The organism is Streptomyces sp. NPDC060198, assembly GCF_042728415.1.
Taxonomy (GTDB): Bacteria; Actinomycetota; Actinomycetes; order Streptomycetales; family Streptomycetaceae; genus Streptomyces.
On sequence record NZ_JBHWZJ010000009.1, the window covers coordinates 1 to 51,847 of the forward strand.

The following is a 51,847-nucleotide window of genomic DNA, read 5'->3' on the forward strand; positions in this document are numbered from 1 at the left end:
CGGGCGAAGGGCACCCGCGCCCCGAGGCGCCCGGGTGCGCGAACGGCGCGGCGCCCCCGGGGCGCCGCAGCGCCTTTCCCCGTCGGTGCTTCCCGCGCCGTCGGGGCGCCGGGCCGTGGTGCGCCTGCCCGGGATGTGTCCGTCCGTGGCGTGTCCACCCCCGGCGCGTCCACCCCTGGCGTGTCCACCCGTGGTGTGCCGCTCACTTCGCCGCGCCCTGCTGCACCGCGTCGAAGCGGTTGTCGAAGGATTTCGACACGTCGAGCTTGTCGATGGCGCCGCCCGCGGCCAGTACGTCGGCGACGTCCTGAAGTGCGGCGGCGGCCTTCGCGTAGGTGGGGATCGACGGGGTTCCGTTGTTGGCGACGACCGCCTGCCCGGTGGCCCTGTCGACCTTCTGGACCTTGACGTAGTACTCCTCGACCCACGCCTCCTTGTGTGCGGCGAGCCAGAGTTCGGCCTTGGTGAAGCGCGTGGAGAGATCGGCGAGGGCGGCGGACGTGGCCCGGTCCGCGAGCGCGTCACCGGGGGCGATGACGAACTGCAGACCGCTGGTGAGACCCGTGTCGCCCGCTACCTCGTGTGCGCCCTTCTTCTCGTAGACGGTGGCGTACTTGGTCACCAGCGGCTCGGTCAGGGTGCCGGCGTCGACCTGGCCGGAGGCGAGGGCGGCGGGTATCTGCGAGGGGTCGGAGAGCTTGACCAGGGTGACGTCGTCGGCGGACAGCCCCGCTTTCCCGAGTGCGTTGAGAACGGCGGCCTGGAAGGTCGTGCCCTCGGTGTAGGCGATCTTCTTGCCCTTGAGGCCGGCGAGTTCGCGCACATCGCTCTCGGGCGCTGTCCACAGATGCGTGGCATCGGGACTGTTCTGCACCACGCCGGTGATCTTCACGTCCTGGTCGTGGGCCTGGGCGAAGACGACGGGCGCGTCCGAGACGAATCCCGCGTCCGCCTCCCCGGCCCGGAACGCTTCCAGGACGGCCGGACCGCCCTGGAAAGCCTCGTACTCGACCTCGTACGGGAAGTCCTGGTCCTGGCCCGCCGCGTGCAGGATCGATTCCAGCAGCCGGTTCTGGTCCGCGATACGCAGCACCGTGCCCTTGGGCACCGACGTCGCCAGCGGGGCGGAGGCCGCCGGGGCGGCCCCGACGGACGAGGAGCCGGAGGTCTCCGGGCCGCAGGCCGAGGCGGACAGGGCCACGGCGGTGGCCAGCGCGGCCAGGCCGAACGTGCGGCGCGGCAACGGGCGAAGAGCAGAAGGCATGGGGAACTCCGGTCGAAAGCGGCCGACTCGTCGGCGGACGTGACTCGAATACGGCGCTCATGGTGGCGACCGCCCTCCTTCGATGTCAACGCGCGATCGGAAAATAATTTTCGACATTGCGGGAGTGTTGCAATGCGTTGACCTGCGAATATGTGTCCTTGGACGTGGTTCGCCCCCTGCGGAGGCCCGCGATGCGTGCGATCTGTTCGTAAATATTTTACGAACCGAGCCGCGTTCCGGAGCAACGCTCGATTACAGTCCCGTTCCGTGCGCTCCTGCTACGTCTTCCCCTCCACCGTCGCCGACCCGGCCTCACCGGGAGCGCGCGGCCTGCTCGCCGCCGCCGCGGCTGCCGGGCTCGACACGGTCGTCACCAAGAGCGAGGCGGCCACCCCCGCTCTCGCCGCCGAGACCCGCCGCCACGGCCTGCGGCTGCTCGCGAGCGTCGCCTGCTTCCGGGGGCCGGAGGGCCCTGCCGTGGTCGGCGACGACGGGCGCGACTGGCAGAGGATGGAGTGGTACACCGGCGTGCGGCCCAACGACCCCGACCACAACGAGAGGTTGGTACGCCGCGTCGCCGGACTTGCCGCGGTGACCGAGGCCGACGGACTCGTCCTCGACTTCCTGCGGTGGCCCCTGCACTGGGAGCGGGAGCTGCGCCCCGGCGCCCGCCCCCGCTCGTCCTCCTACGACACCGCGACCCTCGCCGCGTTCACCGCCCGCAGCGGTGCCGGACTGCACGGCGACACCGGCTCGGCCGCGGCCCGCCGCATCGCGCGCGACCACGCCGACGCCTGGACCGCGTTCCGGTCCGACACCGTGACCGGCGTGGCCCGCCGACTGCGTGACGCCGTACGCGCGACGCGCCCCGGGCTGTGGCTCGGCGCGTTCCTCGTACCGACCGAGGACGCGGAGAGCCGCCGGAGGCTGGTGGGCCAGGACGCCGCCGCGTTCGCGGAGATCTTCGACGGACTGCTCCCGATGACCTACCACGCGATCACTCACCGGGAGCCCGCCTGGGTCGGCGCCGTGGCGCGCGCCCTGCCGTCCACCACACCCGTGATCCCCATGGTGCAGACCACGACCGACGCCCGCCGGGCCACCGGCGCCCCCGCCGACTGGGGCCACCGGCTGACCCTCGCCGACTTCACCGAAGCGCTGCGCCACGCACTGACCTCGGGCGACGGCCGGTACTGCCTCTTCCCCGCCGAGGGCCTCACCCCGGACCACTTCGACGCCATCCGCACCGCGCACGGAGCCGCACATGCCCGATGACCTGCTGGACCTCATCCGATCCCGCCGCGAGCAGATCCCCCGCGCCGAACGGTCCCTCGCCGACCACATCCTCACCGACCCGGCCGCCGCCGCCGAACGGACCATCAGCGACCTGGCCCGCGACGCCGGTACCTCCGTCGCCACCGTGCACCGCTTCTGCCGCAGCCTCGATCTGCGGGGCTACGCCCAGCTTCGCCTCGGTCTGGCGGCGGAGGCCGAACGGCTGCGGGCGAGCACCCGCGACGACACCCGCGCCGGCCTCGACCTGCTCGCCGACATCGGCCCCGACGACTCGCTCGAACAAGTGGTCCGCAAGACCGGTTACGCCAACGCCCGCGCGGCCGAGGAGACCGCCGCCCACCTCGACCTCGACGCGCTCGCCACCCTCGCGGACGCCGTCGGCGCCGCCCTCCGTACGCTGGTCGTCGGCGTAGGCTCCAGCGCGCTCGCCGCCCAGGACGCGGCCGACAAGCTCCTGCGCCTCGGCCACGGCGCGGTGGCGCGCAGCGACGTCCACGCCGCGCTGACCGACGCGGCCCTGCTGCGCGAGGGCGACGTCCTGATCGCGATCAGCCATTCGGGCCGCCCCCGCGAGATCACCGGAGTGCTGGACCAGGCCCGTGCCGGCGGAGCCGTCACCGCCGCGGTCACGTCCAACCCGCGCTCACCGGCCGCGGCCCGCGCCGACGTCGTCCTGCTCACCGCGGCCCGCGAGACCACCGTCCGCAGCGGCGGCACCGCGTCGCGCACCGCGCAGCTCACCGTCGTGGACTGCCTGTACGTGGCCCTCGCCCAGCGCGAACACGAACGCACCGTCGAGAACCTGCGGCGCGCCCACGACGCGGTGGCGCGGCACACCCTGCGCAGACCGCGCGCCTGACCCCGCCCCCCGATCCCCACCGAGGACGCAGACACCCATGCCCGGCCATACCTCCTCCACCCCCGTACTGCCTCCCACCGAGCGCCGCAACCCCGCGACGTTCGAACTGGACCGGCTCCGCACCCCCGAACTCCTCGCACTCATCAACAGCGAGGACGCCACCGCTCCCGCGGCCGTCCGCGCCGCGCTGCCCGACCTCGCCCGCTTGGTCGAACTCGCCGAACACGTCCTCGCCGGCGGAGGCCGCGTCCACTACTACGGTGCCGGTGCGGGCGGGAGGATCGCCCTCAACGACGCCCTCGAACTCGGCCCGACCTACGGCGTGGGACCCGAAACCGTCGTCGCCCACCTCGCAGGGGGCCCCGTGGCGGGCTCCGCGGCCGTCGAGGACGCCGAGGACACCGGCCCCTCCGGCACCCCGGACGACCCGGTCGCCCGGGACCTGGTGATCGGCGTGACCGCCAGCGGCCGTACCCCGTACGTCATCCAGGCCCTGCGGGCCGCGCGCACCGTCGGTGCGGTCACCGCGCTCCTCTCCGGCGACGCGGAGGCCCCGGCCGCTGCCCACGCCGATCTGCACGTGGTCCTCGACACGGGTCCCGAGGTGGTCACCGGCTCCACCCGGATGAAAGCCGGAACGGCGCAGAAACTCGCGCTCAACGCCTTCTCTACCGCTCTCATGGTCCGCACCGGCCGCACTTGGTCCAATCTGATGGTCGCCGCCTCGGCACGCAACGCGAAGCTGCGGGCCCGCGCCGTACGCACTCTGGTGACGGCCTGCGACGTCACCGCGGAGCGGGCCGAGTCGCGCCTCGACGCCTGCGACGGAGAGACCGCGACGGCCCTGGTCTCGCTCCTGGCCGACACCACCCCCGACCGCGCCCGCACCGCCCTCGCCGACGGTGGCGGACGGCCGTTCGTCGCCCTGGCCCGGGCGATGCGCGCCGATGGCCCCGCCTGACGTGGGACGTCCGGCGCTCCCCGGTCTCTGCCCGGGTCCTGTTTTCGGACCCCCGCCCGGTGACCCGTGCGACGCTGCGTCTCAGGAATTCAACCGGGACAAGCGCAAGGCGAGTTGAAGCTCCAGCGCGCGGTCCGGCTGGTTCCAGTCCGGGCCGAGGAGCGCCTCGATGCGGTCGAGGCGCTGCACGACCGTGTTGACGTGCACGTGCAGGACGGCCTTGGCGCGGGTCAGGCTGGCGCCGGCCTCGAAGTAGGCGGCGAGCGTGCGGACCAGCTCGGTGCCGCGCTTGGCGTCGTAGTCGAGGAGCGGGCCGAGCGTGGCGCGGACGAACCCGCCGACATCCCTGGCGTCCCCCAGCAGTACTCCCAGGAAGCCGAGTTGGTGCGCGGAGGCGCCCTCGCCCTGCCGTCCCAGGACATGCAGGGCGCGCAGACAGCGCACGGCCTCCGCATGCGCGGCCGCGAGGGCCGCCGGGCCCGTGACCGGACCGGCGGCGGCGACGGTGACCGGGGCCCCCGTGAGATGACCGAGCTGGGCGGCGGCGGCCCGCGCCGCCCGCGCCGGGGTGCGCTGTTCGTCGGCGGTCACCAACAGCACGACCGCACCGGCGTGTTCGGCGCTCGCGCTGCCGCCGGGCGAGCCGAACAGATGCCGGACGACGGCCGAACCCAGCCGGTCCCTGGCCTCCGGCACCGTGTCGGCGACCAGCACGAGACGGGGCCGGTCGAGGTCCACGCCCAGCCTCCGGCCCCGCTCCGCCAGCAGGGCCGGATTGCGGCCCGCGTCCGTCAGCAGGTCGGTGACGAGCTCACCCCGCACCCGGTTCTCGGTCTCCGCGACGGTGCGCCGCAGCAGCATGAGCAGGCCGGTGACGACTCCGGCGCGTTCGAACATCCGGCGGTCGGAGTCCTCCAGCGCGACCCGCCGGTGCAGCACCATGATGGCGAGCAGCTCCTGTCCCGCCAGGACCGCGCAGATCCAGCGCCCCGCACGGGCCACCGCCCGGGCCGCCGTGCGCGACTCCTCGGCGGCGGCGACCAGCCACCCCGCGTCCATCGAGTCGGCGGCGAAGGGCCCGCCGTCGTGCCGGACAGCGGCCAGCGGGCGGCCCGCGGGGTCGTGAACGGTGAGCGCCCCGTCGAGCAGCCCCGCCACGGCCGCCGCCACGTCCCGGACGTCCCCGCCGCGCAGCACCAGGTCGGTGAGCCGGTCGTGCGCCTCCTCGGCGCGCTGCACGGCCGCCGAGTGGGCTCGCACCAGCGCGTTCACCTCGGCGAGTTCGGCGAGCGCGGCCCGGGTGTCGTGCAGGGCCCGGGCCGTGTCGATGGCGATCGCGGCGTGCGCGGCCAGCGAGGAGAGCAGCGCCACCTCGTCGGGGCCGAACGCGCGGGGCGAGCGGTCGGCGGCGAACAGCACACCGATCACCTTGCGGTCCTCGCCGTGCACCGAGCCGAGCAGCAGCGGGACTCCGAGAATGGCGACCAGACCCTCCTCGAACACACCCGCGTTGATGTTGCGGGTGTGCCGGAACCGGTCGTCGGTGCGGTAGTCCGGGGTCGCGTACGGACGGGTGGTCTGCGCGACGAGACCGCCGAGCCCTTCGCCGAGTTCGAGCCGGAGGTTCTGGAAGACCGGCGACACGGAACCGTCCGTGACCCGCATGTAGGTGTCGCCGGCCTCCTCGTCCGGCAGGGTCAGATACGCCGTGTCCGTGCCGAGCAGCATTCTGGCCCGCCGGACGATGGCCTTCAGCACCTCGTCGAGCTCCCGGGAGGCCGCGAGGTCGCCCGCCGTGTCGAAGAGGGCGGTCAGTTCGAGCTCCCGGCGGCGGTGCGCGCGCAGTGAACCGCGTACCCGCAGGGCCGTGGCCACCGCCCGCTCCGTCTCGGCGAGATCGGCGCCGCCGACGCCCGCCCGGCGGGCCTCCCCGGTGACCGCGCCCAGCGTCTCGGCGGGAGCGTCGTCGGCCAGCATCTCCAGGAGCCGGCGCAGATGAGGGGCGGCAGAGGATTCGGGCGGTGCCACCGGGGCGGCGCCCGGGTGCGGGGGAGCGGAGGCGCCGACTCCGGGCCTTGGCGTGCTCCCTGCTGCCGTGCTGGCTTCCATCTCGGTCTCCCTGCTGTTCCCCCGCGCCCCCGCCCCCCCCCGCCAACCGCCGGGCCGCGGCGGGCCGGTGGGCCCGCGGAGCGGAGGGGCCGGCCGCGCCGGTCGGACGCGGGCGACGGAGCGGGAGGGGCGGACCGCACCGGTCGGACCCGCGTCCTGTGATGCGCACACCCTGCCAGCCCGGACCGTCCGCGTCACCCCTCGTGAACTGGCCTTTCAACGGCGGCCGATCGCATGCGGCGAGGCTCTCGCACGCGGCCGGAAGGCCGTGACGCCCTCAACGGGCCGTCCACGCCCCGTCCATCGGCAACGACGCCCCGCTCATCGATCCCGCGTACGGACCGCACAGCCAGAGCACGACCGCACCGACCTCCTCCGGTTCAATCAGGCGCTTGACGGCGCTGCGCTCCAGCAGCACCCGCTCCAGCACCTCCTCGGGCCCGATGCCGTGCGCGCGTGCCTGGTCGGCGATCTGGCCCTCGACCAGTGGGGTGCGTACGTACCCGGGGTTCACGCAGTTGCTCGTCACTCCGTGCGGGGCGCCCTCCAGCGCGACGACCTTGCTCAGGCCCTCCAGGCCGTGCTTGGCGGCGACGTACGCGGACTTGAAGGGGCTGGCCCGCAGGCCGTGCACCGAGGAGATGTTGACGACCCGCCCCCAGCCGCGCTCGTACATGCCCGGCAGGGCACGGCGCAGGATGCGGAACGGGGCCTCCAGCATGACCCGTTGGATCAACGTGAACCGGTCCGGCGGGAACTCGTGCACCGGTGCGACGTGCTGGAGACCGGCGTTGTTGACGACGATGTCCACCGAGTCGACGACCAGCGCGTCCACCTGCTCCGGCTCGGACAGATCGGCGGTCACGGCGGTGCCGCCGACGAGCCGGGCCACCTCCCGCGCCCCCTCGGCGGCGATGTCCACCACGAGGACGTGCGCCCCCGCCGAAGCCAACGCCACCGCGCAGGCCCGGCCGATACCGCTCGCGGCTCCCGTGACGAGTGCCGTGCGACCGGTCAGGAAGCGCCCGTCCGGTACGTCCGGCGGGGTGGTACCGGTGGACGTACCGGACCCGCCCGGTCCGGCCTCGCCGTAAGGGGGCGGTGGGGTCGGGGGACCGGCCGCAGGTCTCGAAATGCTCTCCATGGGCGTCACGGTAGGAAGGCCGGACGGCCGCTCACACGTGGGCGGCCCACACAGTTCCTCTCTTCGTCATGGTGTCCCGTCCCATGGGGCCCCGGCCGGACCGGGCCCGCGCCGCCGGGCAGCGCGCCACCGGAAACCGGATGCCGCACGCGGAATCCGGGGGCGGCACCCGCGGAACACCCCGTGCCCGGCCGCCGGGCCCGGCAACGGTCCGTGCGCACACTTCCCGGGGGTCCGGATGGGGCGCGTCCACATGTCGGCCCCCCGGCGCCGCGCCTAACGTCCCCCCTCGGCAGGCGACCGGGTCCCTCGGGCCCCGGGCCGCGTCCGACCACTCCCGCCGATCCGGCGAGCACGGCCGGACACGGCCCGGCCGCCGGTACCGGGAGGGACCCCGGGTCCGGCGGTCAGCCTGCCGCACCGACCGCCCAGAGCCGCGTCGCCCGGTCACCCCGGCGACGGCTCACGCCCCCCGGAGGTACTCCGTGCGCCGCCCCACCCTTCTCGGCCGCCTCGCGCGGCGGATCGGACGCCTCGCCGTCTCCGGTCTGCTCCTCGCAGCCGCCGGCACCACCGTCCTCACCCACCCGGCCGCCGCCGCGGGCGGCCTGACACCGGTCACCGGCTTCGGCTCCAACCCGGGCAACCTGTCCATGTACACCTACGTCCCGGCGGGCCTTCCGTCCGGCGCACCCCTCGTCGTCGCCCTGCACGGCTGCGCCCAGACCGCCAACGACTACTACGCCAACAGCGGTTGGACCAAGCTCGCCGACACCTACAAGTTCGCCGTGGTGTTCCCGCAGACCGGATCGGCCAACAACCAGCTCTCCTGCTTCACCTGGTTCAGCCCCTCCGACACCTCGCGCGGCCAGGGCGAGGCGGCCTCCCTCGCCCAGATGGTCACCAAAGCCGAGTCGCTGTACGGCTCGGACGCGGACCGGGTGTACGTCACCGGCCTGTCGGCCGGCGGTGGCATGGCGGCGAACATGCTCGCCGCGTACCCGGACGTCTTCGCCGGGGGCTCCATCGCCTCGGGCCTGCCCGCGCAGTGCGCCACCAGCCAGACCGGCGCGTCCAGCTGCCAGTACGGCAGTCTCAACCTCACCCCGGCCCAGTGGGGCGCCAAGGTCCGCGCCCAGTACCCGGGTTACTCCGGACCGTGGCCGCGCGTCGCGATCTGGCAGGGGACGTCCGACTACACCGTCTACCCGGTCAACGCGACCGAACTGCGCGACCAGTGGACCAACGTGCACGGCATCCCGCAGACCGCGTCCAGCACCACGACCCTCCCCGGCTCCACCACGCTGACCAGCTACGACGACGCCTCCGGGAAGCCCGCCGTGCAGCTGTACCAGATCAACGGAATGGGCCACGGTCTCGCCGTGGACCCCGGCTCCGGCGCCGAGCAGTGCGGCACGGCCGCCGCGTACTTCCTCGACACCATCTGCTCCAGCTATTACACGGCGAAGTTCTGGGGGCTCGACCAGCAGGGCGGCGGCGGAACCGACCCGGGCGAGGGCGGCGAGAAGCTGCCCGCACCGGCCGGACTCGCGGCCGGCCCGACGACCGGCACCACGGTCCCGCTGACCTGGTCCGCCGTCCAGGGAGCGGCGTCGTACCGCGTCTACCGGGGCGGTACCCAGGTCGGCACGCCCACCGCGAACTCGTTCACGGACACCGGACTGACGTCGGCCACGTCGTACACGTACACCGTCGCCGCGGTCGCCGCCGACGGTACGGTCGGCACCTCCTCCGCGGCGGTCACCGCCACCACCACGGGATACACCCCGACCTGCACCACCGCCAGCAACTACGCCCACGTGACGGCGGGCCGGGCCCACACCAGCGGCGGCTACACCTACGCCAACGGTTCGAACCAGAACATGGGGCTGTACAACCTCTTCGTCACGCACACGCTGAAGCAGACGGCCCCGGGCACCTACGTCGTCGCCGACTCCGGCTGCTGACCCCCACGCGCCCGTCCGGCCGACCCGCCCCGGGCCCGCGAGGCTCAGGAGGTCAGCCGGACGGGCGCGTCGCCCGCTCCAACTCCGCCAGGACGGAGCGGTACGGGTGCCCGGTGGCCCGTTCCATGCCGATCTCGCACATCCGGTTGGCCGAGACGTAGGCGTCGTGGCCACGGGCGTCGACCTCGGCGGCCTCCTTGGCCGTCGCTGAGTCGGTCAGCTCCTTGTGCAGCATCCCGCGGTCCCCGGCGAACCCGCAGCACTTCGCGTCGTCCGGCAGGAACACCTCCTCCGCGCACGCCCCGGCGAGCGTACGCAGCCGGTCCACCAGCTCCAGATGCTCCATCGAACACGTCGGGTGCACGACGGCCGACCCGGTCCTGCGCTCCACCGTGAGCCGGGGGAGGAGCTCGTCGGCGGCCCAGACGAGGGAGTCCACCACCGTCAACTCCCGGTGCAGGGCGCGGTTGTTCTCGGTGAGGTAGGGGACGACCTCCCGCGCGATGCCGAGGGTGCAGGAGGTGGCGTCGACCACCAGCGGCAGGGCCCCGCCTCCGGTCCAGCCCCACGCCGCCTCCACGACGCGGTTGGCCATCACGGCGTTGGCAGCGTCGTACCCCTTGGAGTGCCAGATCGTCGCGCAACAGGTCCCGGCCACGTCGTCCGGGATCCACACCGGCCGGCCGGCGCGGGCGGAGAGGGCGACGACGGAGTGCGCCAGTGACCGCTCCCGGTCCCCGGCGGGGCCGGCGAAGATGCGGTTCACACAAGCCGGGAAGTACACCGCGCGCGCCCCGGCGCGCACGGTGGGCGGCAGCCTGCGGGAGGCGGCCGGCGGGATCTCGGGCAGCCATTCGGGCACCAGGTCCGGGCGGACCGCCTTGCGGGCGAGCCGGGTCACCGCTGTCAGCAGCGGGTCCCGCACCCGGTCTCCCAGCCCGTCCGCCGCGGCGACGGCCAGACGGGCGACGGACTCCACCACCCGGAAGTGCCGGGCCGTCAGCGTCGCGATCCGCTCCTCGCGGGGCGAGTGCCGCAGCGAGCGGAAGCCCTTCATCATCGCGCCGGTGTCGATGCCGACCGGGCATGCCAGCATGCAGGTGGAATCGCCCGCGCAGGTGTCGACCGCGTCGTAGCCGTACGCGTCGAGCAGGGCGTCCTCGACGGGGGAGCCGTCCGGCTGGCGCAGCATCTCCCGCCGCAGCACGATCCGCTGGCGCGGCGTCGTGGTGAGGTCCTGGCTGGGGCAGGTGGGTTCACAGAAACCGCACTCGATGCACGGGTCCGCGACCGCCTCCACGGAGGGGATCGTCTTCAGACCGCGCAGATGCGCCCGGGGATCGCGGTCCAGGACCACCCGGGGGGCCAGCACCCCGTCCGGATCGATCAGCCGCTTCGTACGCCACATCAGCTCGGTCGCCCGCGGGCCCCATTCGCGCTCCAGGAAGGGGGCGATGTTGCGGCCGGTGGCGTGCTCGGCCTTCAGCGAACCGTCGAACCGGTCCACCACCAGCGTGCAGAACTCGTCCATGAACGCGGCGTACCGCTCGACGTCGGAGGGGACGCCCGCGTCGAAGGCGAGGAGGAAGTGGAGGTTGCCGTGGGCCGCGTGACCGGCCACCGCCGCGTCGAAGCCGTGGCGCGCCTGGAGCTCCAGCAGCGCCTCGCAGGCCGCCGCCAGCCGGGACGGGGGGACCGCGAAGTCCTCGGTGATCAGCGTGGTGCCGGCGGGGCGCGAGCCGCCCACGGCGGTCACGAACGCCTTGCGGGCCTTCCAGTACCCGTTGACCGTCCCCGGGTCGCGGGTGAACGCGTTGGTGACCGACGCGGCCGGGGCGACCAGCGAGAGCCCCGCCACCACCTCGGCGGCCGCGCGCTCGTACGCCTCCCGGGCCGCCTCGTCCGGGGCCCGGAACTCGACCAGCAGGGCCGTCGTCTCCCGGGGGAGCGCCGCCCAGTCGGCAGGCACGCCCCGCACGCTCACCGAGGCGCGCAGAGTGTTGCCGTCCATCAGCTCCACGGCGAGCGCTCCGGCCGCGTTGAACAGCGGGACGGCGGTGGCGGCGGCGGTCAGCGAGGGGAAGAAGAGCAGAGCCGTGGAGGTCCGCCGGTCGAGCGGCAGCGTGTCGAAGACGACCTCCGAGAGGAAGCCGAAGGTGCCCTCGGAGCCGACCATCAGCCCGCGCAGGATCTCCACCGGCGTCGCGCCGTCCAGGAACGCGTCCAGCCGGTAGCCGTTGGTGTTCTTGATCTCGTACTTGGCGCGGATGCGCGCGGTCAGCGCCTGGTCCGCGCCGATCTCCGCCTTCAGCGCCATCAGGCCCTCGCAGAGGTGGGGCTCCGCGTGCGCGAGGAGTTCGTCGGCGGCCGGGTCGGCTGTGTCGACCATCGTGCCGCCCGGCAGGACGAAGGAGAGGGAGGAGACCGTCCGGTAGGAGTTCCGGGTGGTGCCGGCGGTCATCCCGGAGGCGTTGTTGGCGACGACCCCGCCCACCGTGCAGGCGATGGCGCTGGCCGGGTCGGGGCCGAGTACCCTGCCGTACCGGGCGAGGGTGGCGTTGGCCCGCGCGATCGTGGTGCCGGGGCGGATCCTTGCCCGCGCACCGCCGTCCAGGACCATCACGCCGGACCAGTGGCGGCGGACGTCGACCAGGATGTCCTCCCCCTGGGCCTGGCCGTTCAGACTGGTGCCGGCGGCCCGGAAGACGACGTGCCGCCCCTTGCCGCGGGCGTACGACAGCACGGCCGAGACGTCGTCCACGTCCTCGGCGACCACCACGACCCGGGGCAGGAAGCGGTACGGACTGGCGTCGGAGGCGTACTTCACCAGGTCGGAGACCTTCCAGAGCACTTTCCCCGCACCCAGCAGGGCGGTCAGGTCCGAGCGCAGGGGCTCGGGGGTGCCCGCCGCACTCAGGTCGGAGACACGGTCGGGGGCAGCCCCGCGCGTCCCGCCCGGTCGCAGGGCTTCCGGTTCCGGCTCCAGCAGCGGCATCCAGGGCATCCCTTCGGACGGCCGGACGCGGTCCTCCCACGTCCGGGTGCGACGGCTCAGCAACGACGAATCTGCAGCGCGGCGAATCGGCAGTGAGCGACGAACCGGTAGCGACTGTCAGCAGCGACGCCCCGGCAGTCCGTCGACCAGGGCGGTCAGCAGCCCGCCGAGCACCTCGCGCTGTTCGGCGGTCAACGGTGCCAGGATCTCCTCCGCGGCGGCTCTGCGCGCGTCGCGCAGCGATCCGAGGGTGGCCCGCCCCTTGTCGGTGATCTCGATGCGCACCACGCGACGGTTCGCCGGATCGGGTGCCCTGCGCACCTGCCCACCCGACTCCAGGCCGTCGACCAGGCTGGTCACGGCGCGCGGGACGACGTCCAGTCGCTGGGCGAGATCGGCCATCCGGGGCGCGGAGTCGAACAGCGCGACCGCTCGCAGCAGACGGAACTGCGCGGGCGTGATACCGATCGGCTCCAGCTGGCGGCTCTGGATGCGGTGGAGCCGGCGGGTGAGCCGCAGGAGCTGTTCGGCGAGGTGGCCGTCGGATTCGGGGGAGTCCATGGCGGAACAATATCAGGACCTGGTTCATTGTGAGTATAGGTAACAATGAGGTACGCTCTTCACGGTTCGGATCGCTGCTTCACCCGCGGCCGTCCCGCTCGCCCGCACGCCCGGCCCTACCTGGACCCGGGACGACCATTCGCCTTGCTCCACAGGGTCGGTCCGCCCGCCCCCGCCCCCGCCGGGCCACGCCGCGCGGGTCTGCCCGCCCCTCTGCGCGCCCGCCCCTCCCTCCGTACCGCCGCACCCCCGTGAAGGAGCCCATGAAACCCGACGAACCCACCTGGACACCCCCGCCCAAGGACGGCACGCAGCCGCCCGCCGAGGTGGGCCGCATCCTCCGCCTCTTCCGCCCCTACCGAGGCCGTCTCGCACTGGTCGGGCTGCTGGTCGGCGCCTCCTCGCTGGTGTCGGTCGCCTCCCCCTTCCTGCTCCGCGAGATCCTCGACACCGCCATACCGCAGGGGCGCACCGGCCTGCTCACCCTGCTGGCGCTCGGGATGATCGCCACCGCCGTGATGAACAGTGTCTTCGGCGTCCTCCAGACCCTGATCTCGACCACGGTCGGCCAACGCGTCATGCACGACCTGCGCACCGGCGTCTACACCCAGCTCCAGCGCATGCCCCTGGCGTTCTTCACCAGGACGCGTACCGGCGAGGTGCAGTCCCGCATCGCCAACGACATCGGCGGGATGCAGGCGACGGTCACCTCCACCGCCACGTCCCTGGTCTCGAACCTGACCGCCGTCGTCGCCACAGTCGTCGCGATGATCGCGCTCGACTGGCGGCTCACCCTCGTCTCGCTGCTCCTGCTGCCCGTCTTCGTCTGGATCAGCCGCCGCGTCGGACGCGAGCGGAAGAAGATCACCACCCAGCGGCAGCGCCAGATGGCCGCGATGGCGGCGACCGTCACCGAATCCCTCTCCGTCAGCGGCATCCTGCTCGGCCGCACGATGGGCCGTTCGGACTCGCTGATCAAGGGCTTCGCGGAGGAGTCGGAACAGCTGGTCGACCTCGAGGTCCGCTCCAACATGGCGGGACGCTGGCGTATGTCGACCATCGGCATCGTCATGGCCGCCATGCCCGCCGTCATCTACTGGGCGGCCGGCCTGACCCTGCGCTCCGGCAGCACGGCCGTCTCCATCGGCACGCTCGTCGCCTTCGTCTCGCTGCAGCAGGGACTCTTCCGGCCCGCCGTGAGCCTGCTCGCCACGGGCGTCCAGATGCAGACGTCCCTCGCGCTCTTCCAGCGCATCTTCGAGTACCTGGACCTGAAGGTCGACATCACGGAGCCCGCGAACGCCGTACGGCTGGAACGCATCCGCGGCGAGGTCGCCTTCGAGCATGTCGACTTCGGCTACGACGAGAAGAGCGGGCCCACCCTCGACGGCATCGACGTGAAGGTGCCCGCAGGCAGCAGCCTCGCCGTGGTCGGCCCCACCGGATCCGGCAAATCCACCCTGAGCTACCTCGTGCCCCGGCTGTACGACGTCACCGCCGGCCGGGTGACGATCGACGGCGTCGACGTACGGGACCTCGACTTCGACTCCCTCGCGAGAGCAGTCGGCGTGGTCTCGCAGGAGACCTACCTCTTCCACGCCTCCGTCGCCGAGAACCTCCGCTTCGCCAAACCCGACGCCACGGACCAGGAGATCGAGGCGGCGGCGCGTGCCGCGCAGATCCACGACCACATCGCCTCCCTCCCCGACGGCTACGACACCCTCGTCGGCGAGCGCGGCTACCGCTTCTCCGGCGGCGAGAAACAGCGCCTCGCCATCGCCCGTACCATCCTGCGCGACCCTCCGATCCTGGTGCTCGACGAGGCGACCAGCGCCCTCGACACCCGTACGGAGCACGCCGTCCAGGAGGCGATCGACGCTCTTTCGGCCGGCCGCACCACGCTCACCATCGCGCACCGCCTCTCCACCATCCGCGACGCGGATCAGATCGTCGTACTGGAGGGCGGCCGGACCGTCGAGCGGGGCACGCACGAGGAACTCCTCGCGCGGGACGGCCGCTACGCCGCCCTCATTCGCCGTGACACCCGACTGGCACCCGCGGCGGGCTGACCGTCCGGACCGGGTCCGACCGCCCGGGGTCCGGGCGGTCCTGGGATCCAGGCGGTCCCGGGGTCCAGGCGTGCGGGGTTCCGGCTTTCCTGGGCACGGGTCGCCGGCGGGGTTTCGGCCGTCCCGGATTGCGGCCGCCCGTCACCCGGCCGCAGGGTTACCGGGTGTCGAGCGCCGATGCCACCGAACCGAGGCATTTGTACGGTTATCGTGCCCGCATGGTGAACGAGCCCGGTACTTTTCGGTACCGCCGGAGACTGCGCCCCACTCGGCGGGGCAAGGCGATGTTGCTCCTGGGGGGCGCGCTCGTGGCCGCCGCCACGGTTGCGGCCCCCTTGCTGGTTCTCAAGGACGGTCCGGAGGCGGGCGCCGAGGAGACCACCTCCCTGGTGATCCCCGAGGGATGGCGGGCGGGCCAGATCTACGCGGCTGTCGACCGCGCTCTCGGGCTTCAGCCGGGCACCACCGAGAAGGCGGTGCCCGGGGCGCGACTGCCGCTGCCGGCTGCCGCTCACGGCAATCCGGAGGGTTACCTCTTCCCGGCCACCTATCCCATCCGCTCCGACACGACCCCACGGAGTCTGCTCCGCTACATGGTGGCCACGGCGTCCCAGCGCTTCGGGAACGACCGGATCGCTGCCGGAGCGCCCCACAACGACATCTCCGCCTACCAGGCGGTGACGCTCGCCAGCGTCATCCAGGCGGAGGCGGACACCGCCTCCGACATGGGGAAAGTGGGCCGGGTCGTCTACAACCGCCTACGCCGGGACATGCCCCTGCAGATGGACTCGACGCTCAACTACGCCCTGGGGCGCTCCACGCTGGACACCACCACCGAGGACACCCGGATCGACAGCCCGTACAACACCTACCGGAGCAAAGGGCTCCCGCCCACCCCCATCGGCAACCCCGGCGAACAAGCGATGCGGGCCGCCATCGGTCCCGCCCCGGGCCCGTGGCTGTATTTCGTGACGGTCGGACCGGGGGACACCCGCTTCAGCGAGAGCTACGCGGCGCATCAGCGGAACGTCGTCGAGTTCAACCGGAACCGGGAGAGCGCCGCAACCGCCGGATGACGGCCGAGGCAGCCCGTCGAGGGCTCAGGAAGGGGCAGGCCGGCTCAGGCGGCAGTGCCCGCAACGAAGGGCGCCGGGGCGACATTCTCTGCGTGCTCCGTCAGGAGCCGCACGACCGAACGCACCGCGGTGCGCCCGGCGCGGTTGGCACCGATGGTGCTGGCGGAGGGGCCGTAGCCCACGAGGTGGACGCGCCCGTCCCGTACCGCCCGCGTGTTCTCCACCCGGATGCCGCCGCCGGGCTCCCGCAGTCCCAGCGGTGCCAAGTGGTCGACGGCGGGCCGGAAACCGGTCGCCCAGAGGATCACGTCGGCGTCGACGTCGGTGATCCGCTCGTCGTCCCAGGCCACTCCCGTCGGGGTGATGCGGTCGAACATCGGAAGCCGGTCGAGAATCCCGCGCGCCCGCGCGTCGCGGACGGCATCGTTGAGCGGCAGGCCGGTCACACTCACCACACTCTGGGGCGCCAGCCCTCGACGCACCCGTTCCTCGACCAACGCGACGGCGGCACGGCCTTGTTCAGGCCCGAACGGGCCCTCGTGGAAGACAGGCTCGCGCCGGGTCACCCAGTACGTGGCCGCCGCGACATCGGCGATCTCCATCAGATGCTGCGTACCGGAAGCCCCGCCGCCGATCACCACCACCCGCAGCCCGGCGAACTCGCCCGGCCCTGGGTAGCCGGAGGTGTGGAGCTGCCGCCCGAGGAACGTCTCCTGCCCCGGATAGCGCGGCCAGAACGGCCGGTCCCAGGTGCCGGTCGCGTTGATCAGGGCCCGTGTCGCGTACGTCCCCTCGGACGTCTCTACCAGCAGCCGCCCCCCGCTGCCCGCCCCCGCCGCTTCCCGGACCGCCCTGACGTCCACCGGGCGGTGCACCCTGAGCCCGAAGCGGTTCTCGTACGCGTGGAAGTACGCGCCGATTACTTCGGAGGAGGGCCGATCGGGATCGGCGCCGGTCAGTTCCATGCCCGGCAGCGCGTGCATTCCGTGCACCTTGCCGTACGTCAGTGAGGGCCAGCGAAACTGCCAGGCGCCCCCCGGACGCGGTGCGTGGTCGAGCACGACGAAGTCGCGGTCCGGCTCCAAGCCGACCCGCGCCAAGTGGTGGGCGGCGGCCAGCCCGGCCTGACCCGCGCCGATCACCACCACGTCCATCGCCCGCACCGTCCCGGAATCGTTCACGTTTCTACCAACTCCGGAGGTGCGACTCTTCTTCCCGGGCCGGGCGATCGTCCGCCGCGGCTGCCGATCACCGTGGGGCGTCCAGCAGCCCCGGGGTGGAAGATGGCGCCATGCCTGATTCCTTCACCACGCACCTCCTGGGTACTGCGGGACAGCTCGGCGACGACCTACCACTTCGTGACTGGTGGCAGGCTTGCCTCGATCGTCGACGGAGCCGGGCGCAAGCAGACTCTCACCTACGGCTCGACGGGGCTCCTCGACGTCGTGACAGATCAACTGTCAGGGCGGTCGCTGAAGTTCACCTGGTCCGGTGGCCGGGTCTCACAGGTGACGACCAGCGCCGAGACGTCCGGCACGCCGGGTCTGACGTGGACTTACTCGTACACGGGAAATCAGCTGACGAAGGTCTGCTCGCCCGATTCGGCCACGGAATGCTCCTCGTACACCTACGAGGACGGGTCGCTCTACCCGTCGATGGTTCTGGACGCAGGACCGGTGTCGTACTGGCGGCTGGGAGAGCAGGAGGGGTCCGTCGCCGCGAGCGAGGCTCCGTCCCGGACAGGTCTGAACGACGGGATCCACCGTGACGTGGTGCTCGGGCAGCCGTCCGCGCTCAGTGGCACCACCGATCCGGCAGCCGGCTTCGACGGAACGGACTCCTACGTCGAACTTCCCGACGGACAGATCGACGCGTCTACTTTCCTCGCGGTCGAACTGTGGTTCAAGACAACCAAGCCGGGCGTCCTCGTGGGCTTCCAGGAAGGACGGCTCGACGAGGGCAAGCCCGCCCACTACAGCCCGTTGGCCATAACCGCCGACGGAAAGCTGCGCGGACAGTTCGAAGTCACCGGCCAGGGCGTGACAGCCATGACTTCCACGGCGACGGTCACGGACGACAAGTGGCACTACGCAGTCCTCAGCGGAGCCGGTACCACGCAGTCTCTCTATCTCGACGGCACCAAGGTCGGGACCGTCAGCGGCCCCATCAACCACTACGACAAGAGCTATGCCTACCTGGGGGCAGGCTATTCGAGTGCGACATGGGACGGCATTGACGCAGGTCTGCGCTACTTCACCGGCCAACTCGACGAGGCTGCCCTCTACCACCACCCCCTCGATGACGCCACCGTCGCCGCGCACTACGCCGCCCGCGCCGCAGTCGGAAGAATGACGAAGTCCACCCTCCCCTCGGGCCGGCTCCACGCCACCGCCTCCTACGACCAGAGCAGCGGCCGCCTCACCGACTACACCGACGCCAACGGCGGAACGTGGAAAGTCTCCAACCCCACGTACTCGGCAGGCTCAGTGAGCTACGCCGACGCGGTCAGGGCCTCCGGACCGGAGGGCTACTGGAGACTTGGCGAACGCAGCGGAGCCACCGCCGCCAGCGCCATCGATACAGGAACGGACGCTTCGTACGCAGACAGTGCAGAGCTCGGATCGGTCGGAGCCTTCGCCGACGGCGACAACACCGCCGTGACGTTCGACGGGACGACCGAGTCCTACGTGGAGCTGCCTGGTGACCTCCCCTCGTCAGCTACGGCGACCACCGTGGAAATGTGGTTCCGGACCGCGAAGCCGGGCGTCCTGCTGGGACTGCAGAACGCACCTCTCGGGGAAAATCCCACGCTCTATCACTCTGTGCTGAACATCGGCGAAGACGGCAAGCTGCGTGGCCATCTCCGCCTCGCAGCCGGCGGAGCCGCGCAACCCATCACTTCGAGTGCGACCGTCACCGACAACGAGTGGCACCATGTCGCCCTCACCGGATCCGGGTCCACACAGACCCTCTTCCTCGACGGCGTCTCCATGGGCAGCCGCAGTGGCGCGCTCACGAGGTCGGGCCTGGACTACGCCTACCTCGGTGCGGGCTACGCCAGCGCCAGCTGGACTGGGATCGCGGCAGCGTCGACCTCCTACTTCAACGGCCAAATCGACGAGCCCGCGATCTACAACAAGTCACTCACCGCCACCACGATTGCCGCGCACTACCGCGCGCGCAACGCCCTCGTTGCCGGAGACGGCCCGCACTACCGGGGCGAAGTCACCGGCGACGCACCGGCGGCGTACTGGCGCTTCGACGAAACCACCGGCACCACCGTACGCAGCGATGTGGCTGCAACCAGCAGCAACGGTACATACACGAATACAGCCCTTGGTGCCACCGGCATCTTCGGAACCGGCGACGGAACTGCCGCCAGCCTTTCGGGAAGCGGCGCAGCTCGCGTGACGAGCAGCATGCTGAGCGGGGACACCAGTCTCTCGGTCGAGTTGTGGTTCCGCACGTCAAAGACCAGCGAAGTCCTTCTCGGGTTGCAGAACACACCACTGGGACAGGTTCCCACCGGCTGGCGGCCCGCGCTCAACATCGACGGCAGCGGCAAACTGCGCGGCGAGTTCTACCTCACGGCCAACACCGGGGCGACCCCGATCACCTCACCCACCGCGGTGAACGACAACAAATGGCACCACGTCGTCCTCAGCGGTGCCGACACCACACAGACCCTCTACCTTGACGGCGCAGCCGTCGGGACACTCAACGGTGCCATCAGCGACCAGGCGCTGGAGTACACCTATATCGGCGCAGGCTTCGGATCCTCCGGCTGGATGGGCCTGGCGAACAACACCTACTACTTCACCGGTGACCTCGACGAAGCCGCTTTCTACGGCCACCCGCTGACCGAGGACCAGGTCGCCGATCACTACGAGGCCCGGGAGCGCTCAGGTCTTTCCGCCCTCGCGGCCTCCATTTCCCTCACCGACCCGGCCGGCAAGATGACGACCACCACCTACGACGCCCTGCGGGGCATGCGCCCCACGCGGGACGTGGACGCGGAAGGCTTCGAGACGACGTACGCCTATGACACCGGCGGCTTCGTCCACACCGTGACCGACGCCAACGGCCATGCCACCATCACCGGCCACGACGCCCGGGGCAACGCCGTCACCTCCACTACCTGCCGGGACGCGGACTCCTGCTGGACCTCGTTCTCGGAGTACTACCTCAACACCACCAACGAGCTCGACCCTCGCAACGACAAGCCCGTGGCCGTGCGTGACGCCCGCTCCACCGGCCCGCAGGACAACCGGTACCGCACCACCCTCACCTACACGGCCATCGGACAGCCCGACACCACCACGCTCGCCGACGGCCGGACCACCGACCTGGCTTACACCACCGGAACGGAACCAGCAGCCGGTGGCGGCACCACGCCCCCCGGCCTGGTCGCCTCGCAGACCACCCCGGGCGGCGCCGTGACCACCTACGCCTACTTGTCCAACGGTGACGTCGCCGAGACAAAGGCCCCCTCGGGACTGGTCACCAAGTACACCTACGACGGCCTCGGCAGGAAGATCACCGAGACCCAGGTCTCCGACTCCGTCCCCGCCGGTGTGACCACCACATACGCCTACGACAAGTTCTCGCGAATCGTCAGCGAGACGGGCGCACCAGTCAAGAACGAAATCACCGCGGCCACACACACCACGAAAAACAGCTTCCTCTACGACGCGGACGGCAACGTCCTCACCGAGAAGTCCGAGGACACCACCGGCGGCGACCTCGCGCGCATCACCTCTCACCATTACGACACCCATGGCCTCAACGACGCCACGACCGACGCCGAAGGAAGCACCACCCTCTTCGAACACGACGCGTTCGGACGACTCGCTCAGGAGACCGACGCCGGAGGCACCACCTACACCCACTCCTACACCGACCGCGGACTCCAGGCGGAGACGGTGCTGAAGGATTGGACCGGCCACCCCGACGGCGGAACTCGCGACCTCGTCCTCACCTCCAGCGCCTACGACCCCGCCGGCCGCCTAGCCTCCACCACCGACGCCATGGGCGCCACCGTCGTCTACACGTACTTCGACGACGGTCTGCCCGCGACGACGACCGCGAAGGCCGTCACCCAGGCAGACGGCACCCGCCACGACATCGTGGTCGAGGCCAACACCTACGACGGAGCCGGAAACCTGACCCGCCAGACCGTCGGCGGAGGCACCACCACGACCGACTACCAGGTCGACGCGACCGCCCGCACCATCCGCGAGACCCTCGACCCCGCCGGACTCAACCGGACCACCGCCTACACGTACGACAACGACGACCGCATCACCGAACAAGCCTCCGCCGTCGACGCGTCAGGCAAGACGCAGAAGACCACTGTCGACTACGACGTCGCCGGCAACCCCAAGAAGGAAACGGTCACCGACGGGCTCACCACCCACGTCACGACCAACACCTTCGACCAGCGCGGACTGGTCACCTCCAGCGTGCCTCCCAACGGCAACACCGCAGGCGCGAACGCGGCAGCCCACACCACCAACTACCGCTACGACACCGTCGGCCAGCTCGTCGAGACGATCAGCCCGCCCGTCCAAGTCGCCGAGAACGGCAACACCCCGACCACCAGCAGGCCCGCGACCCTCGCCGGCTACAACACCTTCGGCGAAGCGACCGAGAACCGCGACGCCCGGGGCAACATCACCCGCTCGACCGTCGACCGCGTCGGCCGCACCACCGCGGTGACCCTGCCCACCTACACCCCCACGGGTGGGTCCCCGATCACCGCGGTAGCGCGGACCACCTACGACGCCCTCGGCCAGGTAACCGCCACGCAGGACCCACTGGACCGCACCACCCGATACGGCTACGACCAACTCGGTCAGCTCATCGAACAGACCGACCCGGCAGTCGCCACACCCGTCGCCCAACTCGGCCAGAACACCAACATCCTGTCCGGCAACTCCCTGGCGCTCGACGGAGGACGCGTCACCCGGTCCACCTGGACACCCACCGGACTGCCGCTCTCCGTCACCGGACCCACCGGCGCACGGACCGAGGCCACTTACGACGAGCTCGGCCGGCAGCTCACCGCCACCACCATCGACCGCTACCCGTCCCTGCAGAACCTCACCAGCCGCTACACCTGGGACGACGCCGACAACCAGACCGCCTCGGCCACCCCGGCCGGAGGAACCACCTACGGAACGTTCAACCCGGCAGGCCAGCCCCTCACCATCACCGACCCGGCCGACGGCGTGACCCGGTTCACCTACGACCGCCTCGGCAGAACGACCGAAACCTACGACCCCACCAACCGCAAGAGCGTCGCCACCTACGACGCCCTGGGCAACATCACCAGCGCCACCGACTACGGCACGGGCACCACCGCCCTGCGCACCGCCCGATCCGAATTCGACGCCAACGGCAGCCTCACCGCGACAACATCCGCTTCCGGCTCCCACACCACCTACACCCTCGACGCCCTGGGCCGTACCACCCAACAGACCGAACTCGTCACGGACACACGCTCCATCACCACGAGATTCGGCTACGACGCCAACGACAACCTCACCCGCACCACAGACGGCCGCGGCAACACCACCACCTACAGCTTCACCCCCTGGGACCTGCCCGAGTCGACCGTAGAACCGGCCACCCCCACTTACCCGAACCTCACCGACCGCACCTTCACCACCCTCTACGACGCCGTGGGGCAGGGCGTGACCGATCTTCTCCCCGGCGGAGTCAAGCGGGAACGTACCTACGACACCCTGGGCCGACTCGTCCAGGAAACCGGAACCGGCGCCGAAGCCCCCACCACCACCCGCACTTTCGGCTACGACCTCGCCGACCGCATGGTCTCCCAAGGCACCGACTCACCCCTGGCCCAGGACACCTACACCTACAACGACCGAGGCCAACTCCTCACCGCCCAAGGCCCGAGCGGCACCTCGTCCTACACGTACGACACCGACAGCAACCTCACCCAGCGCACCAACGGCAACTGGACCACCGAATACGGCTACGACAACGCCGGCCGGCTCGACTGGCTCTGGGACGAAATCACCGGCAACGACATCTGGTTCGAGTACGACGCCGCAGGCCGCCCCACCAGCGATCAGTACGCGACCCTGCCCGCGGGCTCGACCCAGTGGACCGCCACAGCCCGCCGCTCCTACGACTACGACAGCCTCGGCCGCCTCACCGGTGACCGCGTCACCGACGCGACCGGAGCCAACCAGAGCACCGCCACCACCTACGGCTACGACCTCGACGACCGGCTGACGAAGAAGACCACCACCGGAGTGGCCGGAGCGGGCGACAACACCTACGGCTACGACCGCGCGGGCCGGCTCACCTCCTGGACCCGCGGCACGACGACGACCGGCTACGAATGGGACGACGCTGGCAACCGCACCAAGGCGGGCAACGCGGCCTCCACGTACGACGCCCGCAACCGCCTCCTCAACGACGGCACCACCACCTACACCTACACCCCGCGCGGCACCCTCGCCTCCACCAGCCGGCCCGCCCAGGCCACCCGCCCGCTCACCTTCGACGCGTTCGAACGCAAGATCACCGACGGCATCGAGTCCTTCGCCTACGACTCGCTCGACCGCGTACGCGGTAGCGAACAAGCCACCTTCACCTACGACGGCGGCTCCAACGACCTCGCCTCCGACGGCACCAGCTCCTACTCCCGTACCCCGGACGGCACCCTCCTGGCCACAGCCAAGGGGAGCACCAGACAGTGGGCACTCACCGACCAGCACACCGACGTCACCGCCGGCCTCTCACCCGACGGCACGACAGTCACCAGCTCCACGACCTACGACCCCTTCGGGCAGCCAACCGCGACCAACGGCACAACCTCCACCCTCGGATACCAGTCCGGATGGACCGACCCCACCACCGGCGACGTCAACATGGCAGCCCGCTGGTACCAACCCGGCACCGGCACCTTCACCTCCCGCGACACCCTCCAACTCAACGCCGACCCCTCCGCCCAGGCCAACCGCTACCTCTACGCCAACGCCGACCCCCTCAACGGCACCGACCCCACCGGACACGGCGCGCAATGCGTATGCGGCGGAGTCCCGACAGGAATGGCGTCCTACACCCCCGTGGGTAGCAGGTTCGGAGGCTTCAGAGGCGGGAAGCCGTCCAAGGGCGGAAACGCCAAGAGCGGTAGCAAGTCGAGTAGTTCGAAGAGTGCTGCGGGCGGCAGTTCTGTGGGCACGAGACTGATGTCTGCCTTGAACAAGGCGGCCAAGCAAATCGAGGAGCGGTTCTCCGAAGCCCTCTCTCAGAAATATGGCACGACGAATTACAGCAGTCAGAACCGGCGCATCCAAGAGGAACTGCGACGACTGGAGGCCAGTCACACTGCGAAACCACAGAGCGGTGGCCCCGGCGGCGGCGCCTCCGGCCAGCCGACCTCAGCGGGCGGACGATGCACGTACAGCTGCGGCGGGACCACTACGTATGCGGCCCGACCTTCCGCACCGACCGCCACACGCCCATTGCCTCCGCAGAACCCTAACAGCGGACCGCACCCCGTACCCGCTCCCACCCGCCCTACGCCGAAGCCTGACTGGAACCCCAAGGCTGGCGACTGGAAGCCCAGTGACGGATGGAAGGCTGTAGTCGGCGCACTGAATATGCTTGGCCTCGCCGGACATGACCAGTACGAGCCTGATCAGGGCCCTACCCTACAACCCGCCTCCGGAATCGATCCCGACTCCGATTTTGATGAGGACAGCCCGAAGGACTGCCGCAGCGCGTGGGGAGGTTGGAGGAAGTACGGGCCTGTGGATCCATTGCACGGGAATCGAGCAACAGGTGTGGAAGCGTGCCTCGACAACGCCTTCATTAGCGCGAATAAGGGAACGCCACCAAATACGAGGGCTGTAGCTCCGCCGGGCTATACTTGGGCGGCGATCAACGCCTCGAACAACGGCAACAGGCCGGCGAAGTTCTGGCGCAACGCTTGCCATCTGCTGGCTGCGCAGCTAGGTGGGGACGGGCTGCGTTATGACAATTTGGCTACATGCTCCCGATCGGTCAATGCGACTCGGATGGACTTGCGAGACCCTGGTCAGAGTCAGAATATGCTGCACTATGAAACCATGGTCAAAAACGCGATAGATGACCAGCAGGTGGTGCGATATAAGGTCACTCCTCTTTATTTGGGAAACAGGGTTGTGCCGTATGCGTTTCGGATGCAGGCCAGTGGTGTTTTTGTTGACGGAGCGCCAGGGGTGTATTTTGATGAAGAAGTGCCGAATGCGATGTACAGCCTGCGCACCAAGCGGTTCCAGAATTTGGGTCGCACAATTCCGGAAGGTTATTTGAAGTGACCGCTTATTTTCAGATCTTGTCCGAATCGTTGACTCATTTTCAGGGGGATGCAGGGGACGACGTTGATTGGGGTGAGATTGAAATCGCCTATCGCTTCGAATTCCCCCGGGACTACAAGGAGTTCGTAAGAGGATTCGGCGCCGGGACAATCGAGGGAAGTATCGCAACCCTTATCCCTGTTGTAACTTCTGATCCGATGGTGCGTCGAGTCACTCATTTGCCGGATGCTGTGCGTGAAGAAAGTGCATTTCACGTATGGGCTGAAGGCGATGATGTTCGTGCGAAGGGATATGGAATTGATCAAATTCTTGTCTGGGGGGAGACGGATAGTGCGGATTTGCTCGGCTGGATCGCCTCACGGGGCGACCCTGATTCCTGGCCTGTTGTTGTCTACTCGAGAAGCGAGGCGGCTTGGAGTGTTTATTTTTGTGGGATGGTTGAATTTCTTGCAAAGCTGCTGATGGGATGCTTCGAAAGATGCCCAATCAGTGACACTTCGCTTGTGGGAATTCCGAAATTGCGCTTTTTGCATGACCGGGACGAGGAGCGCCTCGCGGAAGAGGGAGTTTATCCTTGGAGTGAGGAATAGCAGCGGCTACTGAGGTTTAACTCGTGGTGTCGTTACGCAGATCTGATGGTCAGGCCGGTCTCGGTGAGGCAGCCGTCGATGAGGCTGCTGCGGTACTGGATGTGCCGTAGGCCGCTCCGGAGCGTGCGGATGAGGTGTTCTGGCGTGGAGAAGGCGATGTTGGAGAGCCAGCCGCGACGTAGCAGGGACCAGATGCCTTCGACGGGATTGAGGTCGGGGGCGTAGGGCGGCAGGTAGAGGATGGTCAGCCAGTCACGGGAGTCGGCGAACTCCCTCAGGTCTGCGGCTTTGTGGACGTTGAGGTTGTCCCAGATGAGGACGATCGGTCCGCCGAGTTGTTGGTGGGCTGCGGTCAGCAGGTCGCGGTAGTCGCGCCAGGAGAAGCTTTTGCGCCCGTCACGGTTGCCGTCGTCCCGTCGAGGCCGGTAGATCAGCCGGGATCGGTGGCCGGGTTTGTAGCAGGTCAGCGCGGCGATCGATATCCGCCTGCGCGAGCGGCCGCGGACCCGCACCACCGGGGTCCGCCCGCGCTGGGACCAGGTCCTGGCTTGCGACGGCGTCATGGAGAAGCCGGCTTCGTCCTCGAAGACCAGCCAGGCTCCACGGGCCGCCGCTAGCCTTCCGCGCGGGGCCACACCTCCTTGACCCACCCGGACACTGCCTCGTCGTCCCGCTCCATGGCACGACGGGCCGGGACCTGGCAGGACCAGCCGTTGCGCACCAACAGCTTGCGTACGCCCTGAATCGTGTAGGTGAGGTGGAAGCGCCGTCCGATCACCGTCTTCACACGGTTCAGAGTCCAGCGTTGGTCCTCCCAGCCGTGCGCGGCCGGCCCCTTGGCCAGCTCCGACTCCAGCTGAGCGAACTGCTTCTCACTCAGTCGCGGCAGCGACGCGAGCCCCTGCGACCGCAGGGATCGTGGGCCGCCCTCGGCCCACGTGTGACGCCACCGCTGCACCGATCGGACACTGACCCGCAGATCCCTGGCGATCGCCGTACTGCCCTCGCCCCGAGCGAACCGCTCGGCTGCCTGGAGCCGTAACTCCTCCCGCCTGCACTGTCGTTCAGCGGTCAACCCGCCACCCTGTGGATACCTCATCCTCCCGTGATACCGCAGGCACACACCCCCGTCAGCCCTTATGACTTCACGAGTTCAATCTCAGTAAGCCCCTGTTCTTCCTCCCGTCCGCGGACAAGAACGCACCTGGCCGTGACCCGGATGCCACCCGGAACGCGATCTGCCCCGACGGATGGGCGGCAACCTACGGCAGCTGGACGCCACCACCGTTCCGGAGATCCAGTCGACCGACAAGGCGTCATGTGACGAGTTCGCTTAGGCCTCCACCTACAACTCCGGCGGCATGCCCGGTGGCACGAACGAAGTCGATACCGGTAACGACTGCGTGCAGACCTACGCCACCCGAGTCGCGCAGGGTCAATGGCACCTGTACGACGACGTCCGCCAGGCCGCGCCCTCATGGACGGAGAAGTGCGGTCGCTCAGCCATGTCGGGATGGATCAACTCCACCTCGATGGGCGGAGCTTTCAGCGGAGGCTTCTCGGGCAAGTACCGGCTGTTGGACAAGGACCCGTACTGGGTGGACTTCCCCCAGTTCGCACATTGCGATGCATCCAAGACGACCGTGACCTGCACCGTACCCAAGGCGTGACAGGCTGCTGACCGCTGGTGGGGCACGGCACCGGTTCACGCCGTGCCCCACCAGCCCCGCCTTGCAAGAGAAAGGGGTAATAACCATGCCCGACGACGGCCTCGCATGGATTGCAGAAGCCTGGCGCGGAGCGAATGTGAGCGCCACCGAGCTGTACATCACCTGCGCCCGGGGCCTGGGCCCTGAGGCGCTCGCCGAACGTATGGCTGACCACGAACTCGTCCAGGCCGCCCCCGCCATGACCGTCGCGGAAGCGTCAGCGATGGTCGACCTCGCGCAGACCTACTGCGTTGGCCGTCTCGGCCGAAGCGGCGACTGGTCGTTCATCGTGGAGAGCGGGGGGAGCGAAGGATGGGCCCTGGATCCGGCCGTGTCTCGTGGCACCGAGGTCCTTATCTTCGACCCGCGACCAGATGACCCGCCCTCCATCTTCCGGTACCTGGCCGACGGGGTCGTTCAGCTGCACTTCGAGTTGGGTGCTGGCTATGACCCTGCCGGAGCTCAGCCCGACCTTTTGCGTCCGGCGCTGGAGGAGGCCGGGGTCATCCCTCCGGAGGATTCCATGGACGACCTACTCGGTGCCGACGAGGAGTTGCCAACCAGCGAGGAGAAGCGCCGAGTGCTGAAAGTTATTGGAGATCACTTCGGACTATCGCTACCGCGGCACGAGATTGAGAGCGGGCGACTTCCCGGCGTCGTCACTCGCACCTCGCCACCAACCTCTTGGTGATCACGAGTATCTGGAGAGGTCCGGTCACGCCTCCGAGACATCCAGGGCCCCGGGAAAGTCGTTTTGTAGACCTGTGACGTGGGCTTCTCAAGGCGAGCCTGGGGCCGAAGGCGAGCAGCCGGTGGTGCACCGCCTCACTGATGCACGACCCGGATGACGTGATCGCCGAGGCGTTCACGCAGGCCGGCGACCGCGACCCGGGCCGACATCGGCCCTGGGCCGTCCTCGTCGACGGCGCCCGCCACCGGCTCGACCCCATCGAGGTCGAGGCACGGCGCCGCGCCGATCCACATCCTGATCGACTTCGTTCATGTCGCCGAGTACGTCTGGAGGGCGGCCCACGTCTTCCACCCGGTCGGGAGCGAGGCGGCGGAGACCTTCGCCGCCGAGAAACTCACCGCGATCCTGCACGGACACGCAGCCCCCCTCACCGACGAGATGACCGCCAGGGCCGCAGAAGAAGAACTCACCGGCGCGAAGCAGGAGAGCATCGACACCTGCGTGCGCTACCTGACCGGCACCTCGACCGGCTCCGCTACGACACCGCGCTGGAGAAAGGCTGGCCGATCGCGGGCTGGGCCGAGGGTGCCTGTAGGCACTTGATCGGCGACCCTCTCGACATCATCGGTGCCCGCTAGGGCCTCGCCGGCGCCGAAGCCGTACTCAAACTCCGCGCAGTCCACGCCAACGGCGACCTCGCCTACCACCACACCCGCGAGCACCAGCGCACCTACCCCGACCAGCACGCGCACGGCGTTGACCTCAGCACGCGCTTGGAGGGCGTCCCGATCCGGATAGTCTGGGGTTGTCTTAACGGATGTTGGTGGAGTCGAAGGTCACCAACTTAGACAACTGCGGCGCATGAGCCGAGCACTTAATGGCACACCCGTTCGGTGCCGTGTCGTACGCGCGGTGCTCCCCGGGGGCGGTCGCTTCTCAGATGTCGAGTAGTTGCCGGAGGGCGTCCGGGCCGAGGCGCTTGTCCGCATCGGCGACAGCTCCGTTGAAGCGGACTCCCTCGGTTCCGAGAATTTCTGCGGGGGTGTCCGTTCGGGTATGGTCCGCCCACTGGAAGCCGTTGCTGACGCGTCCTGCTGCGTTCAAGACACGCCAGGGGCTGGGACATTGGCCGCAGGTACTCAGGTGTCTTCCGACCGGAACGGCGTGGCTGCCTATCACTGCTGCCACGTCACCGTAGGTGGTCCATCGTCCAGCAGGGACTGCGCCCAGTAGGGTGTGCAGCTCGGTCCAGTCTTTGCGGGTGCCGTTGAGTTGCTTGGCCAGCCCTGAGAGGTTGAGTCCTGCCAGGGTGGCCCATTCTTCGCTGTCGACATCGCTGGGAACCTGACTGGTGTCGACGTCCCACCATGTTGTGCCCTGTATGCCGTCGGCGGTGCGGCTCGTCACGCTCGTGAAGATGTGGTTGGCCAGACCAGTGGGGGAGTAGGACGCGCCGTCGGCATCCCAGATCAGTGGCTGAGCAGTGTTGTTGGTCCAGACGGCTGTTGCTCTGCTGCCGTCCTCTTCTACCCACGCGTTGATGGCATTACGGATGGCTTCCGTTGCCCCATGGCGCGGTGTCATGAGCAGTTTGGTGCCTTCGGGCAGGAGGCCCGCACCGACGAGCACGTGGACGGCGTTGCGTGAGCGTGCACGTTCCTGCAGCTTCTTGGCTGCCGCCTCACCTTCGACTCGGGCAGGTGCGAGCGTGAACTCCTCTACCTCCGGGGTCGGATAGACCTTGGTGAAGCCGGCGACGACGTGTTCCTCCACCTTCCACAGCCCCACCTGAATGAGGTCGATGTCGAGGCCCATTTCCGACAGCCAGACCACGGAGTGGGTGACCTGCTTGGGGAAGTCAGCGGCGATGATCACCTGTCGGGGGCGCTGGAGCAGCTCCGGGCTCCACTCCCCGTCCACATGATCGAGCAGGCGCTGCCTGCATGCATCGAAGTCGAGGTTTTGCCCCCTGCGCGACAGGAAGTCGCGGTGCGCCTGGGTCAGGGTGCTGAGGTCGAACCGGGACACCAGGGCGGCGTAGGTGATCGCCTGGAGGTGCACGTCCCTATCAGCCGTTCCGCGCTTCAGCTCGACCACGACGAGGCGCCCTGTTGCGTCCAGTCCAAGGACGTCCAGCCGGTCGCGCGCCGGCACGCCGTCCGTGTCGGCCCACCGGTCGTACTCCGCGGTAACGACGAGCACCGACTCCCCGAGCACCTGCGGGTGGGCGATCACCCACTCCTGCAAGTGCTGCCTCTCAAGGAGGCCTTCCGCAGCCAACCCGGTGCGCGCGATCGGTGTGGCCGCCTCGCCCATGACGGTGAAGAGGTGATCCACGATGGCCTCCTGGTGCAACCGGCAGCGCGACGCTCGACGTTCAGAGCTTACGTGGGCCGAAACCGGCGGGCCGGCCTTGGCACTCTTCCCGCGGCCCCGGCGCTTGCGGAACGTGCTCCACCAGCGGTTGCCGCGGCTGATCTTCCAGGCGGTCCGCTCGGTCATCGGCTCACCGGCCGCGCGGGCCTCGTCGGCCAGGAAACGGTGGCCGAACTCCGGGTCGTCGCGATGCGCGTCGAACAGGGCGTTCGCCCGGTACGCCGCGGCGAGTTCGGTGTCGGTGGCCGGTGCGGCCAGCAACCGGTAGTGGGGCTGGCGGGCCATCTTGAGTACCCAGCAAGTCACTGCCGCTGGCACCCTGTGAGGGGCAGCGGCCAGTTCGCGGACGAGCGGGTACATCACTTTGCTTGGGCACTGCAACATCCTTCCGGGTCGCCGCTCAGCAAGCCAGGTCAAGGTGTCACCTGATCATGCAACAGTCGCTTCTTCCTGTTCAGAGCGTCGGGGGGTCGCGGGCGCGGGTGGTTTCGAAGGGCCCGGGAAGCGGGTTGGCTCCCCGATGGCTCCCAGGGATCGAACCGCCCGCACCTGCCATTGACGCCTCTCCGTACGTGGCGCGGCGATCGGGTGTAGGTCCACGAGGCTGAGGCTGATCGACAGGGAGGCCGTCAGCGTCCTGGCGGAGGTGCCGGCCACGCGACTCCCTCGACCGCCGCACCGAGGAGGTCGCCCAGTCGATGCCAGGCACCCGGACCGGCGTGCGACATGGGACTTGCCGCGAACCGTTGCCAAGCAGCATCGCTGTCTCCGAGCACCTCGGACACGTAGGCCGCGACTGCGGGATGAGTGGTGTCATAGCGCGGACCACGGGCTTTGAGCGCTGACCAGGCAGGCAGCAGCCGGAGCAGCTCCGGAGGGCACTCGGGCCGGGCCAGCATGATCTCGGCCCAGCTTCTTCGCAGTTCGGGCCCACCGCCCAGGCACCTTCGCAGGTGCAGTGTGAGGTCGAGCAGAGTCTGCTGCGGAGCGGAGTGACGGGCCAGTACGTCGTCGAAGGTGAGGGACTTTCGGTAGGAGCGGGCGGCGAAGGAGAGCAGGGCCTCCTCGACGAGCGCGTCGTTCCCCGTGTGCCGGTCCAGGTACGCGACGAGAACGGCCTCGTCGGCGTCGGCAAGCTGTCTGAACCGGATGCGTTGAGGGTCGCCGAGGGAGGCCGTGCGTCGGCCCGGCAGGGCAGGGACGGGATCCGTGACGAGCGGCATGATGGTGGCCATCAGTTTCTCGGCCCGTTGGTTCTCTTCCCACGCGGAATGGTTGGAGGGGTAGCCGTATGCGCTGGACCGGATAGCCAGGGACCGCCTGGTGTCCTCAACTACAAGACGCGCCCTCTGCCGCGTCTCCTCCGTGACTTCGGGGAGATGGACGAGGAGTGCGTGCAACCAGCCGAGGTCGCGCACGACCCGATAGCGCGAGGCGGGTTCCGGTTCCCAGAGGTTCAGAGCAGAAAGGCAGATGGTTGCGAACCGCGTGGCGAGGGCGGCGACGAGCTCCTGGGACGCCAGCCATTCTCGGGGCCGGCCGTAACGCCGGGCCTCTCCGGGGTTGAGGAGGAACCGCCAGGTCTGGCTTCCTGCCCGCTCCACCCAGTCGACGGCGAGGCGGCAAAGAACGGTCTGGATGGACTCGGACTGCATCTCCTCGTCGAGGAATCGTTCCACGTAGTCGCGTTCGTCCTGGGACGCTGCCGCCAACGCGTCGGCGTAGCGCTCCCGAGCCTGCGTGGGCGTCAGCCCGTCCCGGCAGGACCGGGAAATCCGGGTGACGAGGACCGCACGCTCGAAGGACTCCAGGTTGTGTGCCGCGACTTCCTCCAACAAGGCTGGTTCTACGTGCCACGGTATGGATCCGAGCAGGTGCTCACGCACCACGCGGTCGGCTGCGGGGTGCGTTGCGGACCATTCCAGCAGGCGGCGGTGATGTTCGGTCTGGACCCGTAGGACGTCGTCCCACATGCTTTCCCAGGCGTCGGATGCGGCGCGGTGACGCTCCATCCACGCGTCGACGTCTTCTTCGCCGTCAAGCTTGTCCGGCCCGAGCGGTAGGCAGTCGAGGGCTGCGACGAACACGTCCTCGTGCAGGCCGTGTTCACCAAGAACGACCTGGGCGGGCGTTAGAACCTTTAGCAGCTCGGGGGCGATGGGCAGGCGCGATGTCGACCGTCGGCGGAGCTCAGCGACGACGGCGTGGATGAGTGCTGCGCCACCCTCTCTCCGGCCAAGGGCACCGAGTCGCGCCTCAGGGCACTTCTGCAGGACCTGCGCCCTGTATGCCTCCGGGCAGGCTTGGTGCGACAGAGCGACGCGGGTCAGGTCCATGCGCTCGGACGTCGTGTGCGGGCGCGGTTCGCGACTGAGATCGCTCTCCACTGCCATGGCCAACAGCCACTCGGGCGCGGACTTTGCGAGCGGTCCTGTAAGCAGGGACATGGCCAGGCCGTCCCGATCCGTGCCCGGGGGCGCCGCGCGGATCGCCTCGACAGCCATGCGGGTAGGCGGGGAATCGTCGGACGCCCGCGCGATGACCGTACGCAGGAAGTCGTGAGGAAGAGACAGGCGTGTTTCCGCCGCGGCCATCGGACTCCAATCGTTGGCACCGCCCCGCGACGTGATCCTCTGGTCAGCGCCACCCGGGCACGGTGTCGTATCAGGTGTGAGCGTCAATGATGCCGAAGGGGACTGACAATCCAGGTGAGTTCGGCATGATACTGACGTCGCACTACACCTGGCATGACAGGTCTGCCACCAACAGATCGAGGGTGGCCTCCTCGTGGAGCGCCACGCCGAGGGCGGTCATGGCGGGGGCGAGGTCCGGGTCCCAGTCTGCGTCGACCGGCTGTCCGTCGAGTGCCAGTTGAGGTATGCCTTCGGCTTGACTGCGGGCGGCCAGGCGCTCGTAGTCCGCAGTGTCCATGCGCCACGGCAGGGCTTCGTAGCGGCGGATGACCCGGTTGGCCAGAGTGATCCCCGGCCAGTCGAAGTCGCCGTGGTATGCGAAGTGGCAACCCGTGGCGGCGAGGGCGTCGAGAAGAGTGAAGACCACGGTGGCCGCGCTGCCGGAGGTGCACACCAAGGGCTGGACGCAGGCCGCGTCCGCCGCGGCTTCCACCACGCGCGGATTCTCACAGATGTGGATGAGAGTTCCGGCGGAGAGCTGCAGCCGGAGGCCATGCAGGTCGCGTGGTGTGACGTGAACTTCGGCGTGATGGTCGGCCCGCTCCCGCAGAGCACGCTCCCGCCAGCCCTCGCCGACGGGTCGCAGCCCGTAGGTGAGCACCGTGCTGGAGACCTCGTCCGGCGTGACGGACACCAGCCGCCACAGAGCGCGTCGGCCGGCGGCGTCGTCGGGGAACTCGGTGCCATGGGCGAGGGCGACGCCGCGTTGGACGACGCGTGCGAGCCAGGTGCCGTCGTCAAGGCCGTGCGCGGAGCCGGTCGTCACGGCGGCGAGTTCACCTCGACCGCGTGTGCCGTTGCGCTCAGGTCCGTCGGGTCCGAGGAGAACGGTGAGGACTTGGACCGCCTGTTGGAGTGTCCGTATGGCCGCTTCGGGTGTCACTCCTCTCGGAGCACCGGAACGGCGCAGCAGGTCGTACCACTGCCGGGGCCATTCCTGGTCGGCGAGTGAGGAGGCGTCCAGTGACGAAGCAAGAGACGACCACACCTGCTCTCGCCGTGCCGTCGCGTCCGCGCGGGCGGCACGGCGGTCGGTGAGGGGCGGGCCGAGTTCCTCCAGCGTCTGCCTGAGCCCGAGTCCGGCAGCCGACTCGCGTAGCCGTGCGTCGAGCACGTGGAGCCGTATGGTCACGGCGGCACCTGTGAGGGGTTTGCCCAGCAGGAGAGACAGGTCGTTGCGCTCCTGGGCGTTCATCGCGGTCAGCCGGAGCGAACCCGTGGCCTGTACGCCGTTGCTCTCCAGGCGTTTGCGTGCCCCCTGCCAGAGCCTGGTGAGTCCAGGTCCCGTCAGCCATTCGCGCGTCGCGGCGGGCAGCCCGCTCATACGGACACCAGACGCCGGTGCCGGCCGTTCCAGGTGTAGTGAAGGGTGGCCACCCCGCGTACGTGTGGATCACGGAGGCACTCGTATATGTGCAGGGACGGAACCTCGGGCCAGTTGCCCATGAGCCGCTCGCTGGTGAGGATGAAGTCGAGATCGAGGTCGACGAGGATACGGCCCAGCCGGCCGTGGGTGGGTTCGTCGACCTTGGCGAAGGCGTCGTCCAGGAGAATCAGGCGCGGTGCATGCGGTGCCGACCCGGCGAGGCTGGTGAAATGGGCGGCTGCCGCGGCGAAGAGCACGAGGTAGGAGAGAACCCGTTGTTCGCCCTGGCTGAGACCGGTCCGGCCGGTCAGTTTCCTACGGCGGCCCGGAGCCGCGTCCTCGACCACAAAGGTGTGGAAGCGGAACCAGTCGCGGTAGTCCAGCGCGGTCCGCAGATGGGCGGCGTAACCGGCTGACGGGTCGGCACGGCGGGCGTCCTCGATTCGGCGTTGCAGCACCTCGCGCAGCTGCTCGGTCTGGTCGCGCGTCCTGAGGCTCGACGGACTGCGCAGCAGCTCGACGGCCGCGCGCACATCCGCGTCCACCTCCTCGTCCAGCTTCCACAGCAGCTCGACACCGAGGCCGTGGGAGGTACGAACGGTCCGCAGGGTGTCGTTGAGAGCAGCGACCAGGTTCGCCGCGGTGATGACCTGCGCCGAGAGGTGGTCGCCGAGCTCGCCGGTCAGGAACCGCTGGAAGACGTCACGTTCGCGCTCGGTGAGCCGTCCCCGGGCCTCCGCCGCCTGCACGGCGATCCGCTCGCCCACGGCTGCGACGTCATGGGACCCGTGGTCGTCGACCAAGCGGCACACCTTGATCCCGTCGCGCTCCTCCAGCTGCGCGTCGAACCCGCCGGCCAGTTGGTCGCGCAGATCGGTGTGACGGTTGAGCAGGGTGCTGTCCGACACCTCGCCCTTCGGGCGGCCGAGGGCTTGCTCCACAGCGTCGGCGAGGGCCCGCAGCGCTCGCAGACGGCTGCGCACGTCCGCGGCGGGATCGTCTGACATGTACTCGGGCAGCGAGGACCGGTCGAGGCCGGCGCCGAGCACCACCTCCGGTCGGCCGAGAGCAGCGCGAAGAGCGCTGCCGGTGTCGATGACCATCGTTTCCTGGTCCGCCAGGGTCCCGCGCAGGCGCTTCTCGTCCTCTTCCGCGCGCACGCGGAGGTCGTGGAGGTCGTCGCGGGCTCGTTGCGCCCCGGGCAGGACGCGGACGGCGTGTGCGATGCGCTGTTTGGCCTCCTGCTCACGAGAGAGGATCTCCTCCCTGGACGACCCGATGGTTTCCTCGCGGGTACGCAGGTCCTGCTCAGCGGTGCGCAGTCCGGCGAGGTGGAGCCGGTAGCTCTCGTCCGCGGCCAGGCGATCCTCTTGGGCGCGTCCGTATCGGTCGGTATCGGCCTGGTTCGTACCGAGCCGCTCGCCCGTGCTGCTGACGGCCCTGCGCAGATGCCCGATACCGCTGAGCAGGCCAGCCAGTGCGGTGCGCACACGGTCCAGAGAGGCGGGGTCGCCGGGCAGGTCGTGGGCGGAGGCGGTGGCCTCCGCCTTGGCTCGCGCCGATACCGCGAGAGCACGTGCCTCCTCGGCCAGCCGCGCCGCTCGGGTGGCCTTGGCGGTCAGGTCGCGCAGGGTCCGCTCGGCTGATTCGCTCCTGCTCCATGCGTCAGCGAGATTCCGTGCTTTGGGGAAGTCCCGTTCCGCGAGCGTGAGAGCCCGGCGCCTGGTATCGGCTGCGGCGAGCTCTCCGCGGACCTCGGCCAGCCGCTGTTCCGTATGCGCGATCCTCTCCTCCAAGTCGGCGAGGATGCGTCGTCGAGTCTCGGCGCGTACGGCGGCCCCCACGTACTCGGTGGCGCCCTTGTCATGACGACCGCCGAGTACGCCCAGACGCCAACTGCCATCGTAGAAGGCCGCGTTGTGCGCTGAGGTCTTCTGTGCCGATGCGAGTGCGATGGTGGCCAGGAGACTCCCCACTTGCTCGGAGGTGACGCCGCAATCCGGTTCAGGGGCTGGGCGCAGGGCAGAGGCGAGAGTCGGCCCGTCAGATAGCACGGGACCCGGCTTGAGGAGCGTGTCCTGGGTGCGTGGATTGAGAAGGACACCGTCCGCACTCACCCAAGCATCCAGGATTCCGCTCGCCTCCAGCGCCCCTTCCAGACCGGCTCGGTCGGCCGGAGCCAGGTCGTCCGCGAAGTCCACGAGCCGGTAGAAGGGGGCTCCACTGCCCGACGTCCTCGCGGCGGCCCGATGGTGCGGGGCCGGTGGCTCGGGGTCGGTACGTTGCTCCCAGTCCCGCTTCTGCTCCGCCAGGCGGTTGAGTTCCTCGCCGAGTCGGCTGACTCCGAGTACCAGGGCGTCCCGGCGTTCGGTGAGTTTCTCGCCGTACGGCTCCAACGCGGCCTGAGCGGTCAGCCACGCCTGGCTGTCGATGTCGGGCGGCAGCGTGCGGTCCGCGAACGGCGCATCGATAGAAGTTTCAAGGCCGACGACGGCGTGGACGGCGTCAAGCGACGGGCAGTCGGCACCCAGTGTATTCCGCGTGCGAGCCGCCCACTCAGCGACTTGACGGGAGTAGGCGCCGCTCTCCTCAGCGACCTTCTCACGGCTGCCATCGAGATGGCCGGCAGCGTCTTCTGCCTCGCCTTCCAGCCGTTCTCGCTCGACATCAGCCTGGGCTGCCCCGGCCCGGGTCGCGTCCGCCTGTGAGATGAGGTGGGTCACCTCCTGAACCACCCGGGCCCGGTTCCTCGCGACCGACTCGGCCTTCTCCAACTGGTTCCGCCAGGACTGCAGCCCTTCCTGCGCCGTGACCGTGTCCGCTCGGGCCACTGACCGGTGCCGTACGGTGCGCGTCTCCCCGTCCGGAGTCGTCAGCCCGGTCTCGGTGGCCTGGGCGAGAACCGTGCGCGGCAGAGCCACCGCCTCGCCGAGGTGGCCGGTGGGAAGCCCGGCTTTCTCCGCCTGCGTCAGCAACTCCCGGTGTTCGGTTCCCAGCTCGGCCAGCCGGCTTCCAAGGTGTTCGACACCTTCGGCCAGCCGCTCCGCCGAGCCCTCCTCCGCGTCGTGTGCGTTCCGCAGGGTGGTGAACGCGGCCACGGCGGCGGTGTGCAGTGCCTCCACCGTGCCGCGGCGCTCCGACAGTTCGCGCAGGCTGCGGTAGGCGTGACTGGCGTGCAGGGCGGCCAGGTCGGTCCGGGCGGCCTGTTCCTCCTCGCGCAGGGTCTCCCACCGGCCCTCCGAATCCTCCTCCTGCATCCTCAGGTCGCTCGTCCGCTGTGCGGCGTCTCCGGCCGCCCGGCGCCGCTGAGCGAGGACGCCCAGCTCGTGGCTCACTTTCTGGGCGGAGGTGCGCAGGACCCCGGCCAGGTAGCCGCGGTAACTGGTGAGGAACGTGCGCAAGGCCGTGTCGGTGCGTTCCAGGCGGCCGAGTTCGTCCCGTACGGCGTCGAGGTCGTGGAGGTTGCGCGCCACCTTCTCGACCACGTCCTCGTCGAGCCCCGGCAGGGTCTCGCTCAGCAGGGAGACCAGGCCCCCGTGTTCGATCCGGTCGCCGACCGTCGGGCGCCGCAGTCGATGGAGGAGCTGGGTGAGATTGCGGTAGCGCGTCGCGTCGGTGATGCCGAACAGTTCCCGGGCCACGCGTGAGCGGTGCTGGACCGCATGGTCGGTCGTGTTGTCGGAGCCGACGATCTCCTTGAGCCGGTCGACCGGCAGCGGCTTGCCGGCCTCGACCAAATGCAGGTCCTCACCGATCCGCAGCGGGGTGACGAAGAACGTCGGCACCACCTTCTGCGTCGACTTCGAAGCGCGGATGGCGGCACCCAGCGTCAGGTGGCGGTGACCGCCTTCGTCGGCCGTGCCCCGGAACTCCACCCACAGATACCCGAGACGGTTGGTCTGCTCGACCCCGTCCAGCATCAGCCAGGCGAGCGTGGTCCGGCCGGTGCCTGTCGCGTCCAGTGCCCGGGAGTCGCCATCCAGAAGATACGGAAGCAGCATCTCCAGGGCCTTGGACTTGCCCGCGCCGTTCTTGCCGCGCAGCAGCAGCCGTCCGTCGCCGAAGGAGAACTCCTGCTCGTCGTACTGCCAGACGTTCCGGATGCCCGCCCGGTGCAGCCGGAAGCGCGCGCCGGTGGTCGTCACGGGGTCGAAGCGCGGCAGCGGAACGAGGCCACGCGCGTCAGTGGTCATAGCGGCAACTCCTTCTGAACGTCCGTGCCTTTGCCGACTGCGGTGGCCGGGCGCACCATGACTTGGGTGGCATAGCGAGCCGCTGCCGCCAGCAGCACCCAGCCGTCGCCGCCGGGCCGTGCGCCATGGACATCGGTCACCGTGCGTCCTTCCGACGCTTCTTCGACGTACTCCTCCGGCAGTCCTTCGCCCTCGACGCGCAGCCGGCCCGCGCGGGCCATCAGCCGCATGCGGACCAGCAGGTCCAGTACGGCCTCTCGCAGGGAGGCACGGTCTTCCAGGTAGCCGCGTTGCCAGTTGCTGCGCTGCCCGTACTCGGTGATGAGTTCGGCGAGCACCTCGTCCACCAGGCCGTCCGGGACGGCCACCCCGATGATGAGCGCCCCGCCGGTTGCCGGATGCCCCGGTTCCTGCGGCCGAAGGCGTTCCACGAGCCGTTCCGCCAGCAGCAGTGCGGCCTGTGCGACGGTCCCCGTGCCCGGCAGGCGCAGATCCGTGAGTTCTTCCTCGGGGTCCACCAGCGCCACACCCTCGGCACGGATCTCCATCTCCAGACCAAGGAGTTCGGAGAAAGCCTGGGCCTCCCGGCGCTGCCGGGTGCGCAGCCAGTCACGCTCGGCGTCCCTGAGCTCGTCGAGGTGGACGACGGGTGTCTCGACGAGCATCCGGCGCACGTAGGTGCGTGGCCCGCCGAAGCCCGGGTCCGCTGCCCGCCGGACCAGGTCGGCGCCGTTCCGAGCCTGGGAGAGCGGGCCGGCGACGACCGCGCGTGCCAGCTCCCGGTCTACCGTGATCAGGGCTTCGCCGCCCGCCTCCTGCACAAGTGCGGCCACATGGCCCTCGGTCTCGATGAGCACGTCCCAGTCGACGAGCTGGCGCAGAGCCGCGACCAGGGTCCGCTTCCCGGCCGCTCGGCCCGTTTCCGCCAGCTCGATTCCGGCGTCGGCTGCGGCAGCCCTGATATCGGCGACCAGGTGTGACAGGAGCATCTGCTCGGGCGCAGTCACCAGCACGGACAGGGCGAGCGCGAGACAGGCGTACGTCTGTGGGGTGAACGGGGTGCCGGTGGAGCGCTCCAGCCGATGACCCGAACCCGTCCCCAGCCCCGCCTTGAACAGGCGGGCATAGGAGCTGTCGACCAGCAGGCGGTAGCCGAGCACCTGCTGGAACCGTTTGCCCAGCCAGTCGGCGTGCCTGCGGATCAGCGGGAAGAGGTCGGCGTGGGGGCCGTCCGATGCGATCAGCGGGTGGGCGAGCAGCAGCCGGGCGGCGGTGCGGCGCTCGGCTGCCAGGGCTACGTCGTGAGTCGAGGGGAGGGTCATGAAACGCTCGCCTCCGCTTCGCCGCCGACCGCGGCGGAGGTGCGACCGATGTCCAGCTCCAGGTCGTCCAGCAGCAGGTCGCCCTCGGCCGAGTACAGCACCGTTCGCGTGCCCGCCGTCCGGCGCACGGTGAGACGGATACGCAGTTCGGCGTCTTCACTGCTGGCCGAGTCGAGGTCGAACACCGCCGTCCTCTCCCCGTCCGTGCTGACGGGCCTGCTGAGCTGTGCGTTTCCGAGCGCTGTGGCCAGTAGCTCCAAGAGAAGGCCGAGCGCCGCTGACGTGAGGCGTACCTCGGCGAACCGGCCGGACGCGCTGCGCAGTTCGTCCGCCGCCGCTGCTCTGGCCTCTGCCCGCTGCCGTGCGGCCTCCCTCAGCAGCTGCTTCTGCGCGGAGTGGTCCTCCACCGCGGAGGCCCGGCCCCGCTGGGCGCGGCTGCCTCTTTCACGCAGGGCCACCGGTACCTCGACCACCGGACCGGTCCACCAGCTTGTGTAGGCGGGCACCACCTCGTCGGTGGCCGGAGGTATGCCCAGATGGCGGGCGCCGTACAGCCCGAAGGCGGCGACGGCGATGTCGTGTGCGTCCTGCGGCGCCACTTCGTCGAACCAGCGGGCCAGCCGCAGCAGATCCTTGCGCCGGGACATCCCCCCGGTGGCCGACCGCAGCATTCGCTTGGCGTTGGCGAGCAGCGACTGCAACGCGCGCAGAGTGGCATCGCGTAGCTGGTCGACCTGGCTGCCCTGGCCGTCGGTGTTGCTGAACCAGCCGCGCAGGCCCTCCCAGTCCGCGAATTCGCGGCCCCGGCTGCGTTGGATCCGGACGTCCGGTCGGCTTTCGCCCTGCGCCTGCGTCGAGAGCCCGGTGAGCCCTTGGGCGTGGGAGTCCAGCCGGTCCAGCAGAGCCGGGATGTGCGGCCACAGGGTGTCCAACGCCGCCGAGATCCGGGGCGCGCGGAACGCCACGTCCTCCGTAATCGCCTCGACGTAGTCCAGGAGCAGCTCCTTGAAGCCCTGGTACTCGGCGCTGTCCAGGTCGTAGCGGGACAGCACCTGGCCGAGGTAGGCGTAGAAGTCGCGTATGGAGTCCGCGAACTCGCTGAACTGCACGAACAGCGTGCTGATCCGCTCCAGTCCGTCCTGCGGCTCTACGCCGCCCGGCGCGGTCACGAGGCCGGCCAGCTCCCGTAGTCCGCGCTCGACCAGGGCCAGCAGTTCGTTGCTCACCTCGCGGGCGGCGTCGGCCTCGGCCAGGACCCCGTCGGCGTCCCGCTGGATACGTTCGCCCAGTTTCGACAGCTGGTAGCGCGAGCGGGAACGCTGGTACTCGCTGATGCTGGACGCGTTCACCGTGTGGCTGCTGCGCGCCAGGTTTCCCCACTGGACCAGCTGTTCCAGCCGGACTGTGAGGGTGTCGGCGTCGAGCCCCGCGGCGGAAGCTCCGGCCTGGCGCAGTTTCACCATGACGTCCGGGACGGCGAGATCCGCCAGCAGCGTTCCGCAGAAGACCCGCATGATCGCGACGTGCTCCAGCCGCTCGGGCGCGCTGAGGTACGTGTACGCGTTCAGCCGCTGCCGTGCCTCCTCGTCGGAGTCCTGGCCCGGACCGGATTCTGATGCCCCCATGCCGGTGAGGTTACGCGGAGCAGCCGGGCGGCGTCGTTGAGTGGCCGAAAATGCCGCGGACGGGTGCCAGGCTTGATTTTTGCGATGTCCGGCTGCATCAACTGGACGTGACGGGCAAGCCGTCCCTGGCCAGCTCTCTCATGAGCGGGTAGATCCTTTTGCGGCAGATGTGCTTGCGATAGATAGGCCGCAGTCCCCCGCGGGATCTGGTTCTCCTGCTCCAGCAGTTTGATCCGCCGCCGTGCTTCCCGAAGTTCCGTATTCTCCTGGCGGCTCTCCCCGACACGGTCAGCAGAGCGATCCGGGCGGAACTGGAGTCAGAGAAGCACGGATTGCAGGCAGGACTCGCGGACTTTTCGGGAACTTCCTCGGAGCAGGATCCGGGGACCGAGCGCTGCTGGGAGTTCGGGCACCCCTTCGTGAAGTACGACGACGGGCTGGACACGCTGAGCGACGAGACGCGCGAGCGGCTCGACCGGCGTGAGTCGGAATTCACCTCGGAGGAACGGGAGAAGGCGGTCGCTGCCCTCCGGGTGCTGGTCACCGCGCACTCCCAGGGCGGCGACGTGTGGGCTTCGCTCGACGACCCCAGCTGTCGCCTTTTCGTGGAGCCGTACGACTCCGACGGCTTCTACCTGACGATCGAAGCGCCGGAGCCAGGCGACGACGAGGCTTCGAGGCTTCGTGGGAGATCGAGGTCAGCCCTTGGATGCCTGACGATCCCGACGAGGAGCCTGGGAACCACACCAGCGCGACAGGCCACGCCGTAGTCGGATGCGCCCTTCCGGTCGCGCCGACCGTCGAGGAGATCGCTCACTTGCTGAAGTCTGTGGACGAGAAGCCGCTGCTGCTCGCCGAGTGGGCCCAGACGCCCGTGGGAGCGGTACTCGCAGGGACGGCGGCAGGCGTGCGTTGGGATCCGGATAGGTTGGGGGTTGCCTTAACGGAGTTTGGTGGACACGAATCGCGACAATGCGAACCGGCAGGTCCGTCTGTCATTCCTCGGGTAGGGCTGCCTCTGCCGTCACTGAGCCTTTTCCAACCTCACGCTGATGCGTGGTGAAGGACGAGGACGGCCTTCACCAGGTCGGTGGTCCGGTTGGTGCCGCAGCGGAGCTTTTGCGGGAGCCGCCAGCTTTGAGGGTGGCCATGGCCTGCTCGCGTAGGCAGCGGATCTCGGCATGGGTGCTGTTGTGCCTGCGCTGCCACCGTTTGAGGCGGCGGTCAGGTCGTGCGTGGAGCCGGGGAGCGCGTGCGAAGTCCACGCTTGCCGGAGCAGTACGGGGTGTCGGCGGCGACCCGGTGGATCGGCAGGAGCGTCCCGTCGAGGATGACGAAGGCTGGCCGGCGCGCGGTCCGCATCGCCTCGGCCAGGCTTTGAGCGAGTGCGGCCAGGACGTGTATCGCCTCGCGGACGTCACGGTAGAGGGTCGCGATCCGATGCCGAACGAGGCGGCCGGCTGAGCGTAGGTGTTGCCGCAGCGCAGGTGAGCCAGGACCAGAAGCGCCTGCCGGCTCGGCGTGGTGCGACGCCATCGGGTGCCGATCTTGCGGCGGTGAGCGGCCAGGCACCGGGCAAGGTGACGAAGGTGTGCGCTGGGCAGATCGATCGCCGATGGGTGAACAAGTACGCGAAGCTCCTGGTCGGCACGGGTGATCTTGGTCGTGAACCCGTCTACCAGGAGCTTCGTCTTTCACCTCAGGTCCTGCCAGGCGGCAACGGGCAGTGGTCTCATGGTGCGAAGGAATTCGACGAGACCGCCGGTGGCGTATCCGGCGCGCCAGATGCACAGGCAGTGGTCGACGATCTCGGGATCTTGCAGACCTGTGGGAAGGCGTCCTCGTTCTCGGCGAGGACGAGGACGTCGGCGTCGCAGCCCTTGGTGGCGCCGCATACTGCGAACACCGGAGCCCCTCGCAACCGCGAGGAGCCCCGGCCAGCTGTTCACGTCAGGTCATTGCCTCATGGGTAGGCGACCACATTGCTGGGAGTGGTGTTCGAGGCGGTCACCGCCCCCACGTCGTTGATGACGTGGGTGATGGTGCCCACGCCGCCGAGTGAGACCGTCAGAGCGTTGTGGAACTTCACGCCGGGAGTGTTGGGCACTTCGAAGGCGTGGTAGCTGTTCACCGCGGGGTTGACGTTGAAGTAGCAGTAGCTGCCGAGTCCCCACGCCTCGTGGGTGGTGACGCCCGCGCCCACCTTGTAAGCGGCGTATCCATTGACCCCTGCCGCGCTCATCCACGCGCCCTGATTGGGCACGTCGTACGGCATCTCGTTCTGGAAGAAGATCGTCTTGCCGTTCTGGCCGTTCCAGACGACTTCGTGCTTCTGGTAGTGCTCGACGAAGAGACCGGTCGCCAGAACGCTGCTGCCGTTGACGATCACGCCGGTGTCCGCCGTGTTGGTCGTCCAGCCGAAGGTTCCTGCATTGCCGTGGTCGGCCCGCCAGGCCCAGATGTGGTCGATGATCACGTTGTTGCTGTTGACGATCAGGCTGGTCGTCGCCTTGCCGGCGATCTGGCCACCGATCCGGAAGAACACGTCCTGGATGGTCGTCGGATTGCCCGCGTGGCTCGCGGACGATCCGGACGGGCCGACGGTCAGCAGCGCCGCGGAGTTGGTGGTTCCGGCGTCGATCAGCAGACCCTTGAGACGGACTCCGTCCACGTCGGCGACCTGGATCGCGTTGACCCCGTTGTCCGGGACGAAGGTCGGGTAGCCGATGCCGAGGACGACCGTGTTGGGCCGGGTGATGTTCAGCGTCTGGTTCAGGTGGTAGACGCCCGGCGTGACGAAGAGGTTGCAGCCCTGAGAAAGGGCGCTGTTGATGGTCGCGGCAGTGTCGCCGGCCTTGACCACGTAGAACTGGCTCATCGGCTGAGAGGCGCCGGGAGTGCTGCCGTTCGCCCAACTCGCCCCCGATGCGTTGGTGCGCAGCGACGGAAGGAACACCCGGTATTTTCCGGCGCCGTCGACGTACAGATACGGCACGTCACGGGAGACCGGGGTGGTGGCCAAGGTGGTCTCGGGCGGGTCGGGGAAGGTGTTCGCGGGAGCACCGGCGGTGCCGGAGAACACCATGTTCCACACGCCGCCGGCCCAGCTGCCCACGTTACTGTCCCGGGTGTACCACTGCTGCTGTGAGATGGACGCCGCCTGGCCGCTTACCTTGGTGTCGGCGATGTAGCCGCCGCTCGCCCAGCCGTAACTGGCCGGGTAGAGCTGCAGGTCGCCGCGGACGTCGATCCGGCGGAACGGGGCCGCCTGGGCCACGGCCCAACGGTTCCCGCCCACCGGATTGATGGCCAGATTCTCGGCCGAGCGCCAGAAGTTCTGCGTCGCGTTGCCCGCGTCCGAGGCGTTGAAGGCGTCCACGGTGACGTGTCCGTTGATCGTCACGTCGCCCGGGTTCTGCCCGAGACCCGCCACCGAGGTGTAGTAGCCGACATTGTCGTCGACGGCGTACGTACCCGGCTTGAAGAGCTGTGCCACCCGGTTCTCGCTGAACTGCGCGGTGGCGGTGTCCTTCATCTGGGCGAACTGCGCGTCGAGCTGTGCCTGAATGGTGGCACTGGACATGCTCGGGTCGTAGATGTGGACGTTCGGGCCGAAGTCCGGCGTGTCCGACTGGGTGGGGCAGCTCGCCGCTGCGCCGATCGTGTAAGTCGCACTGGCGACGGCGGAGTCGGCGAGTCCCGACTTGATGGCGATGGCCTTGATGGTGGCGGTGGCCGTGACGCTGATCGGCGCGCTGTACAGAGTGGACGCCGCGGTGGGGGTGGAGCCGTCACGCGTGTAGCGGATGCTCGCGCCCGCGGTCGCGTCGGCGAGCGTCACGCTCTGGGCCGATGCGTAGGTGCCCGCTGCGGGAGTGAAGGTGGGTGTGGCAACAGTGCCGGTTCCACCACCGCCCTGGGTGTACGTGAAGTGGGGTGTGTCGTACTGCGGCCCGCTCTTCTCGTAGGTGAACCAGTACTCCAGGACCGTTCCGTTTGCGAGCGAGCCGACGGTCTGAGTCCACGTGCCCGCACTGTTGGTCATACGGACGTTCTGTTGGTTGGCGCTGTTGACCAGGTAGTGCACATCGACGTAGACCGCGGACGTGGTCGGAGTGAACGAGATCTGAGCTTGGGCTGAGCTCAGTTGAGTGACGCTCTGGGTGTAGTCAGGCGCGGCTGCCGAGGCGGGAGCGGCGCTCTGATCGAGGCCGAGGAGTCCGACGAGCGCGAGTAAGAGCGCACTCAGCAGAGCGATGACGCGGTGCTTCGGACCTGGCAGGGGTCTCATGCGGCCGGGTGGGACGGTAGTGCGCATGGGTGGGGGGCCTTTCACCTGGTTTCGTGAAGTGAACACCGGTTCAATGCGGACGACAGGGTGCAGACGGCCTCGACACTGTTCAGTGCATGGCCTTGACAACTCCGCAGACCTTTGAATCAACCTCTTGAAAACGCTCTCAATCTACGGATGAGTGAGGTGCTGGGTACGTCAAGGCAGTGTTGAGTGACAACGATGAACCGTCAAGAAGATGCACAAGCTTCAAGTCTTGAACGCTCAACTGCGCGCCAAGGCGCCGCTCGACACGCCGGATGCTTCCTGCTGCTGGGTCGAGAGTGCCTGGTTGGTCCGTCGTGCGGGACGACCGAGGCCTGGGCAATCCTGCCCGGTTCATCGTGCGGGGGCCGGTGGGCGAGGGGACAGGTGGAATCCCTGCAAGCAGTGAGGGCGCCGGGGGCGGGTACGAGAGGAGGAAATGCGGCTTGACCTGGTCCATGTGGTCGGCGGGCCAGGCGCGGACAGCCTTCGAGCGGGTGCCGGGTGCCGGGTGCCGGGTGCCGGGTATCGGTCCACGACCGTGTGAACCTTCCGGGCGAAGTGGCCACCCCTGGCCCGGCCGTCGGACGGGATGAGCGCATGGGGTTTCCGGACCTCACGCACGATGCGGGGCCGCTGGACGGTGCGGGCCGTCAGGTCAGGTCGAATCCCGCACCACGAGTGCGTTCGGCATGATCACCGGTGTTGCGGGGCCACCGTCGATCAGGCCGAGGAGCAGATGGACGGCGGCGGTCGCCTGGTCGGCCATCGGGCTGCGTACCGAGGTGAGAGCGGGGCTCGTGTAGGCCGCGGCTTCTATGTCGTCGAAGCCGATGACCGCCACGTCGTCGGGGACACGTCGGCCTGCTCGGTGAAGGGTGCGCAGGGCTCCGATCGCCATCAGGTCGTTGGCGGCGAACACCGCGTCCAGGTCGGGGTCGTCCTCCAGGAGTTGCCGCATGGCTTCGGCGCCTGAGGTTCTGGTGAAGTCGCCCAGCGCCACGATGGAGCGCTTGCCGGTGTCACGCAGGGTCTGACGGTAGCCGTCGAGGCGTTCGCGCGCTTCGTACAGTTCGAGCGGCCCGGTGATGGTGGCGATCCGGCGCCGCCCGCGCTCCAGAAGGTGACGCACCGCTAGTTCCGCTCCGCCGGCGTTGTCCAGCGCCACGTAAGGGACGTCCTGGGCGGAGGTGCGGTTGAAGGACACGACGGGCAGGCCCTGCCGCGCCAGTGCCGCCGGCAGTGGGTCCGTGCCGTGCAGGGCGACCAGGAGCACGCCGTCCACGTGCCCGCCGGCGACGTACTGAACCACCCGGGTACGGCTCTGGTCCGATTCCGCGAGCATGAGCACGAGTCGTTTGCCCGCCTTCTCCAGCTCTCTGCTGACGGCCCGCACCACGGCGGAGAAGAGGGGATCGTCGGAGACGACTCCTTGAGGGGGGTCGGAGACCACGACGGCGAGGGTGTCCGTGCGACGGGTGACGAGATTGCGTGCCGTCCCGTTGGGCACGTAGCCCAGTTCATGGACGGCGCGCATGACGACGTCCCGGATCTGCGGGGCGACGGTCGTCTCGCCGTTGATGACACGGGAGACGCTCGATTTGGAGACACCCGCCCGGGCGGCGACCACTTCGAGTGTGGGGCGTCTCATGCGGTTCCGTCCCCCGTGCCGCCGCCCGGGGCCCTGCGCGGGGCGGGTTTTCTCATCGGGGCGACCTCCGGCTCTGCGTCATGGTGATGGGAGCAGCGTATCCGCAGGCCGGAGTGGCCAGGGCGGGGTACGGACGCGTTCCCCCGGCCGCCCATACCCTGTACGACGGTGTGGCAGAAGGTCGCTGAGGGATCGTTCCCTCAGTTTCTCCCAGGTGTGAGGGAGCTGTTTTTTCGAGGTGAGAGATGTATTGACAGCCTTGACATGCCCATCCATCCTCCCTTCCAGGGAGCGCTCCCCGGAGCCTTCCCTCCCTCGCCCCCACTAGAGGAGTCGCCTTGCAGACCCTGCTCCGTCGCTTCGCCTTACTTCTGGCCCTCGTGGCCACGACCCTCGCTCTCACCGCCCTCCCCGCCCCCTCCGCCCAGGCGGCGGAGGTCCTGCTCTCGCAGGCGAAGCCCACTTCCGCTTCAAGCGTGGAGGGCCCCTTCGGTGCCCAGAGCGCTGTCGACGGCGACCCCGGGACGCGCTGGTCCAGCGCCTTCGCGGACCCGCAGTGGATCCAGATCGACCTCGGGGCCAGTGCCGGGATCAGCCGGGTCGTCCTCAACTGGGAGGCCGCCTATGGCAAGGCGTTCAGGATCGAGGTCTCCAGCGACGCGGTGAGCTGGAGCGTCATCCACCAGACCGCCACGGGCACGGGTGGCATCCAGAACCTGACCGTCTCGGGCACCGGCCGCTACGTGCGCCTGTACGGGACGCAGCGCGCCACGCAGTACGGCTTCTCCCTCTGGGAGTTCCAGGTCTACGGGACCACCGGTACGGGCAACCCCGGCGGCGACGCCGGCCGACTCCTCTCCTACGGCAGGCCGGGCGCCGCTTCCTCGTCCCAGGCCGACTCGAACTGCTGGGAGTGCACGCCGGCCAGGGCTTTCGACCGGGACCCGGCCTCCCGCTGGGCCACGAGCCCCACCACCGGATGGACCGATCCAGGCTGGATATCCGTCGACCTCGGCGCGACGGCACAGATCGACAAGGTGGTCCTGCAGTGGGATCCCGCCTACGCCAAGTCCTTCCAGATCCAGGTGTCGTCGAACGGAGTCGACTGGACACCGGTCTACTCGACGACGTCCGGCGCCGGCTTCAAGCAGACGCTCGCCGTCTCGGGCACCGGCCGCTACGTGCGGATGTACGGGACGCAGCGCGCCACCCCCTACGGCTATTCGCTCTGGGAGTTCCAGGTGTACGGCACGGGCGGCGCTCCGATTCAGCCTCCGGCGCTGCCGAGTGACCCCGCGAACCCGCCGCGGCTCGTGTGGAGCGACGAATTCGACGGCGCGGCGGGCGGCAAGCCCGACTCGTCGAAGTGGAGGGCCGATCCGGGCGTCGGGCCCAACAACGAGCTGGAGTACTACACCGATCACCGCAACGCCGCACTGGACGGGGGTGGGCACCTGGTGATGGAGGCGCGCAAGGAGACCACGGCAGGGACGTCGTGCCCGACCGACCCGCTGAGCGGCAGCACCACCTGTCAGTACACCTCGGCGCGGATGAACACCGGTGCGACCTTCCAGTTCACCTACGGGCGCGTCGAAGCGCGCATCAAGGTTCCCAAGGGCAATGGCCTGTGGCCCGCCTTCTGGATGATGGGCGCCGACTTCCTGACGGGCCGCCCGTGGCCGTACAACGGCGAGGTCGACATCATGGAAATCCTCGGCAAGGACGTGAAGACCGCGTACTCGACCGTCCACGCGCCCGCGTACAACGGCGGAGGCGGCATCGGCGCACCGTACACCCTGCCCGGGAACGCCGACTTCTCCGACGACTACCACACCTGGGCCGCCGACTGGAACAGCCGAGGCATCACCTACAGCCTCGACGGCCGGACCGTCTTCACCCTCGACAAGGATCAGGTGGAGCAGACACGCGGGCCGTGGATCTTCGACCACGCGCACTACCTGATCCTCAACTTGGCGGTCGGAGGCGACTGGCCGGGCCCGACGGACGCCGGCACACCGTTCCCCTCCAGGATGCTCGTCGACTACGTGCGGATCTATCAGTAACCCTCAAAGCCGCAGCACTCCGGCGTCCACGACGTTCCCGGGCCGCTCCACCCGTTCCCCGGGGCGGCCCGGGCCACCTCGATCATGCCGGGGCACGGGCCGCTGTCCGGCTCCGTCTCTCCGCGTCGCCGTGCTCCGGCCCGAAGCGGGTCTTCACCCCTCGGTCTTCACCCCCCAGCCCGTGAGGAAGTGACATGCGCAGATTTCCCGTCCCTCTGTACACACTGTTGGCGAGCGCTCTGGCGGTCGTGCTGGCCGCCGCACTGAGCCTGACCGTCTCGGCCCCTCAGGCGCATGCCGCGACGGTCACCGTCCAGGCCGAGTCCTACGCGGCCCAGTCGGGCGTCGCCCTGGAAGCGACCGCGGACACCGGCGGCGGTCAGAACGCCGCGTACCTCGCCGACGGCGACTGGATGCGCTTTGACAACGTCGATCTCGGCGGAGCCGGCCGGCTGACGGTCTCGGCGCGGGCCGCTTCCGCCGTCGGCTCGGGCACGGTGGAGCTCCGTACCACCTCGTTGACCGGACCGCTGCTTGCCGTCATATCGGTTGCGCCGACCGGTGGTTGGCAGAGCTGGTCGACCCTGACCGCCGAGGTCACCGCCCATCCCACCGGCGCGCAGACGGTCTTCGCCGTGCTGCGTTCCACGGCACCCGGCGACTTCGTCAACATCAACTGGTTCTCCTTCGCGGGTGAGGGAGACAGCGCGGCGGCCGGATGGGTCCCCGTCGACCAGGCCAAGTGGAACGCGCAACTGGCGCAGTTCCGCGCGATGACACCGGCCGCGGTGCCCGCGACCACGGTCCGGGTTCCGGAGTTCAACGCCACCTGCACCTACAGTCACTCCAAGCCGGACGACCCCATCGTTCTGCCGGGACTGCCCGGTGCGTCCCACATGCACAGCTTCTTCGGCAACAAGAGCACCGACGCGTTCTCCACCGCCGAGTCGCTGCAGGCCAACACACCGACCAGTTGCACCCCTGCCGTCGACCTCTCGGCGTACTGGATCCCCACCCTCTACGAGCGCGACGCGGCCGTCGAGCCGGAGGGCATGATCGTCTACTACGGTTCCCGGCTCACCGACCCCGCGGCGACCGTTCCCTTCCCGCAGGGATTCCGCATGATCGCGGGCAGCGCCAAGACGCAGACACCCACCCCGGCGGGATCACCCGGCCAGTTCTGGTGCGCCGGCCAGGGCGGTGAGACCGGACGCAGCGCCGACGGCAACTGGCCGGTGTGCGCCCCCACGGCTCACCTCACCCACCAGCTGGTCTTCCCCGACTGCTGGGACGGCAAGAACCTCGACAGTCCCGACCACAAGTCGCACGTGGCGTTCACGTACGACGGCAAGTGCAGCGGCGCCTACCCCGTCGCCATCCCCAACCTCTCCTTCGTCACCAGCTACCCGACCAGCGGCAGCGCCGACGGCTTCCGGCTGGCTTCCGGCATGGCATCGTCCATCCACGGCGACTTCTTCAACGCCTGGGACAACGCCGCTCTCGGCCACCGCGTGAAGGACTGCATCAACCAGAAGGCCAAATGCAGCTCCGCCGGCACGTTCTGACGCGGTGGTCGGCATGCGTCGTGGCGTTGGCGCTTCCGGCTGTCGGCTGCAC

General features: G+C 69.3%; 29 protein-coding genes and 2 pseudogenes. 14 read left to right on the forward strand and 17 right to left on the reverse strand.

The genetic code is table 11. The annotated features are described in order from the left end of the window. Nucleotides 1-202 precede the first annotated feature (202 nt). Nucleotides 203-1,264: an ABC transporter substrate-binding protein gene (locus ACFWEP_RS02755; protein ID WP_387364451.1), complete on the reverse strand. Its 1,062-nt coding sequence runs from the start codon at nucleotides 1,262-1,264 to the stop codon at nucleotides 203-205. Between the two features lie 267 nt (nucleotides 1,265-1,531). Here ACFWEP_RS02755 and ACFWEP_RS02760 point away from each other — a divergent pair, with 267 nt between their 5' ends. From ACFWEP_RS02760 to ACFWEP_RS02770, 3 genes are read left to right on the forward strand one after another with little or no spacing between them, the layout of a single operon-like run. Beyond that, the gene (locus ACFWEP_RS02760; RefSeq protein WP_387364454.1) at nucleotides 1,532-2,539 is read left to right on the forward strand and encodes a hypothetical protein; all 1,008 of its coding nucleotides are present in this window, start codon (nucleotides 1,532-1,534) and stop codon (nucleotides 2,537-2,539) included. Beyond that, the gene (locus tag ACFWEP_RS02765; RefSeq protein WP_387364457.1) at nucleotides 2,529-3,419 is read left to right on the forward strand and encodes a MurR/RpiR family transcriptional regulator; all 891 of its coding nucleotides are present in this window, start codon (nucleotides 2,529-2,531) and stop codon (nucleotides 3,417-3,419) included. The genes ACFWEP_RS02760 and ACFWEP_RS02765 overlap by 11 nt, the downstream gene beginning before the upstream one ends. A gap of 37 nt (nucleotides 3,420-3,456) precedes the next feature. Then, nucleotides 3,457-4,380: an N-acetylmuramic acid 6-phosphate etherase gene (locus ACFWEP_RS02770; RefSeq protein ID WP_387364460.1), complete on the forward strand. Its 924-nt coding sequence runs from the start codon at nucleotides 3,457-3,459 to the stop codon at nucleotides 4,378-4,380. A gap of 81 nt (nucleotides 4,381-4,461) precedes the next feature. On the opposite strand, the gene ACFWEP_RS02775 is transcribed toward ACFWEP_RS02770, so the two are convergent. Further along, nucleotides 4,462-6,357: a helix-turn-helix domain-containing protein gene (locus ACFWEP_RS02775; protein WP_387364524.1), complete on the reverse strand. Its 1,896-nt coding sequence runs from the start codon at nucleotides 6,355-6,357 to the stop codon at nucleotides 4,462-4,464. Nucleotides 6,358-6,766: 409 nt separating this feature from the next. Then, nucleotides 6,767-7,633, reverse strand: a complete 867-nt coding sequence (locus ACFWEP_RS02780; RefSeq protein WP_387364463.1) for a 3-hydroxybutyrate dehydrogenase — start codon at nucleotides 7,631-7,633, stop codon at nucleotides 6,767-6,769. 485 nt (nucleotides 7,634-8,118) lie between these two features. Here ACFWEP_RS02780 and ACFWEP_RS02785 point away from each other — a divergent pair, with 485 nt between their 5' ends. Beyond that, complete coding sequence (locus tag ACFWEP_RS02785; RefSeq protein ID WP_387364466.1) at nucleotides 8,119-9,600, forward strand: PHB depolymerase family esterase; 1,482 nt, start codon at nucleotides 8,119-8,121, stop codon at nucleotides 9,598-9,600. A gap of 52 nt (nucleotides 9,601-9,652) precedes the next feature. On the opposite strand, the gene ACFWEP_RS02790 is transcribed toward ACFWEP_RS02785, so the two are convergent. Both ACFWEP_RS02790 and ACFWEP_RS02795 read right to left on the reverse strand, forming a co-directional pair. Beyond that, nucleotides 9,653-12,595 (reverse strand): FAD-binding and (Fe-S)-binding domain-containing protein, encoded by a 2,943-nt coding sequence (locus ACFWEP_RS02790; protein WP_387364469.1) that lies wholly within the window; start codon nucleotides 12,593-12,595, stop codon nucleotides 9,653-9,655. Nucleotides 12,596-12,712: 117 nt separating this feature from the next. Next, on the reverse strand, nucleotides 12,713-13,156 hold the full coding sequence (locus ACFWEP_RS02795; protein WP_328723061.1) for a MarR family transcriptional regulator: 444 nt from the start codon (nucleotides 13,154-13,156) through the stop codon (nucleotides 12,713-12,715). Nucleotides 13,157-13,419: 263 nt separating this feature from the next. Here ACFWEP_RS02795 and ACFWEP_RS02800 point away from each other — a divergent pair, with 263 nt between their 5' ends. Both ACFWEP_RS02800 and mltG read left to right on the forward strand, forming a co-directional pair. Beyond that, nucleotides 13,420-15,225 (forward strand): ABC transporter ATP-binding protein, encoded by a 1,806-nt coding sequence (locus ACFWEP_RS02800; RefSeq protein WP_387364472.1) that lies wholly within the window; start codon nucleotides 13,420-13,422, stop codon nucleotides 15,223-15,225. 218 nt (nucleotides 15,226-15,443) lie between these two features. Next, the gene (gene mltG, locus ACFWEP_RS02805; RefSeq protein WP_387364476.1) at nucleotides 15,444-16,301 is read left to right on the forward strand and encodes an endolytic transglycosylase MltG; all 858 of its coding nucleotides are present in this window, start codon (nucleotides 15,444-15,446) and stop codon (nucleotides 16,299-16,301) included. 44 nt (nucleotides 16,302-16,345) lie between these two features. Here mltG and ACFWEP_RS02810 read toward each other — a convergent pair whose 3' ends face one another. Then, on the reverse strand, nucleotides 16,346-17,464 hold the full coding sequence (locus tag ACFWEP_RS02810) for an NAD(P)-binding domain-containing protein (RefSeq protein ID WP_387364527.1): 1,119 nt from the start codon (nucleotides 17,462-17,464) through the stop codon (nucleotides 16,346-16,348). A gap of 120 nt (nucleotides 17,465-17,584) precedes the next feature. On the opposite strand from ACFWEP_RS02810, the gene ACFWEP_RS02815 reads away from it, so the two are divergent. Together ACFWEP_RS02815 and ACFWEP_RS02820 are read left to right on the forward strand one after the other, a co-directional pair. Next, nucleotides 17,585-25,636: a LamG-like jellyroll fold domain-containing protein gene (locus tag ACFWEP_RS02815; RefSeq protein WP_387364479.1), complete on the forward strand. Its 8,052-nt coding sequence runs from the start codon at nucleotides 17,585-17,587 to the stop codon at nucleotides 25,634-25,636. Next, nucleotides 25,633-26,226, forward strand: a complete 594-nt coding sequence (locus ACFWEP_RS02820) for an SMI1/KNR4 family protein (protein ID WP_387364482.1) — start codon at nucleotides 25,633-25,635, stop codon at nucleotides 26,224-26,226. Before ACFWEP_RS02815 ends, ACFWEP_RS02820 begins: the two co-directional genes overlap by 4 nt. Before the next feature lie 32 nt (nucleotides 26,227-26,258). Here ACFWEP_RS02820 and ACFWEP_RS02825 read toward each other — a convergent pair whose 3' ends face one another. Together ACFWEP_RS02825 and ACFWEP_RS02830 are read right to left on the reverse strand one after the other, a co-directional pair. Continuing rightward, nucleotides 26,259-26,789 carry a transposase gene (locus tag ACFWEP_RS02825; protein ID WP_387364530.1) on the reverse strand — a complete coding sequence of 177 codons (531 nt, stop codon included), beginning with the start codon at nucleotides 26,787-26,789 and terminating at the stop codon, nucleotides 26,259-26,261. Between the two features lie 50 nt (nucleotides 26,790-26,839). Next, a complete protein-coding gene (locus ACFWEP_RS02830) occupies nucleotides 26,840-27,325 on the reverse strand; it encodes a winged helix-turn-helix domain-containing protein (RefSeq protein WP_387364485.1) in 486 nt (161 codons plus the stop codon). Between the two features lie 406 nt (nucleotides 27,326-27,731). Between ACFWEP_RS02830 and ACFWEP_RS02835 the strand changes: the two genes are divergently transcribed. From ACFWEP_RS02835 to ACFWEP_RS02845, 3 genes and pseudogenes are all read left to right on the forward strand, one after another. After that, complete coding sequence (locus ACFWEP_RS02835) at nucleotides 27,732-27,896, forward strand: hypothetical protein (RefSeq protein ID WP_387364488.1); 165 nt, start codon at nucleotides 27,732-27,734, stop codon at nucleotides 27,894-27,896. Between the two features lie 85 nt (nucleotides 27,897-27,981). After that, a complete protein-coding gene (locus ACFWEP_RS02840; RefSeq protein WP_387364491.1) occupies nucleotides 27,982-28,626 on the forward strand; it encodes a DUF6461 domain-containing protein in 645 nt (214 codons plus the stop codon). Between the two features lie 101 nt (nucleotides 28,627-28,727). Continuing rightward, a pseudogene (locus ACFWEP_RS02845) lies at nucleotides 28,728-29,363 on the forward strand (ISKra4 family transposase); the annotation flags it as partial. Nucleotides 29,364-29,562: 199 nt separating this feature from the next. On the opposite strand, the gene ACFWEP_RS02850 reads toward ACFWEP_RS02845, so the two are convergent. The 6 genes from ACFWEP_RS02850 to ACFWEP_RS02875 form a co-directional block, all read right to left on the reverse strand. Further along, nucleotides 29,563-31,287 carry a DNA-binding protein gene (locus ACFWEP_RS02850; RefSeq protein WP_387364494.1) on the reverse strand — a complete coding sequence of 575 codons (1,725 nt, stop codon included), beginning with the start codon at nucleotides 31,285-31,287 and terminating at the stop codon, nucleotides 29,563-29,565. Between the two features lie 344 nt (nucleotides 31,288-31,631). After that, nucleotides 31,632-33,596 (reverse strand): hypothetical protein, encoded by a 1,965-nt coding sequence (locus ACFWEP_RS02855; protein WP_387364497.1) that lies wholly within the window; start codon nucleotides 33,594-33,596, stop codon nucleotides 31,632-31,634. A 142-nt stretch (nucleotides 33,597-33,738) separates the two neighbouring features. Further along, entirely contained in the window at nucleotides 33,739-35,019 is a 1,281-nt protein-coding gene (locus ACFWEP_RS02860; RefSeq protein WP_387364500.1) for a TIGR02679 family protein, read from the reverse strand. Then, the gene (locus tag ACFWEP_RS02865; RefSeq protein ID WP_387364503.1) at nucleotides 35,016-39,254 is read right to left on the reverse strand and encodes a TIGR02680 family protein; all 4,239 of its coding nucleotides are present in this window, start codon (nucleotides 39,252-39,254) and stop codon (nucleotides 35,016-35,018) included. Before ACFWEP_RS02865 ends, ACFWEP_RS02860 begins: the two co-directional genes overlap by 4 nt. Next, nucleotides 39,251-40,576: a TIGR02678 family protein gene (locus ACFWEP_RS02870; RefSeq protein ID WP_387364506.1), complete on the reverse strand. Its 1,326-nt coding sequence runs from the start codon at nucleotides 40,574-40,576 to the stop codon at nucleotides 39,251-39,253. Before ACFWEP_RS02870 ends, ACFWEP_RS02865 begins: the two co-directional genes overlap by 4 nt. Further along, nucleotides 40,573-42,201: a TIGR02677 family protein gene (locus ACFWEP_RS02875; RefSeq protein ID WP_387364509.1), complete on the reverse strand. Its 1,629-nt coding sequence runs from the start codon at nucleotides 42,199-42,201 to the stop codon at nucleotides 40,573-40,575. Before ACFWEP_RS02875 ends, ACFWEP_RS02870 begins: the two co-directional genes overlap by 4 nt. Before the next feature lie 332 nt (nucleotides 42,202-42,533). Here ACFWEP_RS02875 and ACFWEP_RS02880 point away from each other — a divergent pair, with 332 nt between their 5' ends. Continuing rightward, nucleotides 42,534-42,971: a hypothetical protein gene (locus ACFWEP_RS02880; RefSeq protein WP_387364512.1), complete on the forward strand. Its 438-nt coding sequence runs from the start codon at nucleotides 42,534-42,536 to the stop codon at nucleotides 42,969-42,971. 274 nt (nucleotides 42,972-43,245) lie between these two features. On the opposite strand, the pseudogene ACFWEP_RS02885 reads toward ACFWEP_RS02880, so the two are convergent. The 3 genes and pseudogenes from ACFWEP_RS02885 to ACFWEP_RS02895 all read right to left on the reverse strand — a co-directional run bounded on the left by ACFWEP_RS02885 (nucleotide 43,246) and on the right by ACFWEP_RS02895 (nucleotide 48,167). After that, nucleotides 43,246-43,859: pseudogene (locus tag ACFWEP_RS02885) on the reverse strand (transposase family protein). Between the two features lie 305 nt (nucleotides 43,860-44,164). Then, entirely contained in the window at nucleotides 44,165-46,492 is a 2,328-nt protein-coding gene (locus ACFWEP_RS02890) for a chitobiase/beta-hexosaminidase C-terminal domain-containing protein (RefSeq protein ID WP_387364515.1), read from the reverse strand. 682 nt (nucleotides 46,493-47,174) lie between these two features. Continuing rightward, a complete protein-coding gene (locus ACFWEP_RS02895; protein ID WP_387364518.1) occupies nucleotides 47,175-48,167 on the reverse strand; it encodes a LacI family DNA-binding transcriptional regulator in 993 nt (330 codons plus the stop codon). Nucleotides 48,168-48,538: 371 nt separating this feature from the next. Between ACFWEP_RS02895 and ACFWEP_RS02900 the strand changes: the two genes are divergently transcribed. Then, the gene (locus tag ACFWEP_RS02900; protein WP_387364533.1) at nucleotides 48,539-50,230 is read left to right on the forward strand and encodes a discoidin domain-containing protein; all 1,692 of its coding nucleotides are present in this window, start codon (nucleotides 48,539-48,541) and stop codon (nucleotides 50,228-50,230) included. Nucleotides 50,231-50,424: 194 nt separating this feature from the next. Next, nucleotides 50,425-51,795 (forward strand): DUF1996 domain-containing protein, encoded by a 1,371-nt coding sequence (locus ACFWEP_RS02905; protein WP_387364521.1) that lies wholly within the window; start codon nucleotides 50,425-50,427, stop codon nucleotides 51,793-51,795. Nucleotides 51,796-51,847 lie beyond the last annotated feature (52 nt).

Bases quoted from the DNA above. Each gene is read 5' to 3' on its own strand.
- ACFWEP_RS02830 (WP_387364485.1), bottom strand. From the start codon at position 27,325: ATGAGGTATCCACAGGGTGGCGGGTTGACCGCTGAACGACAGTGCAGG.
- ACFWEP_RS02835 (WP_387364488.1), top strand. From the start codon at position 27,732: ATGTCGGGATGGATCAACTCCACCTCGATGGGCGGAGCTTTCAGCGGA.
- ACFWEP_RS02815 (WP_387364479.1), top strand. From the start codon at position 17,585: ATGGCGCCATGCCTGATTCCTTCACCACGCACCTCCTGGGTACTGCGG.
- ACFWEP_RS02905 (WP_387364521.1), top strand. From the start codon at position 50,425: ATGCGCAGATTTCCCGTCCCTCTGTACACACTGTTGGCGAGCGCTCTG.
- ACFWEP_RS02800 (WP_387364472.1), top strand. From the start codon at position 13,420: ATGAAACCCGACGAACCCACCTGGACACCCCCGCCCAAGGACGGCACG.
- ACFWEP_RS02840 (WP_387364491.1), top strand. From the start codon at position 27,982: ATGCCCGACGACGGCCTCGCATGGATTGCAGAAGCCTGGCGCGGAGCG.
- ACFWEP_RS02855 (WP_387364497.1), bottom strand. From the start codon at position 33,596: ATGGCCGCGGCGGAAACACGCCTGTCTCTTCCTCACGACTTCCTGCGT.
- ACFWEP_RS02895 (WP_387364518.1), bottom strand. From the start codon at position 48,167: ATGAGACGCCCCACACTCGAAGTGGTCGCCGCCCGGGCGGGTGTCTCC.
- mltG (WP_387364476.1), top strand. From the start codon at position 15,444: ATGGTGAACGAGCCCGGTACTTTTCGGTACCGCCGGAGACTGCGCCCC.
- ACFWEP_RS02890 (WP_387364515.1), bottom strand. From the start codon at position 46,492: ATGAGACCCCTGCCAGGTCCGAAGCACCGCGTCATCGCTCTGCTGAGT.
- ACFWEP_RS02765 (WP_387364457.1), top strand. From the start codon at position 2,529: ATGCCCGATGACCTGCTGGACCTCATCCGATCCCGCCGCGAGCAGATC.
- ACFWEP_RS02775 (WP_387364524.1), bottom strand. From the start codon at position 6,357: ATGCTGGCCGACGACGCTCCCGCCGAGACGCTGGGCGCGGTCACCGGG.
- ACFWEP_RS02825 (WP_387364530.1), bottom strand. From the start codon at position 26,789: ATGACGCCGTCGCAAGCCAGGACCTGGTCCCAGCGCGGGCGGACCCCG.
- ACFWEP_RS02770 (WP_387364460.1), top strand. From the start codon at position 3,457: ATGCCCGGCCATACCTCCTCCACCCCCGTACTGCCTCCCACCGAGCGC.
- ACFWEP_RS02780 (WP_387364463.1), bottom strand. From the start codon at position 7,633: ATGGAGAGCATTTCGAGACCTGCGGCCGGTCCCCCGACCCCACCGCCC.
- ACFWEP_RS02755 (WP_387364451.1), bottom strand. From the start codon at position 1,264: ATGCCTTCTGCTCTTCGCCCGTTGCCGCGCCGCACGTTCGGCCTGGCC.
- ACFWEP_RS02850 (WP_387364494.1), bottom strand. From the start codon at position 31,287: ATGGCCCGCCAGCCCCACTACCGGTTGCTGGCCGCACCGGCCACCGAC.
- ACFWEP_RS02860 (WP_387364500.1), bottom strand. From the start codon at position 35,019: ATGAGCGGGCTGCCCGCCGCGACGCGCGAATGGCTGACGGGACCTGGA.
- ACFWEP_RS02795 (WP_328723061.1), bottom strand. From the start codon at position 13,156: ATGGACTCCCCCGAATCCGACGGCCACCTCGCCGAACAGCTCCTGCGG.
- ACFWEP_RS02865 (WP_387364503.1), bottom strand. From the start codon at position 39,254: ATGACCACTGACGCGCGTGGCCTCGTTCCGCTGCCGCGCTTCGACCCC.
- ACFWEP_RS02870 (WP_387364506.1), bottom strand. From the start codon at position 40,576: ATGACCCTCCCCTCGACTCACGACGTAGCCCTGGCAGCCGAGCGCCGC.
- ACFWEP_RS02790 (WP_387364469.1), bottom strand. From the start codon at position 12,595: ATGCCGCTGCTGGAGCCGGAACCGGAAGCCCTGCGACCGGGCGGGACG.
- ACFWEP_RS02875 (WP_387364509.1), bottom strand. From the start codon at position 42,201: ATGGGGGCATCAGAATCCGGTCCGGGCCAGGACTCCGACGAGGAGGCA.